At 70.9% G+C, this 56,935-nt stretch carries 49 protein-coding genes (2 of these 49 only partly in view); 25 read left to right on the top strand and 24 right to left on the bottom strand.

Annotation, left to right across the window (positions count from 1 at the left end; translation table 11 throughout):
• From ACW9J6_RS22740 to ACW9J6_RS22750, 3 genes are all read right to left on the bottom strand, one after another.
• A protein-coding gene (locus tag ACW9J6_RS22740; protein WP_457118793.1) for a hypothetical protein crosses the window boundary here: on the bottom strand, positions 1–188 show its 5' end (the start). The gene continues 985 nt to the left of window position 1, outside the view; only the first 188 of its 1,173 coding nucleotides appear in the window; the start codon lies at positions 186–188; its stop codon lies beyond the left edge, outside the window.
• A 2,394-nt stretch (positions 189–2,582) separates the two neighbouring features.
• Positions 2,583–4,895 (bottom strand): MHYT domain-containing protein, encoded by a 2,313-nt coding sequence (locus ACW9J6_RS22745; RefSeq protein WP_457118794.1) that lies wholly within the window; start codon positions 4,893–4,895, stop codon positions 2,583–2,585.
• A 110-nt stretch (positions 4,896–5,005) separates the two neighbouring features.
• Complete coding sequence (locus ACW9J6_RS22750; RefSeq protein ID WP_457118795.1) at positions 5,006–5,350, bottom strand: hypothetical protein; 345 nt, start codon at positions 5,348–5,350, stop codon at positions 5,006–5,008.
• A gap of 121 nt (positions 5,351–5,471) precedes the next feature.
• Here ACW9J6_RS22750 and ACW9J6_RS22755 point away from each other — a divergent pair, with 121 nt between their 5' ends.
• The 4 genes from ACW9J6_RS22755 to ACW9J6_RS22770 all read left to right on the top strand — a co-directional run bounded on the left by ACW9J6_RS22755 (position 5,472) and on the right by ACW9J6_RS22770 (position 8,802).
• Positions 5,472–6,356 (top strand): sulfite oxidase heme-binding subunit YedZ, encoded by an 885-nt coding sequence (locus ACW9J6_RS22755; RefSeq protein WP_457118796.1) that lies wholly within the window; start codon positions 5,472–5,474, stop codon positions 6,354–6,356.
• A 363-nt stretch (positions 6,357–6,719) separates the two neighbouring features.
• Entirely contained in the window at positions 6,720–7,763 is a 1,044-nt protein-coding gene (locus ACW9J6_RS22760; protein ID WP_457118797.1) for a hypothetical protein, read from the top strand.
• 3 nt (positions 7,764–7,766) lie between these two features.
• On the top strand, positions 7,767–8,258 hold the full coding sequence (locus ACW9J6_RS22765) for a TadE/TadG family type IV pilus assembly protein (protein WP_457118798.1): 492 nt from the start codon (positions 7,767–7,769) through the stop codon (positions 8,256–8,258).
• A gap of 1 nt (position 8,259) precedes the next feature.
• The gene (locus tag ACW9J6_RS22770; protein ID WP_457118799.1) at positions 8,260–8,802 is read left to right on the top strand and encodes a hypothetical protein; all 543 of its coding nucleotides are present in this window, start codon (positions 8,260–8,262) and stop codon (positions 8,800–8,802) included.
• 31 nt (positions 8,803–8,833) lie between these two features.
• On the opposite strand, the gene ACW9J6_RS22775 is transcribed toward ACW9J6_RS22770, so the two are convergent.
• Entirely contained in the window at positions 8,834–9,133 is a 300-nt protein-coding gene (locus ACW9J6_RS22775; RefSeq protein WP_457118800.1) for a hypothetical protein, read from the bottom strand.
• A 660-nt stretch (positions 9,134–9,793) separates the two neighbouring features.
• On the opposite strand from ACW9J6_RS22775, the gene ACW9J6_RS22780 reads away from it, so the two are divergent.
• Positions 9,794–11,176, top strand: coding sequence for a class II 3-deoxy-7-phosphoheptulonate synthase (locus tag ACW9J6_RS22780; protein WP_457118801.1), 1,383 nt, complete (start codon positions 9,794–9,796; stop codon positions 11,174–11,176).
• A gap of 246 nt (positions 11,177–11,422) precedes the next feature.
• Here the strand turns inward: ACW9J6_RS22780 and ACW9J6_RS22785 are convergent, their stop codons facing one another.
• Both ACW9J6_RS22785 and ACW9J6_RS22790 read right to left on the bottom strand, forming a co-directional pair.
• Positions 11,423–12,136: a response regulator gene (locus tag ACW9J6_RS22785; protein ID WP_457118802.1), complete on the bottom strand. Its 714-nt coding sequence runs from the start codon at positions 12,134–12,136 to the stop codon at positions 11,423–11,425.
• 803 nt (positions 12,137–12,939) lie between these two features.
• Positions 12,940–13,170, bottom strand: a complete 231-nt coding sequence (locus ACW9J6_RS22790) for a hypothetical protein (protein WP_457118803.1) — start codon at positions 13,168–13,170, stop codon at positions 12,940–12,942.
• A gap of 280 nt (positions 13,171–13,450) precedes the next feature.
• Here ACW9J6_RS22790 and ACW9J6_RS22795 point away from each other — a divergent pair, with 280 nt between their 5' ends.
• The 6 genes from ACW9J6_RS22795 (at position 13,451) to ACW9J6_RS22820 (ending at position 21,246) form a co-directional block, all read left to right on the top strand.
• Positions 13,451–15,202: a DUF3369 domain-containing protein gene (locus ACW9J6_RS22795; RefSeq protein ID WP_457118804.1), complete on the top strand. Its 1,752-nt coding sequence runs from the start codon at positions 13,451–13,453 to the stop codon at positions 15,200–15,202.
• A 119-nt stretch (positions 15,203–15,321) separates the two neighbouring features.
• The gene (locus ACW9J6_RS22800; RefSeq protein WP_457118805.1) at positions 15,322–16,338 is read left to right on the top strand and encodes a KpsF/GutQ family sugar-phosphate isomerase; all 1,017 of its coding nucleotides are present in this window, start codon (positions 15,322–15,324) and stop codon (positions 16,336–16,338) included.
• A gap of 225 nt (positions 16,339–16,563) precedes the next feature.
• Positions 16,564–17,586 (top strand): TRAP transporter substrate-binding protein, encoded by a 1,023-nt coding sequence (locus tag ACW9J6_RS22805; protein WP_457118806.1) that lies wholly within the window; start codon positions 16,564–16,566, stop codon positions 17,584–17,586.
• Complete coding sequence (locus tag ACW9J6_RS22810; RefSeq protein ID WP_457118807.1) at positions 17,576–20,686, top strand: bifunctional diguanylate cyclase/phosphodiesterase; 3,111 nt, start codon at positions 17,576–17,578, stop codon at positions 20,684–20,686. Before ACW9J6_RS22805 ends, ACW9J6_RS22810 begins: the two co-directional genes overlap by 11 nt.
• A 66-nt stretch (positions 20,687–20,752) precedes the next feature.
• Complete coding sequence (locus ACW9J6_RS22815; RefSeq protein ID WP_457118808.1) at positions 20,753–20,905, top strand: hypothetical protein; 153 nt, start codon at positions 20,753–20,755, stop codon at positions 20,903–20,905.
• 146 nt (positions 20,906–21,051) lie between these two features.
• Entirely contained in the window at positions 21,052–21,246 is a 195-nt protein-coding gene (locus ACW9J6_RS22820; protein WP_457118809.1) for a hypothetical protein, read from the top strand.
• A gap of 4 nt (positions 21,247–21,250) precedes the next feature.
• Here ACW9J6_RS22820 and ACW9J6_RS22825 read toward each other — a convergent pair whose 3' ends face one another.
• The 5 genes from ACW9J6_RS22825 to ACW9J6_RS22845 all read right to left on the bottom strand — a co-directional run bounded on the left by ACW9J6_RS22825 (position 21,251) and on the right by ACW9J6_RS22845 (position 26,993).
• Positions 21,251–22,180: a DMT family transporter gene (locus ACW9J6_RS22825; RefSeq protein ID WP_457118810.1), complete on the bottom strand. Its 930-nt coding sequence runs from the start codon at positions 22,178–22,180 to the stop codon at positions 21,251–21,253.
• Positions 22,177–23,460, bottom strand: a complete 1,284-nt coding sequence (locus tag ACW9J6_RS22830; RefSeq protein WP_457118811.1) for an arsenic transporter — start codon at positions 23,458–23,460, stop codon at positions 22,177–22,179. Before ACW9J6_RS22830 ends, ACW9J6_RS22825 begins: the two co-directional genes overlap by 4 nt.
• Positions 23,461–23,496: 36 nt before the next feature.
• Entirely contained in the window at positions 23,497–24,621 is a 1,125-nt protein-coding gene (locus ACW9J6_RS22835; RefSeq protein ID WP_457118812.1) for a metallophosphoesterase family protein, read from the bottom strand.
• 100 nt (positions 24,622–24,721) lie between these two features.
• Positions 24,722–26,032, bottom strand: coding sequence for an MFS transporter (locus ACW9J6_RS22840; RefSeq protein ID WP_457118813.1), 1,311 nt, complete (start codon positions 26,030–26,032; stop codon positions 24,722–24,724).
• 181 nt (positions 26,033–26,213) lie between these two features.
• Positions 26,214–26,993 (bottom strand): hypothetical protein, encoded by a 780-nt coding sequence (locus ACW9J6_RS22845; protein ID WP_457118814.1) that lies wholly within the window; start codon positions 26,991–26,993, stop codon positions 26,214–26,216.
• Positions 26,994–27,892: 899 nt separating this feature from the next.
• Between ACW9J6_RS22845 and ACW9J6_RS22850 the strand changes: the two genes are divergently transcribed.
• From ACW9J6_RS22850 to ACW9J6_RS22860, 3 genes are read left to right on the top strand one after another with little or no spacing between them, the layout of a single operon-like run.
• Entirely contained in the window at positions 27,893–28,876 is a 984-nt protein-coding gene (locus ACW9J6_RS22850) for an amino acid ABC transporter substrate-binding protein (protein ID WP_457118815.1), read from the top strand.
• A 20-nt stretch (positions 28,877–28,896) separates the two neighbouring features.
• A complete protein-coding gene (locus ACW9J6_RS22855) occupies positions 28,897–30,099 on the top strand; it encodes an amino acid ABC transporter permease (RefSeq protein WP_457118816.1) in 1,203 nt (400 codons plus the stop codon).
• Positions 30,096–31,181: an amino acid ABC transporter permease gene (locus ACW9J6_RS22860; protein ID WP_457118817.1), complete on the top strand. Its 1,086-nt coding sequence runs from the start codon at positions 30,096–30,098 to the stop codon at positions 31,179–31,181. Before ACW9J6_RS22855 ends, ACW9J6_RS22860 begins: the two co-directional genes overlap by 4 nt.
• A 362-nt stretch (positions 31,182–31,543) precedes the next feature.
• On the opposite strand, the gene ACW9J6_RS22865 is transcribed toward ACW9J6_RS22860, so the two are convergent.
• From ACW9J6_RS22865 to ACW9J6_RS22890, 6 genes are all read right to left on the bottom strand, one after another.
• Positions 31,544–32,866, bottom strand: coding sequence for a sigma-54-dependent transcriptional regulator (locus ACW9J6_RS22865; protein ID WP_457118818.1), 1,323 nt, complete (start codon positions 32,864–32,866; stop codon positions 31,544–31,546).
• Positions 32,867–32,870: 4 nt separating this feature from the next.
• Positions 32,871–34,322, bottom strand: coding sequence for a sensor histidine kinase (locus ACW9J6_RS22870; RefSeq protein ID WP_457118819.1), 1,452 nt, complete (start codon positions 34,320–34,322; stop codon positions 32,871–32,873).
• A gap of 58 nt (positions 34,323–34,380) precedes the next feature.
• The gene (locus ACW9J6_RS22875; protein WP_457118820.1) at positions 34,381–35,091 is read right to left on the bottom strand and encodes an ABC transporter ATP-binding protein; all 711 of its coding nucleotides are present in this window, start codon (positions 35,089–35,091) and stop codon (positions 34,381–34,383) included.
• Positions 35,091–35,873 (bottom strand): ABC transporter ATP-binding protein, encoded by a 783-nt coding sequence (locus ACW9J6_RS22880; RefSeq protein ID WP_457118821.1) that lies wholly within the window; start codon positions 35,871–35,873, stop codon positions 35,091–35,093. The genes ACW9J6_RS22875 and ACW9J6_RS22880 overlap by 1 nt, the downstream gene beginning before the upstream one ends.
• Positions 35,870–37,750 carry an ABC transporter permease gene (locus ACW9J6_RS22885; protein WP_457118822.1) on the bottom strand — a complete coding sequence of 627 codons (1,881 nt, stop codon included), beginning with the start codon at positions 37,748–37,750 and terminating at the stop codon, positions 35,870–35,872. Before ACW9J6_RS22885 ends, ACW9J6_RS22880 begins: the two co-directional genes overlap by 4 nt.
• A gap of 301 nt (positions 37,751–38,051) precedes the next feature.
• Positions 38,052–39,293 carry an ABC transporter substrate-binding protein gene (locus ACW9J6_RS22890; RefSeq protein ID WP_457118823.1) on the bottom strand — a complete coding sequence of 414 codons (1,242 nt, stop codon included), beginning with the start codon at positions 39,291–39,293 and terminating at the stop codon, positions 38,052–38,054.
• A 267-nt stretch (positions 39,294–39,560) separates the two neighbouring features.
• Between ACW9J6_RS22890 and glpD the strand changes: the two genes are divergently transcribed.
• From glpD to glpK, 10 genes are all read left to right on the top strand, one after another.
• On the top strand, positions 39,561–41,090 hold the full coding sequence (gene glpD / locus ACW9J6_RS22895; protein ID WP_457118824.1) for a glycerol-3-phosphate dehydrogenase: 1,530 nt from the start codon (positions 39,561–39,563) through the stop codon (positions 41,088–41,090).
• An 11-nt stretch (positions 41,091–41,101) separates the two neighbouring features.
• The gene (locus tag ACW9J6_RS22900) at positions 41,102–42,190 is read left to right on the top strand and encodes an ABC transporter ATP-binding protein (protein ID WP_457118825.1); all 1,089 of its coding nucleotides are present in this window, start codon (positions 41,102–41,104) and stop codon (positions 42,188–42,190) included.
• Between the two features lie 13 nt (positions 42,191–42,203).
• Positions 42,204–43,286, top strand: coding sequence for an ABC transporter ATP-binding protein (locus tag ACW9J6_RS22905; protein ID WP_457118826.1), 1,083 nt, complete (start codon positions 42,204–42,206; stop codon positions 43,284–43,286).
• A gap of 280 nt (positions 43,287–43,566) precedes the next feature.
• Positions 43,567–44,529, top strand: a complete 963-nt coding sequence (locus ACW9J6_RS22910) for a carbohydrate ABC transporter permease (protein ID WP_457118827.1) — start codon at positions 43,567–43,569, stop codon at positions 44,527–44,529.
• The gene (locus tag ACW9J6_RS22915; RefSeq protein ID WP_457118828.1) at positions 44,526–45,326 is read left to right on the top strand and encodes a carbohydrate ABC transporter permease; all 801 of its coding nucleotides are present in this window, start codon (positions 44,526–44,528) and stop codon (positions 45,324–45,326) included. Before ACW9J6_RS22910 ends, ACW9J6_RS22915 begins: the two co-directional genes overlap by 4 nt.
• 12 nt (positions 45,327–45,338) lie before the next feature.
• Complete coding sequence (locus ACW9J6_RS22920) at positions 45,339–45,620, top strand: DUF2160 domain-containing protein (protein WP_457118829.1); 282 nt, start codon at positions 45,339–45,341, stop codon at positions 45,618–45,620.
• Positions 45,621–45,679: 59 nt separating this feature from the next.
• Positions 45,680–47,425 (top strand): ABC transporter substrate-binding protein, encoded by a 1,746-nt coding sequence (locus ACW9J6_RS22925; RefSeq protein ID WP_457118830.1) that lies wholly within the window; start codon positions 45,680–45,682, stop codon positions 47,423–47,425.
• Positions 47,426–47,532: 107 nt separating this feature from the next.
• On the top strand, positions 47,533–47,787 hold the full coding sequence (locus ACW9J6_RS22930) for a type II toxin-antitoxin system Phd/YefM family antitoxin (RefSeq protein WP_457118831.1): 255 nt from the start codon (positions 47,533–47,535) through the stop codon (positions 47,785–47,787).
• Positions 47,784–48,218 (top strand): type II toxin-antitoxin system VapC family toxin, encoded by a 435-nt coding sequence (locus tag ACW9J6_RS22935; protein ID WP_457118832.1) that lies wholly within the window; start codon positions 47,784–47,786, stop codon positions 48,216–48,218. Before ACW9J6_RS22930 ends, ACW9J6_RS22935 begins: the two co-directional genes overlap by 4 nt.
• Positions 48,219–48,280: 62 nt before the next feature.
• Entirely contained in the window at positions 48,281–49,789 is a 1,509-nt protein-coding gene (gene glpK / locus ACW9J6_RS22940; RefSeq protein WP_457118833.1) for a glycerol kinase GlpK, read from the top strand.
• 31 nt (positions 49,790–49,820) lie between these two features.
• Here glpK and msrB read toward each other — a convergent pair whose 3' ends face one another.
• The 5 genes from msrB to pdxY form a co-directional block, all read right to left on the bottom strand.
• On the bottom strand, positions 49,821–50,237 hold the full coding sequence (gene msrB / locus ACW9J6_RS22945) for a peptide-methionine (R)-S-oxide reductase MsrB (protein WP_457118834.1): 417 nt from the start codon (positions 50,235–50,237) through the stop codon (positions 49,821–49,823).
• Between the two features lie 72 nt (positions 50,238–50,309).
• Positions 50,310–51,467, bottom strand: a complete 1,158-nt coding sequence (locus tag ACW9J6_RS22950) for a YihY/virulence factor BrkB family protein (RefSeq protein ID WP_457118835.1) — start codon at positions 51,465–51,467, stop codon at positions 50,310–50,312.
• Between the two features lie 144 nt (positions 51,468–51,611).
• On the bottom strand, positions 51,612–52,490 hold the full coding sequence (locus tag ACW9J6_RS22955; protein ID WP_457118836.1) for an NAD(P)-dependent oxidoreductase: 879 nt from the start codon (positions 52,488–52,490) through the stop codon (positions 51,612–51,614).
• 67 nt (positions 52,491–52,557) lie between these two features.
• A complete protein-coding gene (locus tag ACW9J6_RS22960) occupies positions 52,558–52,995 on the bottom strand; it encodes a Tellurite resistance protein TerB (protein ID WP_457118837.1) in 438 nt (145 codons plus the stop codon).
• Between the two features lie 132 nt (positions 52,996–53,127).
• Positions 53,128–53,976: a pyridoxal kinase PdxY gene (pdxY, locus tag ACW9J6_RS22965; RefSeq protein ID WP_457118838.1), complete on the bottom strand. Its 849-nt coding sequence runs from the start codon at positions 53,974–53,976 to the stop codon at positions 53,128–53,130.
• Between the two features lie 124 nt (positions 53,977–54,100).
• Here pdxY and ACW9J6_RS22970 point away from each other — a divergent pair, with 124 nt between their 5' ends.
• Positions 54,101–54,622: a DedA family protein gene (locus tag ACW9J6_RS22970; RefSeq protein ID WP_457118839.1), complete on the top strand. Its 522-nt coding sequence runs from the start codon at positions 54,101–54,103 to the stop codon at positions 54,620–54,622.
• A 20-nt stretch (positions 54,623–54,642) separates the two neighbouring features.
• Here the strand turns inward: ACW9J6_RS22970 and ACW9J6_RS22975 are convergent, their stop codons facing one another.
• Entirely contained in the window at positions 54,643–55,767 is a 1,125-nt protein-coding gene (locus tag ACW9J6_RS22975; protein ID WP_457118840.1) for an acyltransferase family protein, read from the bottom strand.
• Between the two features lie 349 nt (positions 55,768–56,116).
• On the bottom strand, positions 56,117–56,935 hold the 3' portion of the coding sequence (locus ACW9J6_RS22980) for an ABC transporter substrate-binding protein (protein WP_457118841.1). 180 nt of this gene lie beyond the right edge of the window; 819 of the gene's 999 nt are visible here — the last part of the coding sequence; its start codon lies off the right edge, out of view — the gene reads right to left on this strand; it ends in the stop codon at positions 56,117–56,119.

Consider the following 56,935-nt stretch of genomic DNA (forward strand, 5'->3'; position numbering starts at 1 on the left):
AGCGTCCCGTGGCCCTTCAGATCCGGTGCCGCCGCAGCGTCGGCTGTGACGGCGATGGCATCGCCCTGGTACCGGCTGTTCTGGTTGTCGACGCGGAGGTTCAGCTCGGCCGCGGTCCCGGTCGTGCCGTCCGCGCGCGTGAAGGTGGCGGTGCCGGTTCTCAGAAAATGCCGTAGGGGAAATCGCATCTGCGGTTTGATTCGAAGTTGCCATGATATATCACTTGGATATATCACTTGCCATGGATTTTTGCAGGCTTCAGCAATTCACGAATCTTTTGGATAAACGCATGCGTTGAAATTCAGCAATTTCGATAATGGGGTGATGAGATGCGGGATTTGAAGATGGAAATGACTGCCTCTATCACATCGTTGTTTTGTCGAATAGTAGTGTTTGCAACATCGATGTTTTATATATTTATATTGAGAATGTCGTTTCTCCGTCCATTAGAATATTTTTTTGCAGAAAACGCATGGCAGCTTCTATTATATCTCCTGATCGCGTGCTCATTTGATACGATCTCGGCATTTTTGACTCCGAAATACAAATTAGAAATAGTTGCCGTTCTTATAGCATCATGTGCTTGCACTGTTTTTATAATACTAGTAAGTCACAAATATATATTTCTGTCCGCAAATTCAATCGATGAGTTCGACCAAGGAGAAAAAATACTTTGGTTTATTTTGTTAGAATCGATACATCTAGCCGGTATGATTATATCAATTTTAGTGCATTTTTTTGATAAAAGAAACTCGTTTATGCCCCGTTGTGCAGCAGACGTCTGTTTGTCTCTCTTACTCATTACGATGGTTTCGACTGCACGCATTGCGAATTACAAGCATATCATATGGATCTCTGAAATCGGTCTATCGGAAGATTTGCTGGGACTTTTTTGGCTTCGTGTTGGCGATGCAATGGCCATTTTTGCCGCAATATTCCTTTCGCTCAAGCATAAGATTGTTATGCTCGTACCATTCGCTTATTATAACTTCGTACTATGGATCACGTTCTTAGGAAACAATAGCAAGTTCGATTTTTTAAGCAGGAAAATGGTACAAAATGGCTTTGCTATATTAGATATACCAAACAGTATTGCTGGATCTGCTTTGTTCTTATATGTATTGGTAAAAATATTATTTAGTTGTATAAGAACTAATCGGAATGGCTGACCGAGACTTGATCGGAGCAGTTACCCGTAGCGTCTGCCTCGGAAGAGAAGGCAACCGAGCTTGTCTGCAGTGAGGTGGGCTGGGTGGGGGAAGCGATCAAGCGGTGGTAGTCTTGAGGAGGGTGGCGAATGGGCCGGCCGTCGCGACGCGGGCAGTGTCGACGACGGTGCGCAGGTCGGGCTTGTCACAAACTCGGATGCGGCGCCGTTCACGGGTCGGTAGCACGGATCGTTAGGGGCGTGATGACATTCCTGGATCAACTTGAGGCACGAAATTCAGCAAATGATTGAGTGAAACACTTGAAAGCAACATAAATATGTTTGACCGCTACGTACGACACGTACACTGCACCAAAAGTATACGAAAACATCTCTAGCGGGATACAGGTCATATCGAGTACTTGCGCTGACCTTCCATGGAGAAAATTAAAGTTCTGACCATGCTCTAAAAACAACCGCCAGAGGGTTAATACATGGACGCACTGCAGAAATATAAGTATCATTTTGGCTTTATTACCGCCTATCGCGGCTATCAGAATAGGAATTATAACGGGAGTTAAGCCATATGCTACATAATTATTGCCGCTTATGAATGATATCGGGGACCGATCCAGCAAATCTTCAATGTCCGGCACATAATTTAAAAACAGCAAGGTCAATATAATGTAAGATAGAATGGTGACGAACGAAGAATAATTACTCAATTTTCTACTTACAAACAAACATCTTTTCAAAACTAAAAAAACGACCATGCCTTGATACAGTAAATCCGACAGATATATTAATGAATGTTTTGCATCTAAAATAAGACTGTCGGCACACGATCCATGTCCCGAAATCGCATGATGCAAAAAATAGTTTGCAAGAAGCGAAACAAGGAGTGCAGCTTTGACTTCTACTCCGGCAAATATAGCTATAAAAAACGAATAAATATCCAAAGCTATTACCAAAGCACGTCCAGTTGCTAATTGTGAAATGATCGCGAAATATTCATTCGGAAAACAATAACAAAATGCGATCCGTTGGTCTATAAATATATACATCAGGGCGACACTCAGTAATACTCCGGATAGAGCACGCACAGCCTTAGTTCGTTCGCCGAAGATTGCTGAAAATGTCCTTTTAGGATAGGATATAGAATTCAACATCGTTGTCTGGCTCCAATTTCGCGAACATTCACTTCAAGGTCGCTATCGATGCGTTGAGGACGAAAGTTACAAATCACAAGGCTAGACGACAAGATTTTGCTCAAGAGCGTGCCGGAAACTCCCGGGTAGTAGACGGGAAGAAGTGGTAACGCCTGGCTCGGGTTCGCGTCATTATCACCCACCGAGATCCGGAGAATCGGAACAGGACCTCACGTTGGGTCAAGGCTCGCCGTCATATGCGAGGCCGGTGTCAGGGCCGTGGCGGGTCAGTGCGGGCGCGACCGGGCCGCGGCGATGGGCTCCTTCGCCGTCCCGGCCGCCACGGCCCGGATGGTCCGGGCGAGGCCCGCCTGGTCGAAGGGCTTGGCGAGCCGGGTGACGGCGGGGCTCGCGCCGCTCGGGATCTCCGCGTAGCCGGAGGCCAGGATCGTCCCGATCTCCGGCCGCAGGGTCCGGATCCGCTCGACGAGCTGAAGCCCGGTCATGCCCGGCATCGCCTGGTCGGTGAGCACGAGGTCGAGGTGGCCTGCCCGCGCGACGAGCCCGAGGGCCTCCTCGCCCGAGCGCGCCGCGATCACCCGGTGCCCGAGATCCTCCAGCATCGCGGCGGTGTTCTCCAGGACCAGGGGGTCGTCGTCGACCACCAGCACCGTGAGCCCGCGCCCGGACACGGCGATGGGGGCTGGGGCCCGGGCGGCGGCGGCCGGCGGGGCGGCGTCCCGGCCCGCGGCGGGCAGCAGGATCTCGGCCGTGGTCCCGGCGCCGGGGCGGCTGCGCAGGACGAGCCGCCCCCCGGACTGCTCGGCGAGCCCGTGCACCATCGAGAGGCCGAGCCCGGTGCCCTTGCCGACCCCCTTGGTGGTGAAGAAGGGCTCCCGCGCCCGCGCCAGGGTGGCCTCGTCCATGCCCTCCCCCGTATCGGTCACCGAGAGGCAGAGATAGGCTCCGGCGGGCAGGTCGCCCGCCGCGTCGGCGGCGAGCTCCCGCGCCGCCAGCGTCAGGCAGCCGCCCCCCGGCATCGCGTCTCGGGCATTCACCGCCAGGTTGAGAAGGGCCAGTTCGAGCTGGTTGGCGTCGGCGATCGCGGCGGGCAGGCCGGGCGGGAAGCGCGTCTCGATCCGCACCGCCGGCCCGACCGAGCGCTGCAGCAGGTCCGCCATGCCCCGCACGAGGTCGGGCAGCGCCACCGGCTCCGGCCGGAGGTCCTGGCGCCGCGCGAAGGCCAGCATGCGCTGGGTCAGGGCCGCCCCGCGCTCGGCGCCCTGGACGGCGTTGTCGAGGAGGCGGGTCAGCCGCGGGTCGTCCGGCAGGCGCTTGCGCAGGAGCTCCAGGGAGCCCAGCACCGCCATCAGCAGGTTGTTGAAGTCGTGCGCGACGCCGCCCGTGAGCTGCCCCAGGGCCTCCATCTTCTGGGCCTGGAACAGCGCGGTGCGGGCCTCCTCCAGCGCCTCTTGGGCCTGCTTGCGCTCGGTGATGTCGCGGGTGACCTTGGCGTAGCCGATCAGCCGTCCCCCGCCGTCGCGCACCGGGTCGATCACCACGCTCGCCCAGAAGCGGCTGCCGTCCTTGCGCAGGCGCCAGCCCTCGTGCTCGAACTTGCCCGCCGTGGCGGCCGTGCGCAGGGCGTGGCCGGGGAGGTCGCGGGCGCGGTCCTCCGGCGTGTAGAAGCGCGAGAAGTGGCTCCCCACCACCTCGTGGTCCCGGTAGCCCTTGATGCGCTCGGCGCCCGCGTTCCAGTTCGCCACGCGGCCCTCCGCGTCCAGCATGAAGATCGCGTAGTCGGTGACGCTGCGCAGGAGCAGGCGGACCTGTTCCTCGCTGGCCCGCAGGGCCTCGGCCTCGCGGGCGGCCCGCTCGGCGAGGTGCCGGTCGACGGTGGCGGCGACGAGGGCGAGCATCAGGATCAGGACGGTGGTCCCGCTCACCCAGAAGGCGAGGACGGTCTGGCGCAGGCCCGTCCCGCCGGCCGCGGCGGCGAGATCCGGCCGCGGCGTGAACACCGCGCCGCGCATGGCCGCGTAGTGCATCCCGGAGACCGCGAGCCCCATCAGGACGGCGGCGCCGACCCGCTCCCGCAGCCTCACCGGCCGGGCCGCGAGCCGCAGCGCCACCGTCGCGGCCCCGACGGCGATCAGCAGCGAGAGCGCCACCCAGCCGGGCGCGTGGTGCAGGCTGGCCGGCATCCGCATCGCCGCCATGCCCGTGTAGTGCATGGCGGCGATGCCGAGGCCCATGGCGAGGCCGCCCGCGGCGAGCGACGCCGGGGTCGGGGAGCGGCGGCCCGCCACCGCGAAGCCGAGGGCCGTCACGCCGATCGGCAGCGCCAGCGAGACGAGCGTCGGCGCGAGGTCGTAGCGGACGTCGATCCCCGCCAGACTGAAGGCCAGCATGCCGACGAAGTGCATCGACCAGATGCCCCCGCCCATCGCCAGCGCCGCGGTGGCGAGCCAGGCCGAGGCCGCCCAGCCCGAGGCCGCCCGCATCCGCGCGGCGAGGTCGAGGGCGGTGAAGGAGGCGATCATCGCGATCAGGACGGACAACGCGACGAGGACCGCGTCGTGGCTACCCGGGTGTGACATGCGGCTCGTGGGGCGACCGGTTCGGCGCCCTTCGTAATCATACCCGGGCACTGTATCAATTGATATCCGGCGGCCGGACCTGCTCCGCGGCGGCGCGCCCCCGGCCCAGCCTATTGCAGGGACTTCATCTCGCAATTCGCGTAGGCGACGCCGGCGTCCACGTAGGCCTTGAGCTTGCCCGCATAGGCCTGCGCGCCCGCCCGGTAGGCCGGCAGCTTTGCGTTGTAGGCCTTCACCGCGTCCGCGAAGGCGTAGGCCTCGAAGCCGGGGCAGCCCTCCTTGGCGGACAGGCAGGCGGGTTTCTGGGGTTCGGGCGGCCGCTGGGGCTTCTCGGCGAGGGGCGGCGGCTCCGGCGGCGTGCAGCCGGCGCGGGCCGGCGCGGCGGCCGGGAGGGCGAGCGCGAGCCCGAGCAGGAGGGCCGTCGGCGGGGCGGCCGTGCGATGGCGGCGGGACAAGCGGGTTCCTCCTTGAGGGCATCACGCCATCGTGTGGACGCACGCGCGGCGCGGGCGTAACCCCGCGCCTATCTGGCACGAAGCCCGTCCGTCCTCCATCCCGAACCCGGTCCCCTCCGCGATGCTCGCCCTCCCCTGGCTCGACCGTGCCGGCCGACTCTCCCGGCTCAAGCTCGCCACCTTCCTGGCGGCGCTCGCGCCGGGCCTCGCCTACGCGGCGGCCTTCGGCCTCGACCGGCTCGGCGCCAAGCCCCTGACCGCCTTCCTGCACGCCATGGGCGACTGGACCGTCTACGCCCTGATCGCCTCCCTGGCGGTGACGCCCCTGCGGCGCATCGCCGACTGGCCGCGGCTGATCCTGGTGCGGCGCATGCTCGGCCTGACGGCCCTGTCCTACGCGCTGATCCACCTCGTCCTCTACGCGGCCGACCAGAAGTTCGACCTCGCCCGGGTGGCGGGCGAGATCGCCTTCCGCATCTACCTGACGATCGGCTTCGCGGCGCTCGTGGGGCTCGCCGTGCTCGGCGCCACCTCCACGGATGGGATGATCCGCCGCCTCGGGCGGACCTGGACCCGGCTGCACCGGCTCGTCTACGGGATCGCGGCCCTGGGCCTCCTCCACTTCTTCCTGCAGTCGAAGATCGACGTCTCCCGGCCCGTGCTCTGGAGCGGGCTGTTCCTGGCGCTGATGGGCTGGCGCCTGATGCAGCATCGGCGCGTGCCGACGAACCCGCTGACCCTGGCGGGCCTCGCGCTGGCCTCCGGCCTCGCCACGGCGGGCCTGGAGGCCGCCTGGTACGCGGCCGCGACCGGCGTGCCGGCGGGCGCGGTGCTGGCGGCCGATCTCGATCTCTCCTCCCTGGCCGATCTGCGCCCGGCCTGGTGGGTGCTCGGGATCGTCGGGCTGAGCGTCCCGCTCAACCTCCTGCGCGGCGGGCGGGCCGGCCGCGACGCGGCCCGCCCGCCCGCTGCTCGCGGGGCGCTGCGCGCCTCCCCCGCCGAGTGAGACCGGCCGCGGGGCAGCACCCGCCGACGCCGAGGGCGGTCGCCCCAGAGCAACCCGCGCGGCGGCGCGGGCGGTCCCAAGGCGATCGCGGCCCCGGGCGCGCCGGCGACTGCGTCACGGGGGCATCCGACCCTGCGACAGGGCGGGCGCCGCGGGCTGCGCCTGCTTGGTTCAGCTGATAAGATATCCTGATCGATTTTGACTGTAATGCTCTCAGCGCATGCGCCCGCGTCCGATGTAAAAACCGGGCTCGGTGGGATTATTTTAGTAAAGCTTCAACGAAGTGTGCCGCATCATGACGCGATGCGTGGCACAGGCGCGATGCCGATGTTTCTTGCCGACAGACGCGGCGCGATCGCCGTCTTGTTCGCCCTGGTCCTCCCGGCCCTGCTGGTGGGGATCGGGGGGGCGCTCGAGGCGGCGCGGGGCGTCACGTTCCGGCAGCGGCTGTGGAGCGCGGTCGAGCTCGCCTGCAGCCAGAGCGCGACCTACGTGAACGCGCAGAAGCCGCAGGACGTCACGGCGGCCTCGACGTCGACGACCTATCCGGCCGCCATCGCCGACATCGTCGATCGCAACTTCACCGCCAAGGGCATCACGACCGCCCCGGCCGCGACGGTGACGACCACGGACACGACGATCCACATCGAGGCCACGCGCGACCAGGCGCTGGTGCTCGGCGCCCTCCTCAACCGGGGGAGCCTGAGCTTCACGGCCGCCCGCGACTGCGCCACGATGTCGACGACCGCCGCCAAGGCCGCGGCGGCGTCGGCGCCGATCGTCCTCACGACCGAGTCCTTCGAGGCCGGCCACAACGTGGCGAGCACGTCCGGCGGCTGGACCGTCACGGGCGGGGTGAACAACGGCAACGCCTGGAACGGCTGGACCACGCAGGGGGCGGGAATCGAGATCGACAGCCAGCGCGCGATCGCGGTGTCGAGCGTCCTGTTCGGCAGCTACTTCGCGGAGCTCGACAGCGACTGCAACACGGCGGCGAATTCCGGGACGACGGGCTGCCAGTCCAACTCGACCATGTCCCGGATCCTGTCGCTGACGCCGGGCAGCTACCAGATCCGCTACTGGTACGTCTCGCGCCTCCAGGATCCGGCGGTCGGCGGTCAGGTCATCTGCGGCGCCAAGGACAGCGACGTCTCATACTACACGACGAACGGGCAGACCAACCGGATCGAGGTCTACGTCGAGCAGGCAGGCAATTATACCTACAATCTGAACAACATCGCCGATGTCTGCGTCCAATCGAACCATTGGGTGGAGCGCGTGGTGAACTTCACGGTCGCGGTGCCGTCCGACTACCGGATCTCCTGGCGGGCGGCCGGGCGGCAGGACACCTATGGCGGCCTGATCGACAACCTGCGCATCTGCCGCAACTACTGCCCGGCCAGCTGAGCCGTGGCGGCGCGCCCTCCCCTCTCCCTGCGCCGCCCCGGGCCTCGCCCCTCGCCCGGCGGCCTGATCGCGGACCGGCGCGGCGTCACCATGGTGGAGTTCGCGCTCCTCGCCTGGCCGACCGTGATGCTGATCCTGTTCGGGCTCCAGCTCGCGCTCGTCCAGTACACGCAGGTGGGCCTGAGCAACGCGCTGTTCGACACGGCCTCGGCCCCCGAGCCGGCGGTGCTGGCGGGCGACCAGCCGGGCTACAAGGCGGTGGTCTGCGCCCGGATCGGGCTCCAGCCGGCGCAGGCCTGCGCGGCGGGCCTGCTCGTCGAGATGGCGCCGCTCGCCCTGGTGCCGACCGCGGCGCAGCCGATCCAGGGCACGACCTTCCTGGCGGGCCTGCCGATGAACGTGATGCTCCTGCGCGCCGCCGCGCCGGTGGTGCAGATCCTGCCCTTCCTGCCGATCGGCCCGGCGACGGCCTCCGTCGTGTTCCGCCGGTCGTGACGTGAGCCCGCGCGCGCGCCTCCGCCGCCTCGTCCGCGACCGGCGCGGCAGCGTCGCCATCGAGTTCGGGCTCGTGGCCCTGATCCTGATCGCGCTGGCGGCCGGGGGCCTCGACCTCGCCAACATCGCGTCGCTCAACCGCGACATCGAGCGCTCGACCACGCAGATCGCGGCCGCGATCACCTCCTGCCCGGCCTCCTCGACGCCGGGCTACCTCAGCTGCACGACGGACACGATCCAGCAATACACCGACCGGAAGGCCAACGCCCTGGTCCGCACCCCGGGCGCGGCCCTGACGATCATGCAGGTCAACCGCATCTCCGGGAAGATCCGCGTCTGCGCGGGCACCGGCACCTACCTCGACCCGGACGTGACCACGAGCGCGATGGCGGTGATGTCGGACAAGGACGTGGCGATCGTGGTGGTCATGGCGATGACCTACACGCCCTATCTCGGCCTCACTGCCCGGTTCACCGGTGCGGCGGCGAGCGCGCTGCGCGGCTACACGGTGGCGGTCCAGGCCAGCAACGTGCAGCTCTGCTGAAGGCGGCGGCGCTAAGGAGCGCGGCCGCGCCTCACGCGCTCGTGCGCCGCTCCTCGCCCCGGCGCAGCAGGCCGGCCGGGACGCTCCGGTGCGGGCCGAGCGCCGCGTAGGCCTCGCTGGCGGTCACCTCGATCGGGCAGGTCCACAGCCGCCAGGGCGTCGGAAGCGGGATGAGTTCGGCCTCGTCCAGGGTCCAGGCCGGCAGGCCGCCCGCGGCGATGTGCAGGCGGAACGGGACCGCGCCGGCCGGGCCGAACATCACCACCGACAGCGTGTTGCGCCCGACATGCAGCCAATGGGTCACGTCGAGGCGCAACCCGTCCTCGCTCAAAGGAAATTCCGCTAGGGCCGGCTGCGTCACCGGAAATGTATTCACACTGACGACGACCCGTTGACCCGCACCGGACAAAGTCAAATGCAATTTGTCTCGGCAGGTCAGGCGCATGTCGCCCTCGTTTCGGCGTTCAAGACATCGATCTGTTCTGCGATGCTTGCTGCTTCGGGCGATCGTGGCAAGATGAACAATGTGTGAACATCCGGTTGATCGCAGCGGTGCAATTTGAGGTTGCCGTTTCGTCCCTGGATCAGCGCGCTTGATCTAAGTTAAATCTCTCGGAGCGATCGCATCGAGCGCGATCCAGAAGATCTCTCCGCGTTTTCCCCGCGTCCGTGGCCGATTTCGACGGATGGTGCAGGACCGCGGGGGCGCGGGATGAGCTTGGCCTTAGCCGGATCGGCGGCCGGAGATGCGTGCGGGCCGGGTTCCGGCACTGGCGGCAGGGTGGTCCGCGGCGCCCCCTGTCTCAACGTCGGATCCCGCCTGCCGCGAGGGCCGCCGGAGGCGAGCGGGCGCGGATGGTGCAACCCGCGAGCGCCCCGGCCCCCTTCCCCTCTCGACGCGCTCGCTTCTCGGCCGCAACCGCCCTATAAGCGCCGCTCCATCCCGGGTCCCCGGCCCGAGAGCGTCAGGAGAGGTGTGCGGGAGAGACCGATGAGTGAGCGCTGGACCCCCTCTGGCTGGCGGCGTCTGCCGATCCAGCAAGTGCCCGATTATCCCGATGCGGCGGCGCTGGAGGCGGTCGAACGTCAGCTCGGGAGCTTTCCGCCGCTGGTGTTTGCCGGTGAGGCCCGGAAGCTGAGGCGCAGCCTCGCCAAGGTGGCGGCGGGCGAGGCGTTCCTGCTTCAGGGCGGCGACTGCGCCGAGAGCTTCGACGAGCACTCGGCCGACAACATCCGCGACTTCTTCCGCGTCTTCCTGCAGATGGCGCTGGTGCTCACCTTCGCGGGCGGCTCGCCCGTGGTGAAGGTCGGGCGCATCGCCGGCCAGTTCGCCAAGCCCCGCTCCTCGCCGGTCGAGACGGCGAACGGCGTCAGCCTGCCGAGCTACCGGGGCGACATCGTCAACGGGATCGGCTTCACGGCGGAGGAGCGCGTGCCCGATCCGCGGCGCCAGCTCGAGGCCTACCGGCAATCGGCCGCGACGCTGAACCTGCTGCGCGCCTTCGCGACCGGCGGCTACGCCAACCTGGAGAACGCCCACCGCTGGATGCTGGGCTTCGTGAAGGACTCGCCGCAATCCTCGGCCTACGAGGATCTGGCGCAGCGCATGACCGAGACCCTCGACTTCATGCGGGCCATCGGCATCAACCCGGAGACGCACCAGGAGGTGCGCCAGACGGATTTCTACACGAGCCACGAGGCGCTGCTGCTCGGCTACGAGCAGGCCCTCACCCGCGTCGATTCGACGAGCGGCGACTGGTACGCGACCTCGGGGCACCTGCTCTGGATCGGGGACCGCACCCGGCAGGCGGACCACGCCCACGTCGAGTACGCCCGGGGGATCAAGAACCCGGTCGGGCTGAAATGCGGCCCCTCCCTCAAGGCCGACGACCTGATCCGGCTCGTCGACCTCCTCAACCCGGAGAACGAGCCCGGCCGGCTCACGCTGATCTGCCGCTTCGGCGCCGACAAGGTGGGCGATCACCTGCCGGGGCTGATCCGGGCGTTGGAGCGGGAGGGCCGCGCGGTCGTGTGGTCGTGCGATCCGATGCACGGCAACACGGTGACGGCGAGCGGCTACAAGACCCGGCCCTTCGAGCGGGTGATGAAGGAGATCCAGGGCTTCTTCGACGTCCACCGGGCCGAGGGCACCTACGCGGGCGGCATCCACCTGGAGATGACCGGCAAGAACGTCACCGAGTGCACGGGCGGTGCCCGCGCGCTGACGGCCGAGGACCTGCAGGACCGCTACCACACCTACTGCGACCCGCGCCTCAACGCCGAGCAGGCGCTGGAGGTGGCGTTCCTGACCGCCGACCTCGTCAAGCGCGAGCGCCGGGAGAAGGAGCGGCCGCGGATCGAGGCCGCCGAGTAGGGGCCGGCCGCGCGTGGCCACGCACGGGCCGGGACTCGCGTCCCGGCCCGTGCGGCCGCGATGACGGCGTCCGCTTCCTCAGTGCAGGTAGCCGAGGAAAAACAGAACCAGGATGATCGGGATCGGAATGCCGATCAGCCACAGGAGCCCACCTTTCAGCATCTTCGCCTCCTCCAATCCAGTGCTCAGATTGCAGGATGAACGGGGTCGCGACTTCGGAGTTCCACGCTACAATGTGGAAGACCGTCAGTCCCCGTCCGGCCGGAAGACGTAGCCCAGCCCGCGCACCGTGCGGATGAAGCGGGGATTGGATGGATCGGGCTCGATCTTCTTGCGAATGCGGTTGATCCGCACGTCGATGGCGCGGTCGAAGGCCTCCGGGTCGCGGGCATCGGCGAGGTCGAGGAGCCGCTCGCGGCTCATCACCCGCTTCGGGTTGTCCAGGAAGGCCTTCAGCAGCGCGAATTCCGAGCGGGTGAGAAGGTGCTCGGCACCGGTCTCGTCACGCAGCCGCAGGGTCTCGGTGTCGACCGTGACCCGGCCGAACCGGGCGCCGGCGCTCTCCGGGGCCGGCGCGGCCGGGCGCGCCGGCGCGCGGCGCAGCACCGAGCGCACCCGCGCCACCAGCTCGCGCAGCTCGCAGGGCTTGGGCAGGTAGTCGTCGGCCCCGAGTTCGAGGCCGACGACCCGGTCGATCGGGCTCGCCGTGGCGGTGAGCATGATGATCGGGACGGGGCTGCGCCCCTTGAGGTCGCGCACGATGGAGAGCCCGTCCTCGTCCGGCATGTTGAGGTCGAGCACGATGAGGTCGGGCGCGCGCCGAGCGATCAGGGCGCGCAGGGCGGCCCCGCCCTCGGCGAGGTCGACCTCGAACCCGTGCATGCGCAGGTAGTCGCCCACCATCGCGCGGGCGTCCGGCTCGTCGTCGACGACGTAGATCAGCGGGGCACCGGCGGTCATCGGGCGGAATCCGGCGGGGTTCGGCGCGACGGCGGGGGGCGGGAGGCTCGGATCGGCACCGAAGGGGACATGCGGGCTGCTGTCGAATGCCCGCCAGAATGGCGCCGAACCGAGCCCGCGTCCATGCCGGGCCGCGGCGCCGTCCCCGGCCGAGCGGCCCAGAAGCGCGCGAGGCGCCGGAATCATCGTTTCTGGACGGAAAGGCGGATTGGTAAGCGAATTCGCATCGCGCTAAACGATCTCGCAAGACCCGCGCCGCCCGTGACGATCGTCGCACCCCCGTCGGCCACATGTGGCTGCGCACCCATTTCGGGCTCTCCGTCCCCGCGCCGTTCACGGAGAGCCACGTGGTCGCGGGGCCGAGGCGCATGGAGGTCGACACCCCCAGGACGATCGCGTTTGACCCGCGCTCGACAGACACTGGCTCGCTGTGTCGTCGCGGGGATTGGCGGGTCCCCGTCAGGCTCTCCTCCCTTTTCCGGGCGCATGCAGCGCAAGCGGAATACGACCCGGAAACCAGCGCAAGACGTCGCGAAGCGCCCGCCTTTCAACACGGGTGCTGGCATGCGGAGCCGCTTCGCGGCGATTCATCATCTGGTTTCCGGATCTCCTTCCGCTGACGCTGCAGTCGTCCGGAAAAGGGGCGCTCGTCATCAATCGGGCGACTCCTGGTTCCATGCGCCGGGCGGACGGATCTGCGTCAGGAACTCAGCTTCCTCGCCGTCTACGATCGGGTCATGGCGGGCGTGCGGCCGCCGCCGATCTGAACCGGTGGAGCGTCCGTCGCGGGGGCCGGCGAACGCTCAGGAATCCCGCCGCACGACCGCGGCGAGCCGCGCGGCGATGCGGGCGCGGGTGGGCCGCGGCAGGGCGCCCGGGGCCTCGTCCTCGATCAGCGCCATGATCTCCCGGGGGGTCGGCTCGGCCGGCCGCGAATCCTGGAGCAGGTGGCGCAGGGCCTCCAGGTCCTCGCGCCAGGGCTCGGCGCCCGGGATAGGCCGCGGGTCGGGACCTGACTGGATCGTGCAGGGCATGGCCGATCTCCCTTCTCGGACCCCGCCGACCGGGCTCGCGCCGCGGCCGGGGTCGGGACTGACCCCCAGGACTTGCGCTGCCGAGCCACCTCCCGGCTGTGCTCTGCCGCACATTCCGGCACCGCCCGCGCCGCGATCCCGGTCCGGGCGCATGGGCGCGGAACAGGCCGCACCGACGACGGGGCGCGGACTGGATCTCCGCTCGGCAATGCTTGTCCATGACGGCCCGGGCCGGCAGGATGCCGCCCCGCAGACCGGGAACGACTCGCGTGGACGGGTGATGAGCGACGACGACATCTTGCTTCTGCTGCCCGACGACGAGCCCGCGCCGGGCGAGGCCGCCGCGCCGGTCTGGCCCGTCGTGGTGGTGGACGACGACCCGGCGGTGCACGAGGGCACCCGCTTCGCCCTCGACGGCTACACCCTCGACGGGGCGCGGATCGAGATCCTGTCGGCCCACTCGGCCGCGGAGGCGCGCCGGCTCCTCGCCGCCCGGCCCGGCGTCGCGGTGATCCTCCTCGACGTGGTGATGGAGACCGAGGATGCGGGCCTCGCCCTCGTCGACTTCATCCGCCGCGACCTCGGGAACGAGACCGTGCGCATCATCCTGCGCACCGGCCAGCCCGGGCAGGCGCCGGAGCGGCGGGTCATCGTCGATTACGACATCAACGACTACAAGGCGAAGACCGAACTCACCGCCGACAAGCTCTTCGCCAGCCTGACCGCGGCCCTGCGCGCCTACCAGCAGCTCAAGCGCCTGGAGGAGACGCGCCGCGGCCTGGAGATCATCATCGACGCGGCGCCGATGCTCCTCGACCACAAGTCGATGCAGCGGCTGGCCGAGGGCGTGCTGACCCAGGTCGCCTCGCTGCTCGGCGTCGCCTGCGAGGGGATCCTGGTCCTGCGCGAGCGGGCCGGGCCGGACGAATCCGTCTCGGTGCTGGCGGGGGCGGGCTGCTACCAGCACCTCGTCGCGCCGGACGGCCCGGTGCCCCTCGACGCGGACGTGCGGGCCATCGTCGGGCGCGCCTTCGCGGAGCGGCGCCACAGCTTCGGCGAGCGCTGGTCGACCCTCTACGTGCATACCGGGAGCGGCAGCGAGATCGTCGCCCTGCTCAAGGCCGACCGCTCCCTCTCGGAGACCGACCGGGCGCTGATCGCGCTGTTCACCTCGCGCCTGTCGATCGCCTTCGACAACGTGATCCTCTACGAGCAATTGCAGCGGGCCAATGTCGGCCTGGAGCAGCGGGTGGTGGAGCGCACCGCCGAGCTGCTGCGGGCCAACCGGCGGCTCGCCCTGCAGCGCTCGGACCTGCGCCGGGCCAACCAGCTCAAGACCGAGATCCTCGGCACGGTCGCGCACGACCTCAAGAACCCACTCGCGGTGATCCTGGGCCGGGCCGAGATGCTGGGGGACCTGATCGGCACCCTGCCCCAGCCCGTCGAGGCGATGCAGGCCCAGGTCGGCCATATCCGCGATTCGGCCCGCCGGCTCACCGGCATGATCGAGACCCTGATCGCCGACGCGATGAACGACGCCCTCGACATCGCGCTGCGCCGCGAGCCGGTGGATTTCGCCGCCCTCGCCCGCGAGGTCTCGGAGGCGAACGCGCCGCTGGCCGCGACCAAGGACCAGCGACTGCGCTCCGACCTGCCCGGCAGCCTGGTCATCTGCGGCGACGGCGAGCGCCTGCGCGAGGCGATGGACAACCTGATCTCGAACGCCATCAAGTACAGCCCGGCCGGCGCCGAGATCGTGGTGAGCGTGGCGCGCTCGCCGGACGAGACCGTCTACGCGGTGCGCGATTTCGGCCCCGGCCTGTCGCCGGAGGATACGGGCCGCCTGTTCGGCCGCTTCCAGCGCCTCTCGGCGAAGCCCACGGGCGGCGAGGGCTCGACCGGCCTTGGCCTCTCGATCGTCAAGCGCATCGCCGAACTGCATGGCGGCCGCGCGACCGCCGAGAGCCACGCGCCGGGGGCCGGCTCCACCTTCGCGATCCGCCTGCCCAACATCGCCGTGGAACTCGCCTGAGGCCGGGCCGCCGCCGCACGCAATCTGGCCGCAAATGGCGGGCTAAGGTTCGGGCTTCCACCGGCCCCGGCGATTCGGGGCCCGCCCGCCGCGGCGGCGGGAGCAGGCGAGGGAGCAGGATGGAGCGTTCGCAAACGGCCGAGACCGCGGAGGCCGGCGTCGCCCGGATCGTCGAGGCGAGCCACTTCTCGGCCATCCGCACCGTCCGCACCGAGGCCGAGGCGCTGCACGCCCTGGCCCGCGCCCTCGACGGCGAGATGCGGGCGGGATTCGCGGCCGCGGTCGCCGCCATCGACGCCAGCCCCGGCCGGGTCTTCGTCTCGGGCATCGGCAAGAGCGGCCACATCGCCCGCAAGATCGCCGCGACGCTGGCCTCGACGGGCACACCCGCCACCTTCATCCACCCCGCCGAGGCGAGCCACGGCGACCTCGGCATGATCACCTCGCAGGATTGCGTCATCGCCCTGTCGTGGTCGGGCGAGACGGCCGAACTCGGCGACATCGTGAGCTTCGCCAAGCGATTCGGCGTGACCCTGATCGCCCTGACCTCCAATTCCCAGAGCACGCTCGGGCTCGCCGCCGACATCCTGCTGCCCCTGCCGGTGGTCAAGGAGGCCTGCCCGCACAACCTCGCCCCGACCTCGTCGAGCGTCATGCAGCTCGCGCTCGGCGACGCGCTCGCCATCGCGCTCCTGGAGCGGCGGGGCTTCTCGGCGAGCGACTTCAAGGTCTTCCACCCGGGCGGCAAGCTCGCGGCGCGCCTCAAGACCGTGGGCCAGCTCATGCATACCGGGGACGAGATGCCGCTCGTGCCCCGCGGCATCCCGATGTCGGAGGCGCTGATCGCCATCACGGGCAAGCGCTTCGGCTGCGCGGGCGTGGTCGATGCGGGCGGGCGGCTCGTCGGGATCATCACCAACGGCGACCTGCGCCGCCACATGGGCGGCGACCTGCTGCACCGCCCGGTCGACGCCATCATGACGCCCTCGCCGATCACCGTGGCGCCGACCGGCCTCGCGAGCGCGGCCCTCGAGGTCATGAACCGGCGCGAGATCACCGCGATCTTCGTCGTCGAGGAGGCCAAGCCGATCGGCATCTTGCACATCCACGACCTGCTGCAGGTCGGCGTCGCCTGACGCGTTCCCGCCGCCGCCCGAGACCCGCCAATTCCTTAACCTTCCGTCCGCACAACTTGGAAGAGCGGGGTGCGAAAGGGGGCCGGCCGCGGCGCGGCCCCTCGGGAGCGACGCGTCATGGCCGGGATCGCGAGGCGAGGAGGCGGGGACCGGCGGCCCGGCACCGTCGCGCGCCTGATCAGGGTTATCGTCCTATCCTGCCTGGCCGCGCTGCCGGCGGCAGGTGTGGCTCGCGCGGAGGAACCGGTCCGGGCGCAGGAGCCGGTCCGGCTGCGGGTCGTGGGCGGCCTCGGGGGCATCCGCCAGTTCACGCAGTTCGAGGCGCCGTTCTGGGAGCTGGAGATCGCCGCCCGCTCGGGCGGGCGGATCGCGGCCAGCATCCACGCCTTCGACCGCAGCGGCCTGCGCGGCGAGGACATGCTGCAACTGATGCGTCTCGGCGTCGTCCCGTTCGGCACCGCCCTTCTCTCGCTCGTGGCGGGGGAGGACCCGGAGCTGAGCGCCGTCGACCTGCCGGGCCTCAGCCCCGACGCGGCGACCCTGCGGCGCGCCATCGCGGCCTACCGTCCCCACCTCGCCGCGATCCTGCGGGAGCGCTACGGCATCGAGCTCCTGGGCGTCTACAGCTACCCGGCCCAGGTGCTCTACTGCGCCCGGGCGTTCCGGGGCCTCGACGACCTCGCCGGGCGCCGCGTGCGGACCTCCTCCGTGAACCAGTCCGAATTCGTGCGGGCGCTGGGAGGCGTGCCGGTCATCGTCCCGTTCCGCGAGACCGTGGCGGCGGTGGCGAAGGGGGTGGTGGATTGCGCGATCACCGGGACCCTGAGCGGGCCGGAGATCGGCCTCCCGGCGGTCACTACCCACGTCTACGCGCTGCCGATCAACTGGGGCGTGTCGGTGTTCGGGGCGAACCGGGAGGCCTGGGACGCCCTGGCGCCGGACCTGCGCGCGGTGATCCGGGGCGGGATCGACGACCTGGAGGCGCGGATCTGGCGCATGGCCGAGGAGGACACGGCCCGGGGGCTGGCCTGCAACGCCGGCGCCCCCACCTGCGCGGGCGGCCCGCCCGCGCGGCTGGTGCTGGTGCCGGTGAGCGCCGCCGACGAGGCGCGCCGCAGGAAGCTCCTGGCGGAGGCCGTCCTGCCGGGCTGGATCGAGCGCTGCGGCCGCGCCTGCGGGGCAGCCTGGAACGCGACGCTCGCGCGCGCGGTGGGCGTCGCGGCGGGCCTCGACGCCGATGCGCGCTGACGCGCCGGCGGCGGCCGCCCTCCCCCGCGCCGGCCGGGCCCCGCGCCGGTTCGTGCTCCCGGTGCTCGCCGGTGCCGCGCTCCTGTCGGGCGTGCTCCTCGGCGGCAGCGCCCTCCTGCTGTACCGGACCCACGCCACCGCCCGGGCCGGGGCCGAGCGCTCCGTCGAGCGCACCGCCCGGACCCTCGTCCACGCGATCAACCGTCAGTTCCTGCAGGTGGACAGCGCGCTCGCGAGCCTCCCGGTCCTGTTCTCGACCGTCGCGGCGAGCGGCGGCGAGATCCCTCCCGAGACGGCCGGCCGCCTGCTGCGGGGATTGAACGTCCAGAGCTTCGCCTTCCGCGACCTGATGCTCGTGCGGCGCGACGGCTCGATCTGGACCTCGGCCCGCGCGCGCAGCCCGACCTTTCCCCTCGACGAGGTGCTGCCCGCGCGCAGCCGGGGCCAGCTGATGCTGGCCGGCCCGGTGAACGACCGGCGCAGCGGCCAGTGGATGCTCTACCTCGCGCGGATCGTCACCCTGCCCGGCGAGGGCGAATTGGCGGCCGTGGCCGAGGTGCCGCTCTCCAGCGTGCAGGGCCTGCTGGCGGAGGTCGGGGATGCGCCCGGCCAGCGGGTGACGCTCGAAGGCGCGGACGGGCGCCTGCTCGCGAGCCTGCCCCACGACGAATTCGCCACGGGACGGCCCCTCGCCCGGCCTGTGAGCGGCGCGCGGCGGGACGGGACGGCCTTCGCGGTCCCGGCCGCGGGCGGCGCGGCGCTGGCCGCGGCGCGGCCCCTCCTGTACGGCGATCTCGCGGTGGCGGTGACCCTGGACGCCCGCCAGGCCTACGCGGAATGGAGCCGCGACCGCGACCGCATCCTCGCCGGGGCGGCGGTGCTGGAACTGCTGCTGCTCGGCGCGGCGGCGGCGCTGCTCACGGGATGGCGCACCTACCAGGACCTGCAGGACGCCCGCGACCGCGCCCGGACGATGCTGGAGAACGCCGTCGAGGCCATGGCGGACGGCTTCGTGATGTGGGACCGCGAGGACCGCCTCGTGACCTGCAACCGCCACTACCGGGACCTCTACGCGGCGAGCGCCCCCGCCATCCGCCCCGGGGCGCGCTTCGAGGACATTATCCGGTACGGGGCCGCGCACGGCCAGTACCCGCAGGCCGGTCGCGATCTCGACGCCTTCGTGAACGAGATCCTGTCCTGGCGCAGCAGGGACCGCGGCACGGTGGAGCGGCTGCTCCCGGACGGGCGCTGGATCCTCGTCTCCGAGCGCCGCACGGCGAGCGGCGAGACCGTCGGCATCCGCACCGACATCACCGCCCTGAAGACCGCCCTCGACGATCTCGCCGCCGCGAATGCCCGGGCCGGTCGGGCCATGGCCGAGGTGCAGGCGCAGAACGCCGCCCTGGTCGAGCGCGACCGCACGCTCCGGACCCAGAACCTGCTCTTCGACGCGGCCCTGGGGAACATGTCCCACGGGCTGCTGATGGCCGACGCGGCGGGGCGCCTGATCGTGGCGAACAGGCGCCTGGGCGAGCTCGTCGGGACGGGACCCGAGGCGCCGGCGGCGGGCGAGGAGGTGGACGCCCTCTTCGCCCGGCTCGCCGCCGCCTCGCCGCTCGGCGCAGCGGCGCTCGACCGGATCCGCGCCCGCCAGGGCGCCCTCGCCTCCCGCCGGGAGGCGGGCACCTTCAAGGTCGCGGGGCGGGACGGCCGCACCCTCAGCGTCACCCAGCGGCCGATGCAGGACGGCGGCTTCGTGGCGATCTACGAGGACGTCACCGAGCAGCAATCGGCCGAGGACCGGATCCGCTTCCTCGCCGACCACGATCCGCTGACGCGGCTGCCGAACCGCGCCCTGTTCCGCCACCGCCTCGACGCGATGCTGCGCGGCGCCCCCGCCGGGGTGGCGCTCCTCTACCTCGACCTCGACGCCTTCAAGGACGTGAACGACACCCTCGGCCACCCGGTCGGCGACGCGCTCCTGGCCGCGGTGGGCGCGCGGCTCGCGGGCTGCGTCGGGGAGGCCGGTACCGTGGCGCGGCTCGGCGGGGACGAGTTCGCGGTGGCCTGCGCGGCGCCGGGCGAGGCCGAGACGCTGGCGCGCCGGATCATCGACGCGCTCAGCGCGCCCTACGACCTCGCCGGGCGGGCCGTGCGGATCGGCGCGAGCGTCGGCATCGCCCTGTCGGGGCCGGAGGCGGCGGATGCCGACACGCTCCTGCGCCACGCCGACATGGCCCTCTACGAGGCCAAGGGGCGGGGCCGGGGCGTGCACCGGGTGTTCGAGACCCAGATCGCCGCCCGCCTGCACGAGCGCCTCGCCCTGGAGGCCGATCTCGCCCAGGCCGTCGAGGCCGGGCAGTTCGCCCTCGCCTACCAGCCGGTCTTCGACCTCGCGGCGGGACGTCCCTGCGGATTCGAGGCGCTGCTGCGCTGGGACCACCCGGTGCGGGGTCCGGTCAGCCCGGCGCGCTTCATCCCCCTCGCCGAGGAGACCGGCCAGATCGCGGCGATCGGCGCCTTCGTGCTCGACCGGGCCTGCCGGGACGCCGCCGCCCTGCCGCCCGGCATCCGGGTGGCGGTCAACCTCTCGCCGGTGCAGCTGCGGGCCGAGGACATCGAGGCGCAGGTGGCCGGCGCCCTCGACCGGTGGGGCCTCGACCCGACCCGGCTCGAACTGGAGATCACCGAGACCGCGCTCATGGAGAGCAACGCGCGCACCGCCCAGATCCTGGAGCGCCTGCGCGCCCGCGGGGTGCGGATCGTGCTCGACGATTTCGGCACCGGCTACGCCTCGCTGAGCTACCTGCGCACCTTCCCGTTCCAGAAGATCAAGATCGACCAGTCCTTCGTGCGGGAGATGACGAGCCGGATCAATTCGCGCGCCATCGTCAGCGCCATCGTGGGGCTCGCGGACGAACTCGGCATGGCGACCACCGCCGAGGGCGTCGAGACCGCCGATCATCTCGATTTCGTGCGCCAGGTCGGGTGCCGGGAGGCGCAGGGCTACTTCCTCGGCAAGCCGCGGCCGATCCTCGCCGCCTACGAGGTCCTGCGCGCCTCAGCCCCCCGGCCGGACCCCACCGCCCTCGCCTCGTGAGCGCCGGAACAGGCCCTCCGGCCCATGGGTTGGGCGGGACCCGACCTCCACCCGACGGAGGCGTCCATGGCCGGCGAGACGCCGCACGGCGACAAGACCCACGCCCAGCTCCAGCGAACCATCGCGCATCGAGAGGGGCCGAACGTGCCGGCGGGCGGCGGCGCCCGCATCCGCACCGAGGCCGACCCGCGCCGGCCCCCGAGCACCCACCGGGGCTGACAGCCGCATTCCCTTGAGGAATCGGGCGGCCTCCCTCATAGTGGGCGGAGGTAGGAGGGCCGCCCTCGGCCGGGCGGGCAGCATGGTTCATGACGTCGTCGCCAGCACCGTCCGATGCTGAAGATCTGGTCTCCCGGTTGCGGCGCATGAACGCCGAAACCGAGAAATTCGTTGAGGAGAGCCGCAAACTCGCGAGCGAGCAGCGCAAGCTGATGGCGGAGGCCTCGAAGCTGGAGCGGGACCGCGCTCTGGCCCCCTGGCAGATGATGATCGCCGGGATGGCGGCGGGCGCGGCCTTCTTCGGGGCCGGCGCCGCCTTCGTGAAGCTGCTGGCCCCCTGACCGCCTACGCCACCGAGATCAGCACGATCCCGCCCGCCATCAGGCCGGCGCCGAGGAGCCGCTGCGGGCCGGCCCGGACCTGCTTCATGCCGAGCCAGCCGAAATGGTCGAGGGCGATCGAGGTCAGCAGGTTCGCGGTGATCAGGAGACCGTTGAAGGCGCCCGCCCCGACCTTGTCGACGAACAGGAGCCCGGCGAAGACCGCCACCGCCCCTGTGATGCCCGCAAGCGGCATCCACCAGCGCACCCGGGCCACGTCCTCGCGGGCGGGGAGCGGCGAGGGCCGCAGAAAGAAGATGCCGAGGAACACGAACACCACCGGCAGGAACGACACCAGGGCGGCGAGCCAGGGATTGACCAGCGCCCCGCGCAGCTGGGCGTTCCAGACCACGCCGATGGCCTGAAGCGCGCCCGCCACCAGGATGAACGGGTAGAGGAACTTCCCGTCGATCCCGTGCCCGCCGTCGCCCTCCTCCTTGGGGTCCGGGCTCTTGCGGGCGATGAGGACGATGCCGCCGACCATCAGCAGGCCGCCGAGCCAGGCCAGGAGCTTGAAGCCCGACCCCTGCAGGCCGAACAGCCCGAAGGCGTCCATGGCGAGCGAGGTCAGGATGTTCGCCGTGATGACGAGGCCGTTGAACGGGCCGGCCCCGACCTTGTCCACGAAGGCGAGGCCGCCGAACACCGCGACCGCCCCCGCCACGCCCCCGAGGGGCGCGTACCAGTGCATCTGCCCGAGGCTCGCCTCAGTGGGCAGCGGCAGCGGCATGGTGAGGAACAGGATCGCGAACACGAAGGCGATCGGCAGGAAGGACACCGTGGCGGCGAGCCACGGATTCACCAAGGCCCCGCGCAGCTGCGCGTTCATGGAATTGCCGAGCGCCTGGAGCGCGCCCGCGAGGATGATGAAAGGATAGAGGAGAGCGGCGCTCACGGGTGACCCCACGGCTGGAGGAGGAGGCCGGCGAGAGCCAGCAGGAGGGCCGGCGGCATCACCAGGAGGCCGAGACCGAGGAAGCGCCCGGCGCCCACGTCCTCCCCCTCCCGCCGGATGGCGGTGAGCCACAGGATGGTGGCGAGCGAGCCGGTCACCGAGAGGTTCGGGCCGAGGTCGACGCCGATCAGGATGGCGCCGGCGACCCGGTCCGAGACGTCGGCGGCCTGGACCGCCGCGCCGGCGATCAGGCCGGCCGGCAGGTTGTTGACGAGGTTGCAGACCACCGCGATCAGCGCGCCCGCCCCCCAAGCGGTGCCGTCCGGATGGGCCTGGGCCGCCGCCTTCAGGGCGTCCGCGATCTGGCGCAGCACCCCGGTCTTCTCCAGGGCCTCGACCAGCACGAACAGGCCCGCCACCAGCGGCAGCACGCTCCACGACACGTCCTTGACCACCTCGACGAAGCCCTCGCCCTTGATGACGAGGACGAGGAGGGTCGTGGCGAGGCCCGCCAGGCAGGTCGGCAGGCCGAGGTCGAGGCCGAGCGCGGAGGCGGCGATCAGCACGCCGCCCGTCGCCACGATGCCGAGCCCGGCGATCAGGCCGGTCCGCGACAGGGGCGCGATCTCGACGTCCGTCGCCACCTCCTGGGCGCGCAGGGTCGCGCCCTGCGTGACCCGCAGGACCGCGTAGGTCGCCAGGATGGCGAGCCCCGAGGGCAGCGCGAACCGGGCCAGCCATTCCAGGAGCGGCGGCATGTGCGCGGCGTAGACCACGAGGTTCGCCGGGTTGGAGATCGGCAGCACGAAGCTCGCCGCGTTGGCGATGAAGGCGCAGATGAACAGGTAGGGCAGCGGGTCGCGCACCTTCGCGGCCTTGGCGGCGGCGTAGACCGCGGGGGTCAGCACCACCGCGCAGGCATCGTTCGACAGGAACACCGTGACGACGGTGCCGACCGCGTAGACCAGGGCGAAGAGCCGGGTCGCCGAGCCCTGCGCCCGGCGCACCGCGATGCCGGCGAGCCAGTCGAACAGCCCCTCCTTCCGCGCCACCTCGGCGAGCAGCATCATGCCGATCAGGAACAGGTAGACGTCCGTGCCCTTGAGCACGCCGTCCCAGGCGGTGCCGGCGGGCAGGAGCCCGAGCCCCACCAGCAGGGCGGCGCCGAGCACGGCCCAGATCGCCTCCGGCCAGCCCCGGGGCCGCAGGATCACGCCGAGCGTCGCGAGCGCCGCGATGCCCCAGGTGGCGAGGTTCGGTGTGACGCCGAGCGCGCCCATGTCGTCTGGTCTCCCGTGTTCAGGTGAGGGCCGGTCTCACCATTTCCGGCCGTTGCGGTTGGGGCCGAGCTGGGTGCCGAGCAGACCCTTCTCGGGCCAGGCGCCGAGCGCGTCCGCGTCGCTGCCGAGCCCCCGGGAGACCGGGATCACGCCGGAATCGGCGGTGGGCTCGATCGTCTCCTCGTCCTGGTGTCCGGCGGCGTCGCGCGCCCTCACGGTCAGGCGCCGGGCCTCGCCGCTCCAGGTGATCTCCGCGCCCCAGCGGTTCCCGCCGAGCGGCTCCAGATTCTGCCAAGGACCGTCGTCGACCTTGGCCTCGCAGGCGGTGACGGCCTCGCTCCCGAGAACGAGCGCCCGCACGGAGGCGCGCGCGCCCACGACGTGGCCCGGATGCTCCGGGTCGTGGGCGAGCCGCCGGTCGGCCGGACTGGTGATCAGCACGAAGGGCCAGGGGCGCGCGAGGTCCTTGAAGCGCCAGCTCGCCACGCCGCCATCGAGGGAAGCGACCGCGTAGCCCACCGGCCCCTCCTCGATCTGCCCGGTGGAGCGTGTCGCTGCGTAAACCGTCCGGCCCTCGTTGGCGAGTTCGTTGTAGTGGGTGTGGCCCATCTCTACGAGCCGAACGGGCGAGCGGTGCAGCAGGGCGGCGATCCGGTCGGCCTCCCCCTCGCCCTGCAGGTCGGCCGGGTAGCTGTGCATGAACAGGGCGCAGTCGCCGCGCGCCGCCGCGAGTTCCTGCTCCAGCCACGCCTCCTGCGCGGCGCCGAGGCGGAAATCGGGGCCGCCCGAGCCCGGTCCGCTGATGTCGAGGAACAGGCAGCGCACCCCGCCCACGTCGACCGCGTAGGGCAGGCGCGGCACGTCGAGCCCGGCGTAGAAGGCGTCGAGGCTCCCGCCCTCCACGTCGTGGTCGCCGGTGATCACGTGGACGGGCAGGCGCAGCCGGTCGAGGCCGCGCCGCACGATGGCGTACTGGGCGGGCGTGCCGTTGTCGGCGTTGTCGCCCGGCAGGTACGCGAAGGCGAGGCCCTGGGTCTCGTTGATCTGGTCGACGATGGCCAGGAAGTCCCGGGCGTTCTCCGCGTCGGGCTCCGTGATGTGCAGGTCGCCGATATGGGCGAAGGCCAGGAAGGCGTCGGAGAAGGCGTCGGATCCGGTCATGACGGGCCTCGTCGGGCGCCGGGCGGGCGCGGCATCAGGGAGAGGAGGGCAGGATCCCTCCGCCGGAAGATCACTCGGCCGGGAGATCACTCGGCCGGGATCACTCGGCCGGGACCGCCAGGGGAGCCGACCCGTCCGATCGGGCGGTGTCGGCGGCGCGGCGGTCGCGGGTCTCGGGCATCAGGAGCAGGAAGGCCGCGAAGCCCGCGCCCGCGATCGCGGCCAGGACCAGGAAGGCCGCCGAGTAGCCGGCCGACACGATCAGGAGGCCGGCGAGCGCAGCGCTGAACGAGGCGCCGATCCCCTGCGCGGTGGCGACCGCCCCCTGCGCGACGTTGAAGCGGCCGGTGCCCCGGGTGAGGTCCGCCACCACGATCGGGAACAGCGCCCCGTAGATGCCCGCCCCCACGCCGTCGAGGCACTGCACCGCCACGAGGTAGAAGGGATTGTCCGAGAAGGTGTAGAGCACGCCGCGCAGCGCCAGGATGCCGAAGGCGACGAGGAAGATCGGCTTGCGCCCGAAGCTGTCGGCCTTCGCGCCGACCATCACGGCCATCGGCACCATCACGCATTGCGCCGCCACGATGCAGACGGAGACCAGCGAGGTCGCGTAGTCCTTGCCCACCACCTTGGTCAGGAGCTGGCCGACGGACGGGAGCATCGCCGCGTTGGCGAGGTGGAAGGCGGCGCAGAGCACCGCGAACAGCATCAGGGAGCGGTTGCGCAGCAGCACGGTGAGGCCGGAGGGCTGCTCGCCCTCCTCCGCCGCGTCGCCGCCGAGGCCGCGGGCGAGGTCGTCGTCGATCTCCTGCGGCCGGATCAGCAGCGTCGCGCCGATGCTGAGCGCGGCCAGCACCGCCATGAGCCAGAACACCACGATCGGCCCGAACCAATAGGCGGTGGCGCCCGCGATCACCGCCGACACGGCGTTGCCGGCGTGGTTGAAGCCCTCGTTGCGGCCGATGCGCTTCGAGAAGGCCTTGGGCCCGACCACGCCGAGGGTGATCGCCGCCAGCGCCGGCGGGAAGATCGCGCCCGCGATCCCGGCGAGCGACTGCGTCGCCGCCACGAGGTAGAAATTCGTGATGAAGGGCAGCGCGAGGCAGCTCATCGTCACCGCGAGGGCGCCCGCGATGACGATGGCGCGCTTGTGCGCCGTCCGGTCGATCAGGGCGCCGGCCGGCGTCTGGGCGATGAGCCCGGCGATGCCGGCGATCGTCATGACGAGGCCGGTCGTGGCCTCGTTCCAGCCCTGATCGGGGCCGCGCACGGCGATGAGGTAGATCGCCAGATAGGGGCCGAGACCGTCGCGCACGTCGGCGAGGAAGAAGTTCAGCGCGTCGAGGCCGCGCCGGGCCCGCGCGGACGGGGTCGGGTCCGCGGCGCGCGCGGACGGACGCAGGTCGTTCATGACGATCTCCGCGAGGGCTGGGGTCGGGCGAGGGATGAGGCTGCGCGGCGGGAGCCGCGCAGCTTTGCGCCGCGATAATCGAGGGGACGATGGATTAGTTCCCGGTGAAGTTCGTCCCACCTTCGGCCAATCATCGCGGCGCGTTTTGACCGATCCTCTAGGGCAGTATGCGCCCCCAGGGTCAGCGGGGCGGGGGCGGGGGCGCGTTGGCCGGCCCGCCGGGCGGAGGCGGGGGCGGGAGCGCGTCAGCCGGCCCGCCGGGCGGAGGAGGCGGCGGCGGCGCGAAGGCCTGCCGGCCCTCCTTCCCGCGGCGGCCCGGGGGCGGCGCGTCGATCTCGGTCAGGCGGTCCGGGGCGGGGCCGATCGCCCGCACGTCGATCACCGTTCCGAGGGCCGTGGTCGAGACCGCCCCGCGCAGGCTCACGCTCTGGCCCGGCTGCAGGAAGGCGTTCCAGCGCACCGCCTCGTGCGGGGGCAGGCGCAGGGAGGCGCCGGTGTCGAGGAGGGCGCCGTTGACCTCGCCGCGCTTGCCGTGCAGGGGCATGGTCACCTTGGCGGTGAGGGTCGTCTCATCGCCGCCGCGGCCGGGCGGGCCCGCATCCACGATGGTGACGCCGCTCGCGTCGTTGCGGATCGAGGCGGCGTCGACGAGGGGCAGCGCCCGGGCCTTCATGCCGCGGATCGTCACCGCGTCGCCGGGCCGGATGGCGTAGACCACCTGTCCGGTGAGGTGGGGCGGCAGCTTCACCTCGGTGCCGTCCTGCAGGATCAGCCCGTCCACGTCGCCCCGCGGCGTCAGCGTGTATTGCCGGATCGTCCCCTTGGTCTCGGGCAGGCTTGACGGGTCCCACACGAACCCGCCCGTCTGGGCATAGACTCCGGCGCCACCCGCGGCGACGAGGCCGGCGACGAGGGCCGCGGCGGCGAGCCGTCGCGCGGTCCGCGGTCTGTCGTTCGTCATGACATCACTCCATCACGGCGGCCCCGAGGGGGCCGACGAAGACAGGATGGCAACCGCCGTGCCAACCTTATTATCGTGCTTTCACAATGACTTAACAGATTTTGGCAATCGCGCCGCGTCGGGATTCACGACACTGGCCGTCGCACATCCGGACACGCCCGACCCCCCGCCCGCTGCGGCACGGCTGTCCGGGGACAACGCGATTCGCTTCTCCCCTCTTTCGCGGGCTAGCGTGTCCACACTTCGCCTATCGGCGTGAAAAAGATCGTGTCTCCCAGTCGTTTGAACGGAACCAAGGAGACCCGCGGGATCCCCTCTCCCGTGCGGGAGAGGGGTAGGGGTGAGGGTCCAGGTGGTTCAGCAAGCTCGCTGAACCGTCCCGCTGCCAGCACGACGCTCGACGCGTAATCCTGAAGGGTCCGGGACCCTCACCCCTGCCCCTCTCCCGCACGGGAGAGGGGTTCCCCGCGCCACGCCCGGGAACCGTCGTATGCCAGCATAAGTATCTGCAATGTATGTTTTTTTGCGTTGTGTGAATCCACAAGCCCCCGCGGGGGAGGGTTGATGCGCGGCGTCCGGCAGTCGCCAGCGTACGATCGCTCTCGCGAGCCACGTCGACTCACGGCCCTACATGCCTTAGAGGAAACTAATGATAAAAACCGGAACAGTGAGAGAAAATCGCTGCAAACCGGTCTCTCTGGAGAGAATCATCCTCCTCGTATTCGTTCTTTAAAAAGATCATTCGTTTGACGCATAGAATTCAACGCGGCAATCTCGCTCGGGTTGAGCGCGCGTCCCGGTTCGGTCCGCACCGTGGATAGGCGGCTGTGTCAGCAGGGATCCGAACAATGTTAACGTCATTGGCTGCTCTTGCCCGAGAGTTCGCCCGCTTTGCTCTCATGGCCGGCCTCCTGGCCGCCGCGCCGGCCTCGGCGGGTCCGACCCTTGATGCGATCAAGCAGCGCGGAGTGATCAAGGTCGGCGTCGGCACCTCTGCGGGTTTCTTCGCGCCGGACAGCAACGGGCGCTGGCAAGGCTTCTTCGTCGATTTCGGCCGGGCGCTCGCCGTGACGGTGTTCGGCGATCCGGACAAGGTGAGCTTCACCTCGTCCTCGCCGCAGCAGCGCCTGCCGGCTCTCCAGGCGGGCGAGTTCGACATCCTGCTCTCGGGCGTGACGCAGACCGCGACGCGCGCCTTCAAGCTCGGCTTCCACTTCGGGCCGGTCGTCTTCTACGACGGCCAGGGCCTGCTGGTGAAGAAGTCCCTCGGCGTCACCAAGGCCGCCGACCTCGACGGCGCCACCATCGGCATCCAGAGCGGCACGACCGGCGAACTCAACATCGCCGACTTCTTCCGCAAGCAGAAGAAGACATTCAAGCCGGTGGTGATCGAGGAGACGAAGGAGTTCTTGAACGCGCTGGAATCGGGCCGGGTCGACGCGCTCACGCAGGATGCCTCCGACCTCGGCCAGAGCCGACTCCGGCTCGGCAAGCCCGACGACTACGTGCTGCTGCCCGAGCGGCTGTCCAAGGAGCCGCTGGCCCCCGCGATCCGCTCCGGCGACGACCGCTGGCTCGAAATCGTCAACTGGACGGTCTACGCCACCATCCAGGCCGAAGAACTCGGGATCACCCAAGCCAACGTCGATGAGTTCCTGAAGAGCGACGACCCCGGCATCAAGCGCTTCCTCGGCGTCGACCGCTCGTTCGGCGAGGCGCTCGATCTCGATCCGAAGTTCGCCTACACGATCATCAAGACCGTCGGGAACTACGGCGAGATCTTCGAGCGCAACATCGGCAAGAAGAGCAAGTTCGGCTTCGAGCGGGGCGCCAATCAGCCTTGGACCCAGGGCGGCCTGCTCTACTCGCCACCCTTCCGGTGAGCCGCATCCGCCTCCCGACGATGGCTCCGACGCTTCTGCCGTCGTGTCTGCCGGGCCCGACAGGGTCCGGCTTCGTCCGCGTCCTCACCGCGTGGTGGGGCGAGAAACCCCTGCTTCAGCTCGGCCTTTTCCTCGGGGTCGGTCTCGTCTTCGCGCTGCTCGGCACCAACCTCGTCCGCAACATGCACATGGTCGGGCTCACCCCCGGCTTCGCGTTCCTCAACCACGCCGCCAATTTCGAGATCGGCGAGGGCGTGATCGCCTATTCGGCGGGGGACAGCTACCTGCGCGCCATCACGGTCGGGCTGCTCAACACCATTCGGGTCGCGTCCGCCGGCTGCGTCCTCGCCACCGTTCTCGGCGTGGCGTTGGGGGTCGGACGCTTGTCCTCCAACCCGCTGCTCTCGGGGCTGATCCAGGCCTATGTCGAGATCGTCCGCAACACGCCCCTGCTCCTGCAGATCTTCTTCTGGAATGCCCTGCTCCACACGCTGCCGGGGCCGCGCCAGGCGCTCGCGCCGCTCCCGGGCGTCCTGCTCACGAACCGGGGCATCTTCCTGCCCGCGCCGACCGGCGAGCCCGCCACCCTCGCGACGGTCGGCGGAGCCGTCCTGCTGGCCGCGGCGGCCGCGCTCGCCCTCCGCTATCGGAGCCGGCGGGGCGCCCGCACCCCTGCCGCGGCAGGAGCGGCCTTGTTCGTCGCTGCGGCGGCCGCACCACTGCTCGCCGCGGCGGTGACCGGCCATGTCCCCGTCCTGGACGTTCCCCGCCTCGCCGGCTTCAACATCCGGGGCGGCCTGTTGCTGTCGCCGGAATTCATGGCCCTGCTCGCGGCCCTCGCGGTCAATGCATCCGCCAGCATCGCCGAGACCGTTCGCGGCGGCATCCTGTCGGTGCCTGCCGGGCAATGGGAGGCCGGGCGCTCGCTCGGCCTGTCCTGGGCACGGATCATGCGGCTCATCGTGCTGCCCCAGGCGCTGCGCGTCATCATCCCGGTGATGACGTCGAGCTACCTGAGCCTGACCAAGAATTCGAGCCTCGCCGTGGCGATCGGCTTCCCGGATCTCGTCAACATCCTGAACACCACCGCCAACACCACCGGCCAGGCGCTGGAGGCCATCCTCCTGATGAGCGTCGTTTACCTGTCCTTGAGCCTCGCGGTCTCGACCCTGATGAACGCCTACAACCGGCGCTGGGTGCTGCGGGAGCGGAGCGGGTCGTGAGGCCGGGCCTGATCGGGATGATCGCACCGGCGGGGTCACGCCGGCGGCGCCTGTGGACGGGGCTGATGGGCTCGCGCCTGAACGCCGCCATCACCCTCGCGGTCGCGGGCCTCGCCCTGCTGGTGGTGCCGCCGCTGACCCGCTGGGCGGTGCTCGATGCGGTCTGGAGCGGCGACGCGGCGGCGTGTGCGGCCGCCCGCGGCGCCTGCTGGGCGTTCATCGGAGAGAAGCTCCGGTTCATCGCCTTCGGCTTCTACCCTCCGCACCTGCAATGGCGGGCCGGGCTGGCCCTGGCCCTGATGGTCGCGCTCGTCGCCGTCACGGCATGGCCGCGCAGTTGGGGCCGTCCGCTGCTCCTGGCCTGGGGCGTCGCCATCCCGTCCGTCCTGATGCTCCTGCTCGGCTGGCCGGGCGCCGAGTGGGTGCCCACCGAGCGCTGGGGTGGGCTGCCGGTGACGGTGCTCCTGTCCGTCGGCGCCTTCGCCGGTGCCTTCCCGCTCGCGGTGGTGCTGGCGCTCGGCCGCCGCTCGCGTCTCGGCGGCGTGAGGCTCCTGTGCGTCGCCTACATCGAGGTCGTGCGCGGCGTGCCCTTCATCGCCGTGCTCTACGCGGCGACGCTGCTGTTCCCGCTCATGCTCCCGGCGGGCTCCACCGTCGACAAGTTCCTGCGCGCGGAGGCCGGCCTGACGCTGTTCGTCGCCGCCTACCTCGCCGAGGTGCTGCGCGGCGGCCTTCAGGCCGTGCCGAGCGGGCAGTACGAGGCTGCACGCTCCCTCGGGCTCTCCTACGCGCGGATGATGCACCTCGTCGTCGTGCCGCAGGCTCTGCGCGCCGTGCTGCCCTCCCTCGTCAATCTCGGGATCAGCGTCTTCCAGGACACGACGCTCGTTATCGTCATCGGCATGTTCGATGTCCTGAACGCTGCCCGCGCCGCGGCGAACGACCCGAACTGGCTCGGCTTCTACACCGAGGCTTACGTGTTTGCCGCCTTCGTCTACTTCGTCGCCTGCTTCTGCGCCTCGCGCTACAGCCTGTGGCTCGAGCGGCGCCTCGATGCGGGCCGCCGATCCGGGCCCGGGTGAGACGGGATCGGCTTCGATCGAGCGGATCCCGTATCAGTTCGTCACCGGCTTCGCCGTCCCTTGCGAATGAACGAGCGTTCTGATTTGCGGCGAAGACATTCAATACTTCTGTGCCGGCACTTCAAGACTGGCGCGGGATCCCCTCTCCCGTGTGGGAGAGGGGTAGGGGTGAGGGTGGCTCGGGTTCAGGATGACTCTGAACCGTCGAGCTGCCAGCGGCACGGTTCCGCCTTCTTGCTGAAGCGTCCGTCCCTCACCCCTGCCCCTCTCCCACTCGGGAGAGGGGTTCCCCGATCCATGACCTCCGAAACCGGGTGCGTCAAATCTCGCAGAAACGACAATGCCTTGCGAGAGCGTTACATTTAATCACCCAATCCGTACCGCTCCATCTTGGCGTAGAGCAATTGCCGCTGGATCCCGAGCCGCTTGGCGGCCTGGGCGCGGTTGCCGCCGGTCTCGGCGAGCGCCCGGCGGATCATCGCGGTCTCGAGCCGCGCCACCGCGCCGGGGAGATCGCCCTCCAGCCAGTCCGGCGGGCCCGCCTCCGCCTCCCCGAGCGCGAGGTCGGCGCTGTCGAGGACCTCGCCGCGTCCCAGCACGGCGGCCCGCTCGATCAGGTTGCGCAATTCCCGCACGTTGCCCGGCCAGGGATGGGCCAGCAGGCGGGAGGCCGCGGCGGCGGTCAGGCGCTTCGCCGGCCGGCCGTCGCGGGCGGCGAGCGCCAGGAAGTGCTCGGCGAGGGGCAGGATGTCGGCGAGGCGCTCGCGCAGGGGCGGCAGCGCGATCGGCACCACTGCGAGCCGGTAGTAGAGATCCTGCCGGAAGCGGCCCTCCGCCACCAGGGCGGGCAGGTCGCGGTGGGTCGCCGCCACGATCCGCACCGCCACGGGGGCCGGCCGCCCGCCCACCGGCGTCACCGTCTTGTCCTGCAGCACCCGCAGGATCTTGGCCTGCATGGGCGCGGGCATGTCGCCGATCTCGTCGAGGAACAGCGTGCCGCCCTCCGCCTCCCGGAAGGCGCCGCGCCGGTCGCTCCCCGCCCCCGTGAAGGCGCCCTTCACGTGGCCGAACAGCTCGCTCTCCAGGAGGTCGGGGGGAATCGCCGCGCAGTTCACCGGCACGAAGGGCCCGGCCCGGTGGCGGCCGAAATCGTGCAGGGCGCGGGCCACCACCTCCTTGCCGGTGCCGGTCTCGCCCTGGAGCAGCACGGTGGCGTCGCTGTCGGCCGCGAGCCCCACCGCCTTCTGCACCCGGCGCATCCCCTCGCTCGACCCGACGAGGCCGGAGGCCGGGCCGGGCGGCGCGCCGGAGACCGGTGCCTCCCGCGGCAGCATCCGGTCGAGGAGCGCCCGCAGGTCCTCGCGCCCGACCGGTTTGGTCAGGTGGTCATGGGCGCCGAGCCGCATCGCCTCGATGGTGTTCTCCGGGCTCGCATAGGCGGTGAGGATCGCCACCGCCGGCGCCCCCGGCCGCTCGCGGATGCGCCGCAGCAGCGCCATCCCGTCGAGGTCGCCCGGCATGCGCAGGTCGAGGAGCACGGCCGCGATGTCCGGCGCCGCCGCGAGCCGCGCCAGGGCCTCCCGGCCGGTGGCGGCGAGGAGGGGGGCATGGCCGAGATCGCCCAGGGTCTCGGCGAGACCCTCGCGCAGCGCCGCCTCGTCGTCGACGATCAGGATCGTGGCCATGGCGTCAGGGTCCGGGGATATCGATCTCGAAGGTGGCACCGGATTCCCCGGGGACCAGCCGCGCCGCGCCGCCATGGGCGCCGGCGGTCTCGCGCACGATGGCGAGGCCCAGCCCAGTCCCGTCCGGGCGGCCCGTCGCGAAGGGCTCGAACAGGCGCTCGCGCATCGCCGCGGGGACGCCCGGCCCGGAATCCGCGACCCGCACGACGACCCGCCCCCCGGCCACCGCGCCCGAGAGGCGGATCGTGCCGCCCTCCGGGCTGTGCTGGATGGCGTTGAGGAGGAGGTTCTCGACCGCGCGGCGCAGCCGGGCCGCGTCGAGGGAGGGCCGGGCCGCCTCCGGGGCCTCGACCGCGATGGCGAGGCCGCGGGAGGCGGCCTGCTCCTCGTGCAGGCGCGCGCAGTCCCGCAGGAGATCCGCGAGATCGGTCGGCGCCCGGTCGAGGGGGCGCGCCTGGGTGAGGCCGAGGAGGTCGCGCAGCAGCCCGTCCATGCGGGCGACCTGCTCCAGCACCAGCGCGAGGGCCGCGCGGGGGCGGGCCGGATCCGGGCTCGCCAGCGCGTTCTCGGCCTTGAGCCGGATCGCCGCCAGCGGGTTGCGGATCTCGTGGGCGACGCCGGCCGCCAGCCGGCCCACTGCGGCCAGCCGCTCGGCCTCGCCCGCCCGGGCGCGGGCGGCGGCGAGCCGCCCCGCGCTCGCGTTCAGCGCCTCGACCAGCCGGTCGAGCTCGCGCAGGCCGGTCGGCTGCAGGAGCGCCAGGTCGGCGCCATCCCCCTGCCCGGCGAGCTGGGCCTCCAGCCGGCCGATGCGCCGCGACAGGGCGAGGATCAGCCCGCCGAGGAGGAGCGCCGAGCCCAGCACCGTCGCCGCCAGGAACCCGAACCCGGCGAGGAGCTGCGCGTAGGCCGGCCCCTGGTCGGTGCGCACCCGGGTCATCGCCCAGGCGGTGGCGCCGACCAGGGGGCCGCGCAGGGGGCAGGCCTGGAGCACGAGGGTCTGGGTGCGGGCGACGCGGCGCAGGGCGATCGGCCGGTCGGCGGCGAGCGCGTCCGCGTTCACGCGCCGGATGGTGTCGCGCTCGGCCTCCGGCAGGTCGGTCTTCGGGCCCGTGCCCTCGTAGGTCGGGTAGGCGTAGGCGGCCGCGCCGCCGTCGGTGGTCCAGAGCCCGCCCTCGATCCCGGGCGCGTGGGCCAGGGCGGCGGCGGCGACGCCCGAGAGGTCCGCGCGCAGGCGGTCGTCGACCTCCCGCACGGTGCCGGTCCAGCCCGCGACGAAGAAGGCGTAGCGGTCCGCGATCTCGCGGCAGGCCCGCGCGGTGTCGATCTCGGCCCGCCCGACCTGCACGGCGGCGGACTGGTCGTAGAATTCCGCCAGCAGGTAGGCGGTGGCCGCCGCGGAGGCGAGGAGCAGGAGCCAGAGCGCGAGGAGGCGGCTGCGGAGGGAGGCGAAGGGCATGCGGGGAAGGAGGGCGCTGCGGGCCGTGACGTCAAGCCGGGCGCGCGTCGGCCCCGTCTCACACCGACAGATAGGCCTCCCGCACCGCCCCGTCGGCCTCCAGGGCCGCCATCGGACCCTCGAAGCGGACCGCGCCCTTCTCGATCACGTAGGCGCGGTCGCAGACCGCCGCGGCGAAGCCGAGATTCTGCTCGCAGAGCAGCACCGCCAGACCCTCCCGCTTCATGCGCAGCACCGCCTCGGCCATCTGCTCGACGATGACGGGGGCCAGCCCCTCGGAGGGCTCGTCGAGGAGCATCGCGCGCGGGTTGCCCATCAGCGTCCGGGCGATGGTGAGCATCTGCTGCTCGCCCCCCGACATGGCCGAGGCCCGCCGGCCGCGCATCTCGGCGAGGTTGGGGAAGATCGAAAAGAGCCGGTCCGGCTCCCAGGCGGGCCGCCCGTCGAGGGGCGCCTTGCGCCCGACCTCCAGGTTCTCCGCCACCGTGAGGTCGGTGAAGATGCGCCGCTCCTCCGGCACGTAGCCGAGGCCGAGCCGGGCGATCCGGAAGGGCGCCCAGCCGGTCACCGTCCGACCCGCAACGACGACCCGGCCGTCGGTCGGCGCCAGCAGCCCCATGATGGCCTGGAGCGTGGTCGACTTGCCCGCGCCGTTCCGGCCCATCAGGGCCGCCACCTCCCCGGCGCGCAGGCTGAGGGTCACGCCGAACAGCACCTCCGCCCGGCCGTAGGCGGCCCGCAGCCCCACGACGTCGAGGAGCGGCTCCATCAGGCGGTCGCCCGGCGGCGGGCGCGCAGGGCCGCGGCCACGCCGGCCTCGCCGAGATAGGCCTGCCGCACCCGCGGGTCGGCCCGCACCGCGTCGGGCGCGCCCTCGGCGATGATCGTCCCGCGCACCAGCACCAGCACCCGGTCGGCGTGGCCGAACACCGCCTCCATGTCGTGCTCGGTGTACAGGATCCCGATCCCCTGGCTGCGGGCAACCCGGGCGGTGAGCGCCATCAGCCCGCCGCGCTCGGCGGGCGCCATGCCGGCGGTGGGCTCGTCCATCAGCAGCAGCTTCGGGCGGGAGGCGAGCGCCACCGCGAGCTCCACCCGCTTCACGTCGCCGTAGGCGAGTTCGGCCACCGGCCGGTCCGCCTCCGCGGCGAGCCCGACCTCGGCGAGGAGGCCCAGCGCTTCGTCCCGGTAGAGGCGGCGCGCGTCGGCGAAGAGCGCGCGGCTGCGGCCGCGATGGGACACGAGCGCCATCTGGACATTCTCGGCAACGCTCATCGACACGAAGGTCTGGGCGACCTGGAAGGTGCGCCCGATCCCGGCGCGCCAGGCGGCGCGGGCGGGCAGGCCGGTGATCGGCCGCCCCGCCAGGGTCACGCGGCCGGAATCGGGCTTCAGCTGCCCGCCCACCATGTTGAAGGTGGTGGACTTGCCCGCCCCGTTGGGACCGATCATCGCCAGCATCTCGCCGGCCGCGAGCGCGAAGGACACGTCCTGCGCGGCGGCGACGCCGCCGAAGCGCTTGGTCAGGCGGTCGACGACGAGGAGCGTCACGCCCGTGCCTCCGCTTGCGACCGGCGGGAGCGGGGCGACAGGAGGTCGGCGGCGCCCGCCAGCCCGCGCGGGAACAGCAGCACCGTCGCGATGATCGCGAGCCCGAGCAGCAGCCGCCAAGAGGTGGTGAGCGGCATCACCGCGTCCTTGAGGACGTGCAGGAAGGCGGCGCCCAGGAGGGGGCCCATCAGGGTGCGGATGCCGCCGATCAGGACCATGACCAGGAGATCGATCGAGGTCGGGATGGCGGCGAGCGTCGGGTCGATCGAGCCCTTCTGGAAGGCGTAGAGGCCGCCCGCCAGCCCCGCCGCGGCGCCCGCCAGCGTGAAGGCGAGCCAGCGGTGCGTGCGCACGTCGAGGCCGATCGCCTCCGCGCGGGTGGCGGAATCGCGGGCGGCGCGCAAGGTGTAGCCGAAGGGCGCGAAGACGATCCGGCGCAGCACCAGGATCGCCGCGAGGGTCACCGCCGCCACGAGGTAGAAGCCGCCGATGCGCCCGGCCGCCCAGGGCGCGGGCCAGACGCCGACGAGGCCGTTGTCGCCCCCCGTCACCTCCCCCCACTGGACGCCGACCGCGTAGAGGATCTGCGCGAAGGCGAGCGTCAGCATGGCGAGGTAGATGCCCGACAGCCGCACGACGAAGAGGCCGAACAGGGCGGCCCCGGCCGCCGCCGCGAGGGGTGCGGCGAGGAGCGCGAGTTCCATCGGCGCCTTGAGCGGCCCGGTGACGAGGAGGCCCGCCGCGTAGGCGCCGAGGCCGAAATAGGCGGCGTGCCCGAAGGAGACGAGGCCGCCCACTCCGACCAGGACCTGCAGCGAGAAGGCGGCGAGGGCGAAGATCAGGATCTCCGTCGCGACCCTGACCGCGGAGGCGTCGGCCACGAGGGGAAGAGCCAGCAGGGCCGCGACGGCGAGGGCGGTGAGCGCCGCCTCGGCGGGGCGCAGGCGGCGCAGGGACAGGATGCCCTCGGGCGGGCGGCCCGCGGCGGCGCTCTCCGGGCGCCCGAGCAGGCCCCAGGGCTTGACCACCAGCACCACCGCCATCAGGGCGAAGACCAGGACCAGCGTCGCCCTCGGCAGGATCAGGATGCCGAAGGCCTGGAGCTCGCCGATCAGCAGGGCGGCGAGGAAGGCGCCCGGCACCGAGCCCATGCCGCCGATCACCGTGACCACGAAGGCGTCCGTGATGACGCCGAGATCCATGTGGGCATTCGCCGGCACGCGCGGGATCTGGAGCGCGCCGCCGAGGCCGGCGAGCGCCGCCCCGAGGAACAGCGTGAGGGTGAAGAGCCGCGCCTGGTTCACCCCGAGCGCGCCGACCATGTCGCGGTCCTGGGTGGCGGCCCGGATCAGGATGCCGAAGCGGGTGCGGTGCATGAGCAGCCAGAGCCCCGCCAGCACCAGCGGCCCGATGCCGATCAGCACGAGGTCGTAGGCGGGGAAGCGCTGGCCGAGGATGGCGACGCCGTGGCGCAGGGACGGCGCGCGCGGCCCCGCGAGGTCGAGCGGCCCCCAGATCGCCAGCACGAGATCCTCGACGATCAGCACCACTCCGAAGGTGGCCAGCAGCTGGAAGAGGTCCGGCAGCCGGTAGAGCCGGCGCAGCAGCAGCATCTCGACGGCGACGCCGATCAGCCCGACGAGCAGGGCCGAGAGGACGACGCCGAGGAAGAAGGCGGCCGGTGACGCGCTGAGGTCGAGGAGGCGCGGGACCAGGGAGACCGCGATGTAGGCCCCGAGCATGGTGAAGGAGCCATGCGCGAAGTTCACGATGCGGGTGACGCCGAAGACGAGGGTCAGGCCGGAGGCGACCACGAACAGCGACGCGGCGCCGGCGAGGCCGGACAGGGCTTGCAGGACGAGGAAGGAGGGGTCCATGCGCTCTCGCCGATGTCTCCGTGGTCACCCGGTTTCCGGGGGCGGTTCCGCTGCTCCATCCCCTAGGATGCCTGGCGCTTCCCCCTCTCCCGGGTGGGAGAGGGGTTAGGGGTGAGGGTGGCTCGGTCTCAGCAATAAGACGCAACCGGGCCGCTCGCAGCGCGACGGTTCAGACATCTTGCTGAAGCGTCCGTCCCTCACCCCTACCCCTCTCCCACTCGGGAGAGGGGATCCCGCGCCTCATGCGGGGCATCCGTGAGAACAGCACGGACGCCAAATTGGACCGGTGTCGCGCGCGGCGTCACGCCTTCCGGGCCGCCCTCACCTCCGCCTCGGGCACCATGTAGTCGGCGCCGTCCGCGTAGCGCACGTTGCGCATCGTGCCCCGGCGCCCGTCGAGGGCCGTCTCGCCGATCCAGGTGCCGAGCGTCGACTGATGGTCGAGGGCGCGCATGGTGACCGGGCCCACGACCGTCTGCGCGGTCAGCCCTTCCAGGGCGGCGACCATCGCCTCGGTCTCGACGGACCTCGCCGCCTCCAGGAGGTCGCGGATCACCTGGACCACGACGGTGCCGAGGAGCGAACCCTGCCGCGGCGTGTCGTTGAACCGCGCCCGGTAGGCGGCCACGAAGTCCCTGTGGCCGGGCGTCGCGATCGTCTCCCAGGGATAGCCGGTGGTGATCCAGCCCTCGGGCGTCTCGTCGCCCAGCGGGATCAGGTATTCGGGCTCGCCGGTGAGCAGGCTCGCGACCGTGCGGCCCTCGAAGAGCCCGCGGGTGTTGCCCTCGCGCACGAAGGCCGTGAGGTCGGCCGCGAACAGCACGTTGAACAGCCCCTCGGCCCTGGCCTGGGCCAGCGCCCCCACGGTCGATCCGGCGTCGATCCTGCCGAGCGCCGGGTATTGCTCGGCCACCACCTCGAAGCCCGGCACCGCGGCGCCCATCAGGCGCTTGAAGCTCGCCGCCGCCGCCTGGCCGTACTCGTAGTTCGGCGCCACGATCGCCCAGCGCCGGATGCCGCGGGCCTTCACGGCCTCGACCAGCATCCGGGTCTGCATCGAGGTGCTGGGCCGGACCCGGAAGGTGTAGCGGTTGCCCGAACCCAGCGTCAGCGCGTCGGTGAGCGGCTCGGTGGCCAGGAACATCACCTTGCGCTGGTTGGCGAGATCCGCCACCGCGAGGCCCACGTTCGACAGGAAGGTCCCGCACAGGAAGGCGACGTTCTCGCGGGTGAGGAGTTCCTCGGCCACGCGCACCGCGTCGCCCGGTGTCGCGCCGTCGTCCCGGAACACGAACTCGATCGGCCGTCCGCCCAGCGCCTTGATGCCGCCGGCGGCGTTGATCGCGTCCTGCGCGAGCTGCATCGCGTTTCGATAGGGACCCGCGAAGGCGGCCATGCGCCCGTAGGAATTGAGTTCGCCGATCCGGATCGGCCCGTCGGCGGCCCTCGCGGCCTTCAGCCCGAAGGGTGCCGCCGCGACCCCGAAGGGTGTCGCCGCGACCCCGCCGATCACCGCGCGGCGGGAGAGGGGAGCCAAGCGCATGACACGAATCTCCGGCATCGACGATGTCGACCCGAGTATCGGGCGTCCGCTCGCGTGTCAGCCCCTCGCCCGCACACGAACGCATGGGGCTGGGGCACCGGTGGGGACGGACCGGCCGCGATGGCGGGCGGAGGCGAGGCCGCCGCCGAGGGAATCGAAAGCCCGTGCTGTTCGCTTTTCCCCGCTTGCCTTCGTTTTCATGCTCGCCTAGGTTCGTTTGGCGCGATAAGCGAACGGACCCGAGAGTCCGAACCGGGGAGACGTCCTGTGAGTCTGCGGCGGGAGCAACCCGGCCTCTACGACCTTGCCGTCATCGGCGGCGGCATCAACGGCTGCGGCATCGCCCGCGACGCGGCGGGGCGGGGTGCGTCCGTCGTGCTGTTCGAGCAGAACGACCTCGCCAGCGGCACCTCCTCGGCCTCGACCAAGCTGATCCACGGCGGCCTGCGCTACCTGGAGCACCACGAGTTCCGCCTCGTGCGCGAGGCCCTGATGGAGCGCGAAGTGCTCTGGGCCAGCGCGCCCCACATCGTCTGGCCGCTGCGCTTCGTGCTCCCGCACCTGAAGGGCCTGCGCCCGGCCTGGCTGCTGCGGCTCGGCCTGTTCCTCTACGACACCCTCGGCGGCCGCAAGCTCCTGCCCGGCACGCGCAGCCTCGACCTCGCCCGCGACGAGGCCGGCGCGCCCCTGAAGGAGGGGTTCCGCCGGGCCTTCGAGTATTCGGATTGCTGGGTGGAGGATTCGCGCCTCGTGGCCCTCAATGCCCGCGACGCCGCCGCCCGCGGGGCCGCGATCCGCACCCGCACCCGGGTCGTTGCCGCCACGCGGCTCTCCGATCGTTGGCAGGTCGCGGTGGAAGCCGGCGGGCGGCGCGAGACGGTCGAGGCGCGGGTCCTCGTCAACGCGGCCGGGCCCTGGGTGGCGGAGGTGCTCACCGGCGTGGTGCGGGCGAACGCGGCGGCGGGCGTGCGCCTCGTCCAGGGCAGCCACATCGTGGTGCCGCGGATCTTCCGGCACGACCGCGCCTACATCTTCCAGAATCCGGACGGACGGATCATCTTCGCGATTCCCTACGAGCGGGACTTCACGCTGATCGGCACCACCGACCGCGACTACCGGGCCGATCCCGCCGCCGTGGCGGCGAGCGAGGAGGAGATCGCCTATCTGTGCGCCGCGGCGAGCGAGTATTTCCGCGAGCCGGTGCGGCGCGAGGACGTGGTCTGGACCTATTCGGGCGTGCGCCCGCTCTACGACGACGGCGCCTCGAAGGCCCAGGAAGCGACGCGGGACTACGTGCTGATCCTCGACGCGGGCGAGGGGCGGGCGCCCCTGCTCTCCGTCTTCGGCGGCAAGATCACCACCTACCGGCGCCTCGCCGAATCCGCCCTCGCGCGCCTGCGCGACCACCTGCCGGCCGCCCGCGCCCCCACCTGGACGCGCGACGCGCGGCTCCCCGGCGGCGATTTCCCGGCGACGGGCTACGATTCCCTGGTCGCGGCCATTCGGCACGAATTCCCCTTCCTGGCCCAGGCCCATGCCGCCCGGCTGGTGCGGGCCTACGGGACCGACGCGCGCACGATCCTGGCGGGGGCCCGGAGCCTCGCCGATCTCGGCCGGGTCTTCGGGGCCGACCTCACCGAGCGCGAGGTGCGCCACCTGATGCGCCACGAATGGGCGACGCGGGCCGAGGACGTGCTCTGGCGGCGCACCAAGCTCGGCCTGCGCCTGTCGCAGGCCGAGGCCGCCGCCCTCGACGCGTTCATGCGCCAGGACGCCCCCGCGTCCTCGGCCGCCTGAGGGAGAGCGCCATGAGCCTCGTGCTGGAGCGCGTCACCAAGCGGGTCGGGGCGGAGACCCACATCCGCGACGTCAGCCTGACCCTGGAGAAGGGCTCGCTCAACGTGCTGCTCGGCCGGACGCTGGCGGGCAAGACCTCGCTGATGCGCCTGATGGCCGGCCTCGACGCCCCGAGCGAGGGCCGCGTGCTGGCCGAGGGCCGGGACGTCACCGGCTGGCCGGTCCAGCGCCGCGACGTGGCGATGGTCTACCAGCAGTTCATCAACTACCCGTCGCTGACCGTTTACGAGAACATCGCCTCGCCCCTGCGCGTGGCGCGCCTGCCCAAGCCCGAGATCGACGCGCGGGTGCGCGAGGCGGCGCGGGTCCTGCGGCTCGACCCCTACCTGCAGCGGCGCCCCCTCGACCTCTCGGGCGGCCAGCAGCAGCGCACCGCCATCGCCCGGGCGCTGGTCAAGCGCGCCGACCTCGTGCTGATGGACGAGCCGCTCGCCAACCTCGACTACAAGCTGCGCGAGGAACTGCGCGAGGAACTGCCCCGGATCTTCGCGGCGACCGGCGCGATCTTCGTCTACGCCACCACCGAGCCGGCCGAGGCCCTGCTTCTCGGCGGCCGCACGGCGACGCTCCACCAGGGCCGGGTGACGCAGTTCGGCCCGACGCCGGATGTCTACCGCCGCCCGGACGACCTCGCCACCGCCCGGGTCTTCTCCGACCCGCCCCTGAACACGCTCGGCGCCACCAAGGCGGGCGGGCGGGTCGCGCTCGCGACCGGCGGGCAGGGCCGGGCGGCGGGCGTGCTCGCCACGGTCCCGGACGGGACCTACACGCTGGGCATCCGGGCCCACCATCTCAGCCTCGACCCGATCGGGCCCGACGCGATCACGCTGCCGGCCACCGTCGAGGTGGCGGAGATCACCGGTTCGGAGAGCTTCGTGCACGCGACGGCGGGCGGGCATCGCTTCGTGGCGCAGATGCCCGGCGTGCGCCGGATCGAGCCCGGAACGCCGGTGAGTCTCCACCTCGACCCGCGCCACCTCCTGCTGTTCGACGAGGCCGGGCGCCGCGCCGCCGCCCCGGCCGCGCAGGCAGCGGCCTGAGGAGGCGCCGTCCATGGCCCGCATCACCCTCGACCACCTCGCCCACGCCTACCGGCCGAACCCGGCCGGGCCGCAGGATTACGCGCTCAAGGAGATCGACCACGTCTGGCGCCAGGGCGGCGCCACCGCGCTGCTCGGCCCCTCGGGCTGCGGCAAGACCACGCTCCTCAACATCATCTCGGGCCTGGTGGTGCCGACCCGCGGGCGCATCCTGTTCGACGACCGCGACGTCACCACCCTGCCGACCGAGGCGCGCAACATCGCCCAGGTGTTCCAGTTCCCGGTGGTCTACGACACCATGACGGTGCGGGAGAACCTCGCTTTCCCGTTGAAGAACCGGCGCGTGCCCGCGGCGGCGATCCGCACCCGCGTCGAGGAGATCGCCCGCCTCCTCGACCTCACGCGCCTCCTCGACCGCAAGGCGCAGAACCTGACGCCGGACCTGAAGCAGAAGATCTCGCTGGGGCGCGGCTTGGTGCGGCCGGACGTGGCGGCCATCCTGTTCGACGAACCCCTGACGGTCATCGACCCGCACCTGAAGTGGCAGCTGCGCTCGACCCTCAAGGAGCTGCACCGCGCGCTCGACCTGACGATGATCTACGTCACCCACGACCAGACCGAGGCGCTGACCTTCGCCGACACGGTGGTGGTGATGCATGACGGCGCGGTGGTGCAGGCGGGCACGCCCGAGGAGCTGTTCGAGCGCCCGGCCCACACCTTCGTCGGCCACTTCATCGGCTCGCCGGGCATGAACCTGCTGCCGGCCCGGGTGGAGGGCCGCACGGCAACGGTGGAGGGCCACGCGATCCCGCTGGCCCGGGCCTACCCGGCGCTGCCGCCGGGGCGGATCGAGCTCGGCGTGCGGCCGGAATTCGCCGAGGTGTCCGCCCGCGGCCCGGGCCTGCCGGTGCGGGTGACGCGGATCGACGACATCGGCCGGCTGCGCCTCGCCCGGGTGGAGCTGGCCGGCCGGCCGCTCGTGGCGACGATACGGGAGAGCGAGAGCCTCGACGGGGCCGAGGCGGCGCTCGTCCTCGATCCGCGGCGCGTGCACGTCTACGCGGACGGCGCGCTGGTCGACGGGGAGGCGGCGTGATGATCAGGCTCTCGATGCGGGGCCTGACAGCCACCACGCTCCACCCTCCCCCCTCGGCGGGGGAGGGTGACCCGCGGAGCGGGGCGGGAGAGGGGAACCACGCTTCCGGAGAGGTCGCGAGCTTCATGAAGAAAGCCAGACCCAGCAGCGTCGCGCCGGCCCCTCTCGGCGGGACTGCGTCCCGCTGCGCCTGCTCCGCAGGCCACCCTCCCCCGCAGAGGGGGGAGGGTTTCGGCGCTGCGATCCGTCTGCCGGTGCATCTCCGCGGAGCTCCCCGCCCATGACCAAGACCGTCAACCAGAAGGCGTGGCTCCTCGTCCTGCCGGTCTTCCTCGTGGTGGCCTTCTCGGCGGTGCTGCCGCTGATGACCGTGGTCAACTACTCGGTCCAGGACACGTTCGGGAACAACCAGTTCTTCTGGAACGGCCTCGGCTGGTTCCAGGAGCTGCTCGACCCCTCGACCCAGTTCGGCGAGCGCTTCTTCGACGCGCTCTGGCGCAACCTGCTGTTCTCCGCCCTGGTGCTGGCGATCGAGGTGCCGCTCGGCATCGCGGTGGCGCTCGCCATGCCCCGCGAGGGCCGCGGGGTCGCGTTCTGCCTCGTGCTCATGGCGCTGCCGCTGCTGATCCCCTGGAACGTGGTCGGCACGATCTGGCAGGTCTTCGCCCGCACCGACATCGGGCTCCTGGGCGCCGCCCTCAACCGGCTCGGCCTGTCCTACAACTACGTCGGCGACCCGCTCGCCGCCTGGGCGACGATCCTCACCATGGACGTCTGGCACTGGACGAGCCTCGTGGCGCTCCTGTGCTACGCCGGCCTCAAGTCGATCCCGGACGCCTATTACCAGGCGGCCCGCATCGACGGCGCCTCGCGCTTCGCGGTGTTCCGCACCATCCAGCTGCCGAAGATGCGCCGGGTGCTGCTGATCGCCGTGCTGCTGCGGTTCATGGACTCGTTCATGATCTACACCGAGCCCTTCGTGCTCACCGGCGGCGGGCCCGGCAACGCCACCACCTTCCTGTCGATCGACCTCGTCAAGCTGGCGCTCGGGCAGTTCGACCTCGGCCGCGCCGCCGCGATGTCGCTCGTCTACAACCTGATCATCCTCAGCGTCTGCTGGGTCTTCTACACGGTGATGACCCAGGCGGGCACGGCCCGGCCCGATGCGGCGAGCGAGGACGATCCGGCGGTGGCCGCGATCCCACCCGCCACCAGCATCGATCTCGACCGGAGGGCGGCATGATGCGCGGGCGCAACCTCGTGATGGGGCTCTATCTCGTCTTCCTCATGTTGCCGATCTACTGGCTCGTCAACATGAGTCTGAAGACCAACACCGAGATCACTGGGGCCATGACGCTCTGGCCGCGGGAGATCACGTTCGAGAACTATCACAAGATCTTCACGGATCCGAGCTGGTACGGCGGCTACCTGAACTCGCTGTCCTACGTGGCGATCAACACGGTGCTGTCGATCGGCCTGGCGCTCCCGGCCGCCTACGCCTTCTCGCGCTACAGCTTCCTCGGCGACAAGCACCTGTTCTTCTGGCTGCTGTCGAACCGGATGGCGCCGCCGGCGGTGTTCGCGCTGCCGTTCTTCAACCTCTACTCGGCGGTCGGACTGTTCGACACGCCCTGGGCGGTGGCGCTCGCCCATTGCCTGTTCAATGTTCCGCTCGCGGTCTGGATCCTGGAGGGCTTCATGTCCGGGGTGCCGCGGGAGATCGACGAGACGGCGGCGATCGACGGCTACGCCTTCCCGCGCTTCTTCGTTCGGATCTTCATGCCGCTGATCGCCTCCGGCATCGGGGTGGCGGCGTTCTTCTGCTTCATGTTCAGCTGGGTGGAACTGCTGCTGGCGCGGACCCTGACCTCGGTCGACGCCAAGCCGATCGCCGCCACCATGACCCGCACGGTCTCGGCGGCGGGCATGGATTGGGGGCTCCTCTCCGCCGCGGGCGTGCTCACCATCCTGCCGGGGGCGCTCGTGATCTGGTTCGTGCGCAACTACATCGCCAAGGGCTTCGCCCTCGGGCGGGTGTGAGGAGAGGCCGTGATGCCCGATCTCGCCTGGATGGCCTGGACCTGGCAGACCGCGACCTTCTTCGCGGTGATCGCGGGCCTCCTCCTCACGCTGACGCTGCTGGCGCTCCTGCGGCCCGAGACGCCGCGGGTCGGAGCCTTGCGCATCCCGACGACGCGGGGGGACCGCCTGTTCCTGACCCTCGTCGGCGCCGCCTTCATTCACCTCGCTTGGCTCGGTCTCGTCGGTCCGAGCCTCGAATGGGCGCTCGGCCTCTCGCTCCTGTACGGCGCGGCCCTGTTCCGCTTCGCCTGAGAGCCCTGCGCCACCACCACCCACCGACCACAAGATCGCAAGGGGAGGAGACCACGACCATGACACGCCACAGCCGCACCCTGCTGCTGACCGCCAGCACCCTCGTGCTCGCTTTCGCCGGCCCGGCCCTCGCCGGCCCGGACGAGGCCAAGCGCTGGGTCGACGAGTTCCAGCCCTCGACGCTCTCCAAGGAGGAGCAGCTCAAGGAGCTGCAATGGTTCGTCGACGCGGCCAAGCCCTATGCGGGCCAGGAGATCAACATCGTCTCCGAGACGCTCACCACCCACGAATACGAGGCCAAGACCCTCGCGAAGGCCTTCACCGAGATCACCGGCATCAAGATCCGCCACGACGTCATCCAGGAGGGTGACCTCGTCGAGAAGATCCAGACGCAGATGCAGTCCGGCAAGAACATCTACGACGGCTGGATCAACGATTCCGACTTCATCGGCACGCATCCCCGCTACAACCAGACCGTCAACCTGACCGACTGGATGAGCGGTGAGGCGAAGGACATCACCCTGCCGACCCTCGACGTCGACGACTTCATCGGCAAGTCGTTCGGCACCTGGATCGACGGCAAGCTGTTCCAGCTGCCCGACCAGCAATTCGCCAACCTGTACTGGTTCCGTTACGACTGGTTCCAGCGGCCCGACCTCAAGGAGAAGTTCAAGGCCAAGTACGGCTACGAGCTCGGCGTGCCGGTGAACTGGTCGGCCTACGAGGACATCGCCGAGTTCTTCACCAACGACGTGAAGGAGGTCGACGGCCAGCGGGTCTACGGCCATATGGATTACGGCAAGAAGGATCCGAGCCTGGGCTGGCGGTTCACCGACGCGTGGCTGTCGATGGCCGGCAACGGCGACAAGGGCATCCCCAACGGCAAGCCGGTCGACGAGTGGGGCATCCGCCTGGAGGGCTGCCGGCCGGTCGGATCCTCGATCGAGCGCGGCGGCGACACCAACGCGCCGGCCTCCGTCTACGCGGTGACCAAGTACGTCGAGTGGCTGAAGAAGTACGCGCCGCCGCAGGCCGCCGGCATGACCTTCTCCGAGTCCGGCCCGGTGCCGGCCCAGGGCAACGTCGCCCAGCAGATCTTCTGGTACACCGCGTTCACGGCCGACATGGTCAAGCCCGGTCTGCCGGTGGTGAACCAGGACGGTACGCCGAAGTGGCGCGTCGCCCCCTCGCCGCACGGCGCCTACTGGAAGGAGGGCATGAAGCTCGGCTACCAGGATGCCGGCTCGGTCACCCTCCTGAAATCGACTCCGGTCGAGCGCCGCAAGGCCGCCTGGCTCTACCTCCAGTTCATCAACTCCAAGACCGTCAGCCTGAAGAAGAGCCACGTCGGTCTCACCTTCACGCGCGAGAGCGACATCTGGGACAAGTCCTTCACCGAGCGGGCGCCGAAGCTCGGCGGCCTGATCGAGTTCTATCGCTCGCCGGCCCGGGTGCAGTGGACGCCGACCGGGGTGAACGTGCCGGACTATCCCAAGCTCGCCCAGCTCTGGTGGCAGAACATCGGTGACGCCTCCTCGGGCGCCAAGACCCCGCAGGCGGCGATGGACGCGCTGGCGGCCGCCCAGGACGACGTGATGTCCCGCCTGGAGCGCTCGAAGGTGCAGGGCGAGTGCGGCCCGAAGCTGAACCCCAAGACCTCGGCCGAGGAGTGGTACAAGAAGGCCGAGACGAACGGGACGATCGCGCCCCAGCGCAAGCTCGCCAACGAGAAGCCGAAGGGCGAGACGGTGGATTACGATACCCTGATCAAGAGCTGGCCGGCCTCGCCGCCGCGCCGGAGCTGACGGGCGCGCGGCGCGTCCGCTAGGATGCGCCGTACACACGACTCGTCCCGGTCCGTTCCCCTGCTCGGGTGAGGGACCGGGACCGGCCGCACACGAGGAAGCCGACCATGGCGACTTACACCGCCAAGGAAGCCGCCGAGCGTCTGCCCGAGCTCCTGGGCCGGGCAACCGCGGGTGAAGATGTCGTGATCGCTCAATCGGATGGTGACCGCGTTCGCCTCGTGCCGGATGAGCGGGATCCGATCGACGCCGGGCCGGTGACGCAGGCCGAGATCGAGTGGCTCAGGGCGAACAGGTTGGCGCTCGGCGAGCCTGTCGATTTCACGGCGCTGATCCGAGAGATGCGGGACGAGAGCCCTTGAGCCGGGTTTACCTCGACGCCAACCTCATCGTGCCCTTGTTCGTGGGAGAGGCGGAGAGCAGCCGCATCGAGGAATGGCTTCGCGGGTCTGCGGTCATTCCGGTGATCTCGGATCTGGTCGTTCTCGAATTCTCTGCCACTCTCTCGCGGCTTGTCCGGGAAGGACGCGCAACAACCGGGAAAGCACGGGCACTCACTCAACGCTTCGATCGCTGGCACGGGACGCGCGGCCGACCCCTCGCCGTCACCCGCCGAACCTTCGCGACCGCGCGCACCTTCGTCGAACAGGCCGCCCTCGGCGTGCGCGGGCCCGACGCTCTCCACCTCGCCCTGATCCAGGCGCACGGCCTGCCCTTGGCGACCTTCGACACCCGCCTCCGCGCCGCCGCGCAGAATCTCGGCCTCCCCCTGACCGAGCCCCCTCCCCTCTGAGCCCGCCGCCTCGCGGCCCGCTCCCAAGGTCCGCCCCCAAGGTCCGCTCCAAGGTCTGCCCCATGTCCTCGTTCATCCTCGCCATCGACCAGGGCACCACCTCCAGCCGCGCCCTGCTGTTCCGGCCCGACACCTCGGTGGCGGCCCTCGCCCAGGCCGAGTTCCCGCAGCACTTCCCGGCCTCGGGCTGGGTCGAGCACGAGCCGGACGACCTCTGGCGCACCACCCTCGACACCTGCCGCGCCGCCCTCACGCAGGCCGGCGCCGCGGCGCGGGACGTCGCCGCCATCGGCATCACCAACCAGCGCGAGACGACGCTGGTCTGGGACCGCCGCACCGGCGAGGCGGTGCACCGGGCGATCGTCTGGCAGGACCGGCGCACCGCGTCCCTGTGCACCCGCCTCAAGGAGGAGGGCCACGAGCCGCTCGTCACGGCGCGGACCGGGCTCATCCTCGACCCCTACTTCGCCGGCACCAAGATCGCCTGGATCCTCGACAACGTTCCGGGCGCCCGCGCCCGGGCGGAGGCGGGCGAACTCGCCTTCGGGACGGTCGATTCCTACCTGCTGTGGCGGCTCACCGGCGGGCGGCTGCACGTCACCGACGCCACCAACGCCTCGCGCACGCTGCTCTTCGATATCCACCGCGGCGCCTGGGACGACGATCTGCTCGCCCTGCTCGGCGTCCCCCGCGCGATGCTGCCGGAGGTGCGCGATTCCTCGGGCGATTTCGGCAGCACCGACCCGGACCTGTTCGGCGCGGCGATCCCGATCCGCGGCGTGGCCGGCGACCAGCAGGCGGCGACGGTGGGCCAGGCCTGTTTCCGGCCCGGCATGGTCAAGTCGACCTACGGCACCGGCTGCTTCGCGCTCCTCAACACCGGGACCCAGCCCGTCGCCTCGAAGAACAAGCTTCTCACCACCATCGCCTACCAGCTGAAGGGGCGGCGCACCTACGCGCTCGAAGGCTCGATCTTCGTGGCGGGCGCGGCGGTGCAGTGGCTGCGGGACGGTCTCGGCGTGATCGGCGCGGCCGCCGAGACCGGGGACCTCGCCGAGCGGGCGGACCCGGCCCAGGACGTCTACCTCGTGCCGGCCTTCGTGGGGCTGGGCGCGCCCTACTGGGAGCCGGATGTGCGCGGCGCCCTCTACGGGCTCACCCGCGGCACCGGCCCGGCGGAACTCGCCCGCGCGGCCCTGGAGAGCGTCTGCTACCAGACCGCCGACCTGCTCGCGGCGATGCGGGCCGACTGGCTGGATGGGGACGGGCGCGCGACGGTGCTGCGGGTCGACGGCGGCATGGTCGCCTCGGACTGGACCATGCAGCGCCTCGCCGACCTCCTCGCCGCCCCGGTGGACCGGCCGGCGGTGAAGGAGACGACGGCGCTCGGCGCCGCCTACCTCGCCGGCCTCGCGAGCGGGCTCTACCCGGAGCCCGAGCACTTCGCCGACCACTGGCGGCTGGAGCGGCGCTTCACGCCGTCGATGGACGGGCCGGTGCGGGAGCGCAAGCTCGCGGGCTGGCGCAAGGCCGTGGGCTGCCTGCTCGGCCGGACGGTGCCGCTGCCCTGAGCCGCAGCCCAAGGCCCGGCGCGGCGGGCCGCTACTCGTCGCGCGGCGCGAAGTCCAGCGCGGCGCCGTTCATGCAGAAGCGCAGCCCGGTCGGGGCCGGCCCGTCCTCGAAGACGTGGCCGAGATGGCCCTTGCAGCGCTGGCAATGCACCTCGGTGCGGGTCATGAAGAAGGAGCGGTCGGTCTGCGTCTCCACCGACCCTTCGATCGGCGCGAAGAAGCTCGGCCAGCCCGAGCCGGACTCGTACTTGGTCTCGCTCTCGAACAGCGGTTGGCCGCAGCCGGCGCACAGGAAGGTGCCGGCCCGCTTCTCCCGGTTGAGGGGGCTGGTGCCCGCGCGCTCGGTGCCGTGGCCGCGCAGGACCCGGTACTGCTCGGGCGTCAGGCGCGCGCGCCACTCCTCGTCGCTCAGGGCCGCCTCGTCCCGCACCTGATCGGACACACCCATCGGATCCCTCCCCGGCGCTCTCTCGTCATCCACGCCGGGAGATAGGACCCGTCCCCGTCGCGCGCGAGCGCGTCACGCGGGCGCGCCCACCGTGTCGGCCATGCGGGCGCGGCGGGTGCCGAGCGGGGCCTCGGGTCCCTCGGTGGTGTCGCGGACGGTCTGGTGCTCCATCTCGGCGTTGATCTCGCCGCCGAGGAGCACGATCGTCGCCGAGATCCAGATCCAGGTCATGAAGCCGACCGCGGCCCCGAGGGACCCGTACGTCTCGTTGTAATTGCCGAAATGGGCGACGTACCAGGAGAAGGCGATCGACGCGATGATCCAGAGCACGCCCGCGATCAGGCTGCCGGGCGTCACCCAGCGCCATTGCGGCCGGTCCCGGCTCGGGCCGAAGCGGTACAGGAGCGCCAGCGCGAGGAGCAGCACCAGCAGCAGGACCGGCCAGCGCAGCAGCGCGATGTACCAGGCCTTCGGGCTGATCGCGATGCCGAAGCGCCCGATCTCGTTCAGGATCACCGGCAGCACCACGATCCCGGTCAGGGACAGGATCACGAAGACCAGGCCGCAGAACGTGAAGGTCAGCGACTGCAGGTTCAGCTTGATGAAGCTGCGCTTCTCCTCCTCCTCGTACACGATGTTGAGGGCGTCGAAGATCGCCTTCACGCCCGCGTTCGCGCTCCACAGCGAGAGCAGGAGGCTGGTGAGGGTGGTGACGCCGAGCGTGGTGCCGCCCTTGGCGCTGATGCGCTTGACCTGCTCGCCGATGATGTCGAGGGCGCCCGAGGGCAGCACACCCTGGAGCAGCGAGAGGTGGTCGTTGATCGTGCCCGGGTCGGTGAACAGGCCGTAGAGCGAGACCAGCGCCGCGATGGCCGGGAAGATGGCGAGCAGCGTGTAGAAGGTCACGCCCGCCGCCACCGAGAGCACCCGGTCCTTCTGGAACTCGACGTAGGTCCGGTAGAGCACGTCCTTCCAGCCCTTGGCCGGGATCTCGGTCGGGCTCTCCGCGTGGCGGCCGCGCTCCGGCTCGCTGTCCGCCACCCACTGGGCGGGCCGCCCGGCATAGGATTTCGCCCCCTCGCCGAGGTGACGGGTCGGGTCGGGGGGCACCGGCACGTCCGGCGGCCGCCGGGCGGTGGCCAGGCGCACGAGGGCGACACCGAGAAAGATGGTCCACAGCGTCGAGGTCACGCGGCCGCTCGCGGCGGGACCGGGGTTCGGATTCGTCATCGGGCGACCGTTCAGGAGGGCGACGCGCCCGCGGGCGGGCGTTGCCCTCAGAACGTCAAGCCTGCGCGCCCTGTTCCTCGGGCGCGCCCGATCACCTTGCCTCGACGTCGGCCGGCCTCCGCTCCACTGCGCCGCACCTTTCGGTCACTTGAGCCGGCCGCTCCGGCGCGCGGCGACCTGGGCCAGGGCCGCCAGGTCCTTCGCCCCGTCGCCATGCGCGATGGCCTCGATCAGCCCGTCGCGCAGCACGCTCGCGAGGGGCATCGGCACCTGCGCGGCCTCGCCCGCGGCGAGCGCGAGGCGGACGTCCTTGGCGCCGAGCGCGAGACCGAAGCCCGGCGGCTCGTAGCGGCCCGCCGCGATCGAGGCGCCGTAGCCCTTGTAGACCGGCGCGGCGAAGATCGTGTTCGTCAGGAGATCGAGGAGGTCGGCGCCCGCGACCCCGTGCGCCTCCACGAACGCGGCGGCCTCGCCCATCATCGCCACGGCGTTGACCAGCATGACGTTGCCCGCGAGCTTCACGGCGTTGGCCCGCGCGGGCTCGGTGCCGAAGGGCCAGGTCTTCGCTCCCATCGCGTCGAGGAGGGGCTGCACCCGGGCCAGCGCCTCGGCGGGGCCGGCGGCCACGACGTTGAGCTTGCCCGCGGCCGCCACGTCCGGCCGCCCGAAGACCGGAGCCGAGACATACGCGACGCCCGCCCGTTCGTGCAGGGCCGCGAGGTCGCGGGCGAGCCCGACCGAGATCGTGCTCATCCCGACATGGACGGCGGGGCGCGCGCCCTGGTCGAGCACGCCGCCCTCGACGATCACGCTGCGGAGCGCCGCGTCGTCGGCCAGCATGGTGATGGCGGCATCGCCGCGGAACGCCTCCGCGGGCGAGGCCACCGGTTCGGCGCCCTCTCGGCCCAGGCTCTCGGCCGCCTCCGGCGAGCGGTTCCAGACCCGCACCCGGTGCCCGGCCTTGACGAGGTTGAGCGCCATCGGCCGGCCCATCCGGCCGAGCCCGAGAAATCCCACATCCACGGCGACACGCTCCCGCACGCTGCGATGCGGCGCCACCTAAGGCGCGGGCCGCTTCCGGACAGGGGGATCAGGCCGAGAGCAGGCCCGCCTTGTCGACCCCGAGCGCCTCGGCGATCTCGTCCAGCACCTTGTGCTCCAGCTCGCTGATGCCGCCCTGGTCGGCCACGTCGGCGGCGATCAGGAAGACGTCCTGGCGCTGGTCCAGGGGACGGTCCGCGATGGCCGAGAGGAAGCGCAGGTTCTCGATCCGCCCGGCCCGGCTCTTCGCCCGGGCGATCGCCTCGTGCAGCTCCTGCTCCAGCTTCAGGACCCCGTAGGACTTGTGCAGGATCGGGTTCGCCGAGAGGTTCGTGAGGGCGGTCTCGATCTCCTCCTCGTCGATCTCGCGGTCGGCCAGGATCACGTTGGCCGCCCCCGAGGCGGCCGCGTGCAGGAACGCGGTGTCCCCGGCATACGACATGACCACCCGACCGATCCGGGTGAAGGCATCCTGAAACAGCCCCATCGGCTCATCCTCGGCGCGGGCGACGTCGTCTGCGGGCGGGCCCGCCTGCTCTCGCCAAATCGATGCACATCCGCGGCCCCGCAGGCAAGGACGTCCGCACCACAGGGCCTGCGGGAAATCACGCAGGCGGCCTCACACCGCCTCGACCGGGAAGGCGCGGCTCGGGGCGACGAACTCCTCCTGCGCCTCGACGGTGAGGATCTCCCGCGCGCCCGCCTGCTCGGTCCGGCGCAGCAGGCCGAAGATCGAGGCCGCCGTGGCGCCGAGCGCCTCCGCGGCCGACCCGGTGCGGGCGTAGTGGACCAGGAACAGGGCCGCGGTGGCGTCGCCCGCGCCGTTCACCGAGAGGGCGAGCCGGGGCGTGCGCAGGCGCCAGGTCTCGCCGCCCGCGTCGACGAGCAGGTCGATCGCGTCGTCGGGCGTCTCGGCGGTGTGCAGCGAGGTGACGAGCACGACCCGCGGTCCCCGCGCCCGCACGGCCGCGAGCGCCCGCTTGGCCTCGGCGAGCGTGCTGCTCGGCAGGCCCGAGAGGTAATCGAGTTCGAACTGGTTCGGCGTGATGATGTCGGCGGCCGGCACCGCGTGGTCGCGCATGAAGTCCGGGACGCCCGGCCGCACGAAGACGCCGCGCCCGACATCGCCGATCACCGGGTCGCAGCAATAGAGAGCGTTCGGGTTCGCCGCGCGCACGCGGGTCACGGCGCCGAGGATCGCCTCCCCGATCTCGGCCGAGCCCATGTAGCCGGAGAGCACCCCGTCGCAGGATCCGAGCACCCCGCGCTCGGCGATGCCCTCGACGATCTCGGCGATCGCCGCCCCGTCGTAGACCCGGCCCCGCCACGCCCCGTAGCCGGTGTGGTTCGAGAACTGCACGGTGTGGATCGGCCAGACCTCGACCCCGAGCCGCTGCATGGGGAAGACCGCCGAGGCGTTGCCGACATGCCCGAAGGCGACGTGGGACTGGATCGACAGGATGTTCATCGCGGACCTCGCGGCGAGGGACAGGTGGTAGCGCGGGCGGCCGGGCGGCTCAACACGCGGGCGCGGTCCGTTGCAATCCCCGCTCCCGCGCCCGACATGCCCGGTGGACAGCCGGTCAAGGTTCATGGATTTCGAGACGATCCGCGCGACGACCCTCGCCTTCGTGCGCGAGCACCAGGCCTGGGCGCCCCTGATCGCGGGCGCGCTCGCCTTCTGCGAGTCGCTGGCGGTGCTCTCGCTCCTCGTGCCGGCGACCGTGATCCTGCTCGGGATCGGCGCCCTGCTGGGGGCGGGCGGGATCCCGTTCCTGCCGGTGATGCTCGGCGCCGCGGCCGGGGCGATCCTCGGCGACTGGGCCTCCTACGAGTTCGGCCGGTACTTCAAGGACGGCGCCAAGCGGGTCTGGCCGCTCACGCGCTACCCCGAGATGGTCGCCAAGGGGGAGGATTTCTGCCGGCGCTGGGGCGCCTGGGGCATCTTCCTCGGGCGGTTCGTCGGGCCGGCCCGCGCGGTGGTGCCGCTGATCGCGGGCGTCTTCCTGGTCGGCCGCCTGCCCTTCCAGCTCGCCAACGTCTCCTCGGGCCTCGTCTGGGCCTTCGTGTGGCTCGCGCCCGGCGCCGGGCTGTTCGGCTGGCTCAAGGGCTGAGGGAGGGGCCCGTCCCGCCCTCACGGGGCGTGCGCCGCCTCCCTCAGGGCCGGCCGGGGCAGGACGAGCCGCCGCCAGCGCAGGAGCGGGCGCTCGACGAGTTCGTAGGACGCGATGGCGATCGCCCCGGTCAGCGCGACGGCGAGCAGGATCGTCCCGTATGGGACCGAGCCGGGGGACACGGCCGCTTCGTTGATCCCCAGCATGTACAGGACGATCACGTGGTAGAGGTACACGCCGTACGAGATCCGGCCGACATAGACGAGCGGGCGCCAGGACAGGGCGGCGACGAGGCGCCGCGGCGGCCGCGAGACCGTGAGGGCGGCGACGGCGCCGAAGCCCAGCAGCGCGTAGCCGACGAGCGCCGCGCACCAGTAGGCTCCGCCCGCGGGGACGAGGCCCGCCGCCCGCCCGAGCAGGTCCGCCGCCAGGATCGCGGCGCCCAGGCCGGCCGCGCCGATGCAGGTCGCGAAGGGCAGCGACCGCCCCTCATGCGCGAGGAAGGCCAGGAAGGCGCCGGCCGCGAGCGGCATCGCCTGCGTGGGAAGGGACTTGTAGATGAAGGCCCCGGCCAGGTCGGGATCGAGCGCGGCCGCAAGGCCGAGCGCCGCCGCGAGCGACCCGCAGGGCACGATGAGGCCGGTGAAGAGCCGGCCATATCCCAGGGGAATCCGGGCGATGGCGAAGGGCCACAGCAGGTAGAACTGCTCCTCGACGGCCAGCGACCATCCGTGCTCCAGCGGGAACGGATCGGGATGCAGGGGGTGGTAATAGTTGATGGTGTAGGTCGCGCTGCTCAGCAGCTGACCGGCGCTCATGGCATGGACGATGCTCAGAAACAGGATGCAGAGATAATAGATCGGAAAGATCCGGAAGGCGCGCTTGATGGCGAAGGCCGCGATGTCGATGTGCCCGGCGCGGCTGCGCTCGTCGATCAGGATGCGGGTGATGAGAAATCCGCTGAGAACGAAGAATATTGCGACGCCGATATAGGCCGGGCGGGTCGCCCGCAGCGCCGTCCACAGGCTCTCGACCGGCCCGCCCCCGGGTGGGACCGGACAATGAGCGAAGAGCACGAGCAGCACGGCGACCGCGCGAAGTCCGTCGAGATGCCGCTGCCGGCCGGCGCGCGTGGTGTCGCTCATTGCAAGTCCCGATCGGCGAGGGCCGCGTCCGTGATGGATGTCGCGCAGCCTCGCAGGGTCACGACGCTGCGCATCCTCGGCACCTCAGCCAGCATGAAGCCGGATCGACCTGTGCGATGGTCCGCTGGGTTTCGATCACGGAAGTTTCGCCGATCTGCGATGCGTGCAGGCCGTCGATAATCGAGAGCAGCGACGGCCGCCATCCGCACTGGCTGCCGATCCCCCGAAACCCTACGTCAACCGCGATGGTCGCGGCGCCGGGCTCGTCCGGCCGTCCTCGGTGATCGCCCGCGCTCCGGGTGGGCGAGGATACCCTCGCGCGGGGAATGACGGGAACCCGCGCCGGCTCTTACCCCATCGCCTTCTCGACGAACCGCCCCTCCCAGGTCGCCGCGAGGTCGATCTTGGCGCCCTGCAGCTCCGGATCGAGGGTGCGCACGAGGTCGAGCACGCTCGCCATGCCCTCCTGCGAGGGGACGCCGGTGCGCGAGTAGCTCTCGAGCGAGTTCTTCACCGCCTGCAGGTAGAGCGGCCGGTCGCCGAAATGGTAGGCGGGCGGCACCGTGTCGGCGATCTCCTCAGGGCTTGCCGCGGCGATCCACTTCAGGGCACGCGCGAAGGCGTTGACCACCTTCTGGGTCGCCACCGCGTGGTGCTCGATCCAGTCCTGCTTGGTGTAGACGACCGCGGCCGGGTTCGGGCCGCCGAACAGGGCCCGCGTGCCGGCCTCGGTGCGGGTGTCGATCAGCACCGCGATGTCCCCGTCCGTCTCCAGCTTGGCGATGACCGGATCGAGGTGGGAGATCGCCTCGATCTCGCCCTTCTTGACCGCCGCGATGGCCCCCGCCCCGCCCCCGACCCCGATCAGCGGCGCGTCCGTCGCCTTCAGGCCCGCCTTGATCATCGCGTATTGCACGGCGAGCGCCGTCGAGGAGCCGGGCGCCGTGACGCCGATCTTGCGGCCCTTGAGGTCGGCGGCGGACTTCACCGTGCCGGCCAGATCCTTGCGCACCGCGATGACGATCGCCGGGTAGCGGCCGAGCTCGCAGACCGCCCGCACGTCCTGGCCCTTGGCCTGCATGCGGATCGTGTGCTCGTAGGCCCCCGCCACCACGTCGACCGAGCCGCCGATCAGGGCCTGGAGCGAGCGGGCGCCGCCGCCGAAATC

The organism is Methylobacterium sp. JK268 (genome assembly GCF_054052225.1).

What these genes read in the sequence shown, in the direction of transcription:
- ACW9J6_RS22745 (WP_457118794.1), bottom strand. Translation starts at nt 4,895, where the DNA reads ATGTCACACCCGGGTAGCCACGACGCGGTCCTCGTCGCGTTGTCCGTC.
- ACW9J6_RS22755 (WP_457118796.1), top strand. Translation starts at nt 5,472, where the DNA reads ATGCTCGCCCTCCCCTGGCTCGACCGTGCCGGCCGACTCTCCCGGCTC.
- ACW9J6_RS22780 (WP_457118801.1), top strand. Translation starts at nt 9,794, where the DNA reads ATGAGTGAGCGCTGGACCCCCTCTGGCTGGCGGCGTCTGCCGATCCAG.
- ACW9J6_RS22785 (WP_457118802.1), bottom strand. Translation starts at nt 12,136, where the DNA reads ATGACCGCCGGTGCCCCGCTGATCTACGTCGTCGACGACGAGCCGGAC.
- ACW9J6_RS22790 (WP_457118803.1), bottom strand. Translation starts at nt 13,170, where the DNA reads ATGCCCTGCACGATCCAGTCAGGTCCCGACCCGCGGCCTATCCCGGGC.
- ACW9J6_RS22795 (WP_457118804.1), top strand. Translation starts at nt 13,451, where the DNA reads ATGAGCGACGACGACATCTTGCTTCTGCTGCCCGACGACGAGCCCGCG.
- ACW9J6_RS22800 (WP_457118805.1), top strand. Translation starts at nt 15,322, where the DNA reads ATGGAGCGTTCGCAAACGGCCGAGACCGCGGAGGCCGGCGTCGCCCGG.
- ACW9J6_RS22810 (WP_457118807.1), top strand. Translation starts at nt 17,576, where the DNA reads ATGCGCGCTGACGCGCCGGCGGCGGCCGCCCTCCCCCGCGCCGGCCGG.
- ACW9J6_RS22815 (WP_457118808.1), top strand. Translation starts at nt 20,753, where the DNA reads ATGGCCGGCGAGACGCCGCACGGCGACAAGACCCACGCCCAGCTCCAG.
- ACW9J6_RS22820 (WP_457118809.1), top strand. Translation starts at nt 21,052, where the DNA reads ATGAACGCCGAAACCGAGAAATTCGTTGAGGAGAGCCGCAAACTCGCG.
- ACW9J6_RS22830 (WP_457118811.1), bottom strand. Translation starts at nt 23,460, where the DNA reads ATGGGCGCGCTCGGCGTCACACCGAACCTCGCCACCTGGGGCATCGCG.
- ACW9J6_RS22835 (WP_457118812.1), bottom strand. Translation starts at nt 24,621, where the DNA reads ATGACCGGATCCGACGCCTTCTCCGACGCCTTCCTGGCCTTCGCCCAT.
- ACW9J6_RS22840 (WP_457118813.1), bottom strand. Translation starts at nt 26,032, where the DNA reads ATGAACGACCTGCGTCCGTCCGCGCGCGCCGCGGACCCGACCCCGTCC.
- ACW9J6_RS22845 (WP_457118814.1), bottom strand. Translation starts at nt 26,993, where the DNA reads ATGACGAACGACAGACCGCGGACCGCGCGACGGCTCGCCGCCGCGGCC.
- ACW9J6_RS22850 (WP_457118815.1), top strand. Translation starts at nt 27,893, where the DNA reads ATGGCCGGCCTCCTGGCCGCCGCGCCGGCCTCGGCGGGTCCGACCCTT.
- ACW9J6_RS22855 (WP_457118816.1), top strand. Translation starts at nt 28,897, where the DNA reads ATGGCTCCGACGCTTCTGCCGTCGTGTCTGCCGGGCCCGACAGGGTCC.
- ACW9J6_RS22865 (WP_457118818.1), bottom strand. Translation starts at nt 32,866, where the DNA reads ATGGCCACGATCCTGATCGTCGACGACGAGGCGGCGCTGCGCGAGGGT.
- ACW9J6_RS22870 (WP_457118819.1), bottom strand. Translation starts at nt 34,322, where the DNA reads ATGCCCTTCGCCTCCCTCCGCAGCCGCCTCCTCGCGCTCTGGCTCCTG.
- ACW9J6_RS22875 (WP_457118820.1), bottom strand. Translation starts at nt 35,091, where the DNA reads ATGGAGCCGCTCCTCGACGTCGTGGGGCTGCGGGCCGCCTACGGCCGG.
- ACW9J6_RS22885 (WP_457118822.1), bottom strand. Translation starts at nt 37,750, where the DNA reads ATGGACCCCTCCTTCCTCGTCCTGCAAGCCCTGTCCGGCCTCGCCGGC.
- ACW9J6_RS22890 (WP_457118823.1), bottom strand. Translation starts at nt 39,293, where the DNA reads ATGCGCTTGGCTCCCCTCTCCCGCCGCGCGGTGATCGGCGGGGTCGCG.
- ACW9J6_RS22900 (WP_457118825.1), top strand. Translation starts at nt 41,102, where the DNA reads ATGAGCCTCGTGCTGGAGCGCGTCACCAAGCGGGTCGGGGCGGAGACC.
- ACW9J6_RS22905 (WP_457118826.1), top strand. Translation starts at nt 42,204, where the DNA reads ATGGCCCGCATCACCCTCGACCACCTCGCCCACGCCTACCGGCCGAAC.
- ACW9J6_RS22910 (WP_457118827.1), top strand. Translation starts at nt 43,567, where the DNA reads ATGACCAAGACCGTCAACCAGAAGGCGTGGCTCCTCGTCCTGCCGGTC.
- ACW9J6_RS22915 (WP_457118828.1), top strand. Translation starts at nt 44,526, where the DNA reads ATGATGCGCGGGCGCAACCTCGTGATGGGGCTCTATCTCGTCTTCCTC.
- ACW9J6_RS22920 (WP_457118829.1), top strand. Translation starts at nt 45,339, where the DNA reads ATGCCCGATCTCGCCTGGATGGCCTGGACCTGGCAGACCGCGACCTTC.
- ACW9J6_RS22925 (WP_457118830.1), top strand. Translation starts at nt 45,680, where the DNA reads ATGACACGCCACAGCCGCACCCTGCTGCTGACCGCCAGCACCCTCGTG.
- ACW9J6_RS22930 (WP_457118831.1), top strand. Translation starts at nt 47,533, where the DNA reads ATGGCGACTTACACCGCCAAGGAAGCCGCCGAGCGTCTGCCCGAGCTC.
- glpK (WP_457118833.1), top strand. Translation starts at nt 48,281, where the DNA reads ATGTCCTCGTTCATCCTCGCCATCGACCAGGGCACCACCTCCAGCCGC.
- msrB (WP_457118834.1), bottom strand. Translation starts at nt 50,237, where the DNA reads ATGGGTGTGTCCGATCAGGTGCGGGACGAGGCGGCCCTGAGCGACGAG.
- ACW9J6_RS22950 (WP_457118835.1), bottom strand. Translation starts at nt 51,467, where the DNA reads ATGACGAATCCGAACCCCGGTCCCGCCGCGAGCGGCCGCGTGACCTCG.
- ACW9J6_RS22960 (WP_457118837.1), bottom strand. Translation starts at nt 52,995, where the DNA reads ATGGGGCTGTTTCAGGATGCCTTCACCCGGATCGGTCGGGTGGTCATG.
- pdxY (WP_457118838.1), bottom strand. Translation starts at nt 53,976, where the DNA reads ATGAACATCCTGTCGATCCAGTCCCACGTCGCCTTCGGGCATGTCGGC.
- ACW9J6_RS22970 (WP_457118839.1), top strand. Translation starts at nt 54,101, where the DNA reads ATGGATTTCGAGACGATCCGCGCGACGACCCTCGCCTTCGTGCGCGAG.
- ACW9J6_RS22975 (WP_457118840.1), bottom strand. Translation starts at nt 55,767, where the DNA reads ATGAGCGACACCACGCGCGCCGGCCGGCAGCGGCATCTCGACGGACTT.